Below are 56,639 nucleotides of genomic sequence, written 5' to 3' on the forward strand. Positions count from 1 at the left end.
GTCACCGATTTTGCGAGGTTGCGGGGCTGGTCGACGTCGGTGCCCATGAATACCGCCGTATGGTAGGCAAGCAACTGGATCGGCAGCGAGAAGATCATCGGCGCGATGATCTCGTCGACATTCGGCAGCACGATCGTTGCCATCGTTTCGAGCTTCGAGGCGGCAGCCCCCTTCTCATCGGTGATCAGGATGATCCGACCGCCGCGCGCGGCCACTTCCTGCATGTTGGAAACCGTCTTCTCATAGAAGCGGTCATGCGGCGCAATGACGATGACCGGCATGTTTTCGTCGATCAGCGCGATCGGTCCGTGCTTCAGTTCGCCGGCGGCATAACCTTCGGCGTGAATATAGGAGATTTCCTTGAGCTTGAGCGCTCCTTCCACGGCCAGCGGGAAGCTGGTGCCGCGGCCGAGATAGAGCACGTCGTCGCACTTGGCGAGCTGGTGCGACAGAAGCTCGATCTGCGGCTGGATGGCTTGCAGTACCTGGCCCATGATGCGCGGCATTTCCGAGAGGTAGCGAACCAGCACCTGCTCCTCGTCTGCACTGAGCGTGCCGCGGGCGCGTCCGGCGCCGATCGCGAGCGACGCCAGCACCGCGAGCTGGCAGGTGAAGGCCTTGGTGGAGGCCACACCGATCTCCGGACCGGCGAGGATCGGGAACACGGCGTCGGACTCGCGGGCGATCGTCGATTCGCGCGTGTTGACGACGGCGCCGATCTTCAAGCCCAGCTCCTTGCAGTAGCGCAGCGAGGCAAGCGTGTCGGCGGTTTCGCCCGACTGCGAGATGAACAGTGCTGCCGACTGCGGTGACAGCGGGATTTCGCGATAGCGGAACTCGGAGGCAACGTCGATTTCCACCGGCAGGCGGGCATAGCGCTCGAACCAGTATTTGCCGACGAGGCCGGCGAGATAGGCCGTGCCGCAGGCAGAGATCGCCAGGCTTGGAACCTTTGCAAAATCGATCGTGCCGGCGAGTGCCTTGATGCGGTTGTCGGCAAAGTCGATGTAGTGGCTGAGCGCGTGCGCAATCACCTCCGGCTGCTCATAGATTTCCTTCTCCATGAAGTGCCGGTGGTTGCCCTTGTCGATCATATAGGCGGCGGCCGATGAGATCTGCTTCGGTCGATCAACGACATTGCCGGCGAGATCGAAGATATGCACGCCGTTCGCGCCGATCACCGCCCAGTCGCCGTCGATCAGATAGGTGATCTCATTGGTGAAGGGCGAAAGCGCGATCGCGTCGGAGCCGAGGAACATCTCGCCCTTGCCGTGGCCGATCGCCAGCGGCGGACCGTTGCGCGCCGCCATGATCGTCGACGGATCGTCCTCAAACAGTATGGCGAGCGCATAGGCACCGGTGACCCGCTGCAGCATCGCATGCATCGCCTCGCGCCGGCCAAGGCCCTCGCGGCGGAATTTCGAAAGCAGATGCGCCACGACTTCGGTGTCGGTGTCCGTCTCGAACTTGGCGCCGTCAGCGATCAGTTCGTCCTTCAGTTCGGCGAAATTCTCGATGATGCCGTTGTGGACGACGGCGACACCGTCGGTGAAGTGCGGATGGGCATTGCGCTCGGTCGGCGCGCCGTGGGTCGCCCAACGCGTGTGCGCAATGCCGATCGTGCCGGCCAGCGGTTCTTCGCGCAGCCCGATCTCGAGATTGACGAGCTTGCCTTCGGCACGCCGGCGCTCCAGCGCCCCGCCGTTGATGGTCGCAACACCGGCAGAATCATAGCCGCGGTATTCCAGGCGCTTCAGCGCATCGACCAGTCGCTCCGATACCGGCTGATTGCCAACGATGCCTACAATACCGCACATAGTCGTCTCCGATTTGTCCCCGCGCCCGTCGCGGCGCCTCAGCCGATAAGGGCGGATGGCCCGCCCCTTGCGCTGCCTTGGTAAAGGAATTTCCGTGCGAGGCAATCCCTACCGGTTAAGACGCCTTCTTGGTGACTCGGCTGACGCGGGCGCCCTTGGCGGAAACATAACGCTGAAGTCCGCATCATCAGTTCGGTCGGTGATGAGGTCGTCGAGCCCGACTGATAGATCCTTCCTGTGCGTGGCCCGGTTCGGGTGGACAACGGCTCGTTGTGCAAACTTGTTCACCAATCAATCGTCTGCTAGCGGCCAGCGCGGCTTTCGCCTTGGGGGTGGGATTGGGTGGTTTAGGCCGTTTCGTTCCGATCCCCCATGCGGTATACTCGCCCCGCGCCCGCGAACTGGCGACCATCGCCCCCAGTCATTCAATTTCCCGCATCGCATTTGGCGACCGGGTCTTTACGCCAGACTCTGGTTGGAAGCGGTTCGAACAGCAGCCCAGCGAGTCATCACGCATGTGCCCTACATCCTCGTCAGAATCGTGAGCTTTGCCGTTCGTGATGTTTCGGGATAAAAGGCGGCCTGACGAACTCATGTTTGATGGCGGAATTTCCTTTGACGATTGATGTACAGACGGCCGGAGTCCGCAGATGGGAGCACTCCTGTTCGCGTGGTGATCAAGCGCGAATCGTCACGCTCGTTGCGGGAGCCACGGATTGGAAAAGACCTTTTCTGAACCGTTGCTTTCCTGAGCGCGAACTGCGTTTCCTTCCATTGGATATCGACGGCCATCAATTCGAAACACTATGGGAACAACTGATAGCCTCCGACAAAGATTGCGAGATCCTCGTCTGGGGCCCATCTTTGCCAGACGCTCTGAAAAGAACGATTTCTGAACGAAAAATACGATTCTGGTTCGTCGAAGACGGCTTCCTCCGCTCCATCCGGCCCAGTGCTAGTAAAACGTCGCCACTATCGCTGACAATCGACGGACGGGCACCTTACTTCGACTGCCGCCAAGAGTCCGACCTCGAACACCTGCTTAAGACATATGATTTCGATGCCGACTCGGAACTTCGTGAGAGGGCGCGGTATTGCATAGGTTTACTGCTACAAGCGGGTGTCAGCAAATACAACGGTGCGCTTCGGCGGACCGCAGAAGAAATCTACGGCAAGAAGACGCGCAAAAGAGTCCTGGTCATTGGACAGGTCGAAGACGATGCATCCATACGGCTTGGTTGTATTAACTCTCTAACGAACAATGATCTTGTGCGCTTGGCTGCTAAGGAGCAACCCGGTGCACAGATCTTTTACAAACCACACCCAGACATCCTCGGCCGAGTACGACCGGCCAAATCCGACCCTTCCGAGGTATCGCACCTTTGTCACATCGTTGCCGAGCAACTACCTCTGGCCGAATCCCTGAGGACGATTGACCACGTCTACACGATTACTTCCCTCGCCGGCTTCGAGGCTCTCCTACGTGGCATTCCGGTGACAACGGCGGGCTCGCCCTTCTATGCCGGTTGGGGGTTGACGGACGATCGCCAGGAAAATCCCCGCCGGGGGCGGAAATTGAGCCTTGAGGCGCTTTTCGCGGGCGCTTACCTGCTTTATCCTTGTTACTTCGATCCCGTCACTGGAGAAGAGACATCATTCGAAACGACCGTCGCCACGATCCGCAGGCAGTTGGACGAGCCCGACGCACTCCTCGACTCCCGTCGAGCTTGGCGGCCATTGGGGCCCTACGGCATTTTTGGCTGGCGTCATGTCCTGACAATGTTGCTCGCGCCCCTGGTCTTGTATGTGGGCAACGATCGCGACCTCGAGGATTTTCGAGCAGATCCTATTCGTTTTTTCCGCGGCCTCTCCGACCGACGTCTCCGGATAATCGGCCGAATTCTCTATCCTTTCGAGTGATGACGTGAGTTATCTTTGCATCCATGTTCGCGTGGTCGGCGCTCTGCTCGTCCGGGAAATGTCAACACGCTTCGGTTCGAAGCCTGGAGGCTATATCTGGGCATTGCTCGATCCCGCCGCCCACATTCTCTTAATGACGATCATATTCAAGGCGATCGCGCGCGCACCAGCGCTCGGCACTAGCTTCGCGCTATTTTTTGCCACAGGCTACATCGCCTTCCAATTCTACTCGGCTATGAGTAGCTATTTGAATAGTGCGGTCCGGGCCAACAGGACGTTACTGAATTATCCGAATGTTGCCCCGATCGACACCGTTGTCGCCCGTTTCGTCTTACAGGTCTCCACGACTTCACTCGTCGCCTTTATCGTCCTAGGAGCGATTGTAGCCACTATGCGTGTTGAGGCCAGCATCCACTGGCCGGCGCTCTTGGAAGCGGCGGCTATGGCCTGCATTCTCGGCCTGGGAGTGGCGATGGTCAATTGCGTGCTGTTCCTCAAGTATCCGCTCTACGAACAGGTATTTAATATCGTAAACCGGCCGCTCTTTCTCATCTCCGGCGTCTTCTTCCTACCGGATACCATACCGGCGCCTTATCGCGACCTTGTCTTCATCAATCCACTCGTCCACATCATTATGGGTTTTCGCAGGGGATTTTATCCTGAATATCGCGCGATCGGCCTCGACATGAATTATCTTTATGGAATCGCATTTCTGACATTGTTTACCGGAATGGTCGTCTTCACCTTTTCCAGAAAGACGCTGAGAAACGAATGATCAGGTTCGAGCAGGCAACGAAATATGCCCGTACCAAGGGCATAAAGAAGCCCATCATCGAAGATGCCTCGCTTACCCTCAACCGAGGCAAGAGCGTCGGTCTGCTTGGACGAAACGGCGCCGGCAAATCGACGTTGCTCCGGCTAATAGCGGGTGCGATCAAGCTTGATGGCGGCAGAATCATCCGCAGGGGTAAAATCTCCTGGCCGCTTGGGTTCCAGGGTAGTTTCCAAAGTTCGATGACGGGCGAACAGAATGTGCGTTTTGTCGCCAGGATCTACGGCGTTGATACCCAACGGCTAGCGACATACGTCGAAGACTTCGCTGAGCTAGGGCCCTTTTACAAAGCGCCGGTAGGCACGTATTCATCGGGCATGAAAGCACGGCTTGCCTTTGGTTTGAGCATGGGAGTTAACTTCGACTATTACCTCGTTGACGAGATTACAGCGGTTGGTGACTCAAATTTTAAGAAAAAGTGCCAAGCTGTCTTTGAAACCAAGCTACAAGATTCCGATGTGATCATGGTTTCACACAGCACCGGCACGATTCGAGATTATTGCGATTGCGGCGTCGTGCTGGAAAAAGGAAAGCTGACGTATTATGAAGACGTCGAAGACGCTATCCGGGCGCACGACAGAAATATGAAGGGAAATTGAATGGCGGCGAGCAAAGACGCGGCAGCAAACAAGGCAGGCCCAGCCGAGGCCACCAATACTGCGTCCGTAAAAGCCAGTGCCAAGACCAAGGGTATCGAAGTACTCGAAGGACTACTCGGCAAAGAGAGCGCGCCGGTCATCCATCTTCCCGGACGCCAGAAGATCGATCCCAAGAAAAAATCTGGCCTGCTGCCCGGTTGGTCCAAGAAGTTACGCTTGAGACACGCAATCATCGGCGCGTCCTTCCTTGGCCTCGTTGCCGTTCCGGCCACCCTCGCTTCAATCTACATGGCCTTCATCGCCGCCGATCAGTATCACAGCACCGCGTCCTTCGCAGTGCGCAGTATCGAAGGCGGCGGCGCGACTGATATTCTGGGCATGTTTACTCAGGCCTCTGGCAGCAGTACAGTTTCGGATAGCTATATTCTGATGGACTACATCCTGAGCGAACGCATGGTCATGTCCGCCGACCGCAATTTCAGCCTCGAGAAAGTCTACGCCTCTCGCGGGCTCGACTATTTCTATGGCATTGGCTCCGGCCTGCCGATTGAGGACAAGCTTGCCTATTGGCGAAACATGGTGAGCGTTAATTTCGACCATGCCTCGGGCATTATGCAAGTGACAGTGAAGGCCTTCGATCCAAAGAAGGCGCAAGAAATCGCCCAATTCATCGTCACTCGAAGTGACAGTCTGGTCAACGGCCTCTCTCTTTCGGCACGCAACGACGTGCTTCGAGCCGCGCAGGACGAAGTGTTGGGGGGCGAAGCACGCCTCTTCAAGGCGCGCGCGGCCTTACGCGACTATCGTGACAAATCGCAGGAAATCAGCCCTGACCAAGCCGCAAAACTCGCCATACAATTGATCGCCGGCCTCGAAGAAGAATTGACAAAACTCAATGCTGACCTGGCCACCGCAAAAAGCCAAATGAGTGAGGACACGCCGCGAACTCGCGTACTCAAGACCCGCATCGGGAGCCTGGAACAACAACTTTCCCTTGAGCGTCAAAGACTCGGGACGGGTGCAAGTAAGGTAGCCAACAAAGCCCCCAACGCGCCAGACGTGGCCGGCCGCATTGCCGAATTCGAGGAACTGGAGACCGAACGAGAATTCGCCGAACGCGCCTATACAGCCGCACTTGGCGCTCTTGAACGGGCCAGAGTCGAAGCGGACAACCGCCAACGTTACTTGGCACTTTTCATTGAACCGACACTTTCAGAAATGGCCCAGTATCCTTCCCGGTTGTTTAGCTCACTTCTAGTGGCCCTAGGACTGCTGTTCGCTTGGGGGGTTGGCGTCATGAGCTACTACAACATTCGGGATAGGGCATAGTCATTCCGACCGCTGCAATCGACAAAGTCGTTTGGCAAGCTCCGTTTTTTTGTCTACATGAGCGATCACATCGCCAAGAGCCTGTCCAAAAGAGAAACGTAGAATGCACCCCGACTTGATAGCATTTGTCCCTGCGCGCGCTGGTTCAAAAGGACTTCCGGGCAAGAATACGAAGAACCTTTGTGGCAAGCCCCTTTACAGGCACAGCGTGGACTCTGCGCTGGACGCTGGTATATCAAAGGTGTTCGTATCGACTGACATCGACGAGATATTCTCGCATTCACTACCAAGGAATGTTACCGTGGTCCGGCGGCCTCCCGAACTCGCTCGTGACACGACGACGATGGCCGAGGTTCTGCTGGAATTCCTCAATTCGACACATCACGGTAGCGGGACCGTCGTGCTGCTACAGCCCACTTCACCACTACGGAGATCCGATCATATCCAAGCGGGATTGCGCTTGTTTTCTGACGGAGACTGCTCGCTAGTGATGAGTGTTTGCGAGGCTAATTCTGGTGTGCTGAAATGGGGACAACTTGCCGGTGACCGGTTTCAACCGCTTTCTGACCCCCGTTTCTGTTTTGCCAACCGCCAATCCCTGCCACCGGTCTATCGACCAAATGGGGCTTTGTATGTATTTGACGCCGACTCGTTCAGAATCAATCGAGATTTTTCTCCAGCCTCGGTGAAGGTTGTACAAATGTCGAGCTTGGAATCGCTCGATATTGACACGCTGGAGGATTTCAGCAAGTGCGAAGAAACGATTTTACAAAGGTTATCTCAATGAAGATTCGTGACCGCCATATCGGCCCATCCCATCCGCCCCTGGTTATAGCCGAAATCGGGATCAACCATGGGGGCAACCTTGATGTGGCGAAGGCGATGGTACTAGCGGCAGCTCAATCGGGCTGTGAAATCGTCAAGCACCAAACACACATCGTTGAAGACGAAATGACGGAAGAAGCGAAGAAAATTTTTCCGCCGAACGCCGAGGTCTCCATCTGGGATGTGATGAAATCCTGTGCTTTGCCGCTGGAAGATGAGAAAGCCTTAAAGGACTACGCTGAAAGCTTGGGCCTTATTTACATTTCCACCCCATTTTCGCGAGCGGCAGCTGATTTCCTCAACTCCGTCGATGTACCGGCCTTCAAGATTGGCAGCGGTGAGTGCGACAACATTCCGCTGATTCGCCACATCACTTCATTCGGCAAGCCAATCATAATGAGCACCGGTATGCAGTCGATCGAAACGATTCGGGCATCCGTCGAAGTACTTGAACGTTCAGGCGTGGAGTATGCGCTACTTGAATGCACAAACCTCTATCCTTCACCGCCGGAAATCGTCTCGCTTCGCGGTGTCACGGATTTGAAGCGTGCATTCCCGAATGCGATCGTTGGTTTCTCTGATCACAGTATAGGTCCGGAGATGGCGCTCGCATCCGTTGCCCTCGGCGCCTGCATTCTCGAGCGTCACTTCACTGACACGCGCTATCGCAAAGGCCCAGACATTTCCTGTTCTATGGACCCTGCCGAGTTGCGCTTTTTAATCGACAGATCGCGTGAAATTTTCATCGCGGTGAACAACGAGAAGAAACGTACGGCGCCCGAGGAAGCGGTTTACCGATTTGCCAGAAGCTCCGTTGTGGCTGACCGTGACTTACAGCCAGGGGACATCATCTCCGAGTATGACATATGGGCGCGACGCCCAGGGAACGGCGAAATTCCCGGCTATCAACTCGACGATCTCATTGGAAAAACGATCACCGTGGCACGGAGGAGAAATGACCAGCTCCGCTGGAGTGACTTCGCTTAGACTTCCAGAGGCCTTAAAATGAGCAAAAAACTCCTGTTTTTGACCGGCACGCGGGCCGATTTTGGCAAGATTGAGCCGCTGGCATTGGCTGCCAAGAGCGCCGGGCACACCATCAACTTCTTCGTAACTGGCATGCACATGCTCGAGAAATACGGCGCGACCAAGCATGAAGTGCATCGCCTTGAAGGCGTTGAAGTACACGAATTTATCAACCAGCGCATCGGGGATCCGCAGGATCTAATTTTGTCGAAGACAATCCTTGGGTTTTCGGACTGGGTATACGAACACAAACCCGATCTCGTCATCGTACATGGAGACCGAATTGAGGCACTCGCTGCCTCGCTTGTTTGCGCAACTAACTATATACGTTGCGCGCACATTGAAGGCGGAGAGGTATCTGGTACGATCGACGAAATCTACCGGCATTGCAACTCAAAGCTTAGTACTTACCATTTCGTTAGCTCGGAAACTGCAATGGCTCGTGTGCTCGCGCTGGGAGAGGATCCGCGGTTTGTATACAACATCGGATCACCGGAGTTGGATTTCCATAGCAAAGGGTCCAGCGTATCCCTTGATAAGGTGCGCGAACGATATGAGATCCCTTTCTCTGAGTACGGGATTGTAACCTTCCATCCCGTTACGTCGGAAACGGATACCATCGGAGCCCAGGCACGAAGCTTGTTTACGATTCTGTCAGAGACTGGCAAAAATTTCGTTGTTATTTCGCCGAACAACGATCCGGGCAGTGAGGATATCTTCGCGGAGATCGCGCGTCTCGACGTAAATCATTTCCGCCACTTGCCGAGTATGCGCTTTGCATACTTCTCCGAGCTTATGAAGAATGCAAAAGCAATCGTCGGCAACAGCAGCGCCGGCGTCCGCGAAGCACCGTTCTTGGGGGTCCCTAGCCTGAACGTTGGGACAAGGCAAGATAACAGATCTCAGGCTGCCACCATCACAGACGCGTCTGCATTCGATGCGAATACAATTCGGCACTTCCTGAACACGATTTGGGGACAAAAGTTCCCAAGCGATCAAAGTTTTGGCAACGGCAACGCTGCGGCGGCTTTTGTACGAGTACTGGATGACGACGAATTTTGGTCTGCACCATTGCAGAAGAAGTTCAATGACTAGCGAGACTGAGACATTTCTGCCTGCCGTAGATATGATCGTTGTATCAAATAGTCGGCAGGCATTGAATGCCAGCGCTTTCATTAAAGTGTTCGGTAGCAGGCTAAGGCTCTCTCCATTCGTCCTTGCCTTGTACACTGACGCGAACTTGAAAGAAAAAGGGGAGATAGCCGAACTCCTAACAATGGAGAAAATCCCGCACAAAATAGTTCGACTGCCGATAGGAGCCGCGTACTATTCGTTAAGGCGACAGACCACCATACTGGGAACTTATCGGAAAGTGTTTACGGCATTTAAGCCGCACCGTGTTTTTCTTTTTAACTATAATACCCACTATGGTTTTGTATACGATCTTGCACGTCAATCTAATGTCTCTGTATTCTTTATTGAGGAAGGACTGTCATCGTACAAGAACACCGATCGCTATGCGCCGCCTCGATCGCTTGTTCAAATTATCGATCAAGACATTATTTCAGACTCCTTTTTCGGCAAGCTATTGTTGAAAGCACCTTACCAACTCGTGAGGCATCCAAAGAGAGTTCTCGGTGAGATAGTCGGATTTCTAAAAAATGAACTCGCTTTCGCTGGACGATGCTTCGCAGTTCCTTTCGACAACGAATACTCCGCAGCGCGACTGTCACGCCTTTTCGGCGGCAGCTACTATTATAGACGTTTTCACAATCCGATATCCGGTTTCGACGGTGTATGGGGAACTTTTCCGGATCGCTTGGCAAAACGCTTTGCGTGCAACGAGAAGACGTACTACAGCTATTTGAAGAATACTTTCGAAAGGGCGCACGACGTTCTCCTAACTAAGTTAGAAGACACCCGCATAACCAACAAATCTATTCTATTTGCCGATCAAGCATACGAGATTGACAAAACCGTTGTTGTCGAGGTGATCGCCAAGTGGATCGCAGATGATTTTCCGGACACAGACACTCTATTCATAAAGCCTCACCCGAAAGCTAGGTTTAGCCCTGAGAAATTTGCGGCCCTACGGCGAACTCAGCCGCAACTTAATATCAAGCTTCTTCCGTACACCGACATCCCTGCCGAGTTTATTCCTGCACTCACGGCGTGCCGACGAATCGTTGGGATAGCGAGTTCGACCCTCGTATACGCGCGGGACATCTGCCCAGAAGTGGAAACGTACTCCATCTATCGGCGACTCTTGCCGTTAATCCAAAGCGATCGTCGAGTGGCTCAAGTAATTAAAGAGCACGGGATTACCCTTGAGCAATTCCCGGACGTACGGTTTGTCTGAGTTCAACACGAAGCGCAGCCTTCGCACCTCGCTTCCTGCAAAGCAACAAAAGGCACTGTTGGTGTATTCGACAGATTCCTACGTTGGCTTTTGCAGCATAATATATGACCATCTCACCTCCGCGCATTTTGAGATCGAAATTATCGAGGTCGTAAAAGAGCACTCCTCTGTCGGCTTGTCAGATACACAACGCATCAAATGGGCCGTTTCTTTCCCGAAAAGTAATGTTCGTTTCGCAACGGACGAAACTTTAGTAGAGGAAATCATTGCCAGCTGCCCAGATTTTTTATTTCTCGGAATACCTGGCCGAAAGGTGTTTCGTGTCTGCAATAAACTAGACAGAGCCGCCGAACTAAATTCGTCTATGGTCATTACGACGGGGTTTCCAGGACTTCAGTATTACATGAGGTTCACCGGGTTGTATTGGAGAGCATTCGTTGACAGGCTTTTATTCATCGATGCCAGTCATTATCGTCAGGCGACGAAGCGGCTTGCTTGGACGCCACTGCGAACGGCCAATTGTGTTTTATTCGGCACACCTAGAGTAAGAAACATCCCTACCCGCGACACGTCCATTGACCGCCGATACATTGCATTCTTTGAACAAAACGAGGTGCCGTCCTCGAAAAGCCAGCGATTTGAACTCGCAAGGCAACTTGCCTTGCTCGCAGACGCTCACCCACAAAAGACGCTCTTAGTCATCGCCAGAAGCGGCCCTGGGGAAACGTCGAATCATCATGGCCGCGAAAGTATGCGGATTGATCGAATCCTGTTGGAGCGCGAGGGCCGAAACGTGGACGTGTTCAACGGTGACTGGATGACTATTGCGGATGACATTGAGTTCGCTGTTAGCGTATCATCTACAGCTTTGCTCGAGGCCAATCTTTTGCAAATTCCGGCATTCAGCCTCCGCATCGGGGCACGTGATGGAAGCAGATTTGATGCATTTCAGTTTTTCCAGGAGATAGGCTTCGGTCGCACTCTAGAACAACTAACGTCCCCCTGCGCTTTAGAACCGGTGCAATCCAGCGCGGAGTTCCTGGTACCATACGATCCAACCTCGTTGCTTAAGGTACTGTCGCCGCGCACTCGTCAACGGCGTCCCCTTGGTCGAGGAGAGATTCTCTTGAGGCACGTCTGCGTCGCAATCGCGAAGGCCTTCGACTGGGCTTTTCGCCTTAGGGAACGCTATCCAATAGCACGCAATCATAAACGCTAAATCGCTAAATCGCTAAATCGTCGGACCGTATGCCCTTCCTCGGGATCAACGATCAACGGGGGAGCGACAACGATGCATTCGTTGTTATGAGGCTGCCCCACCGGCTACGGGCTATACCGGCTGATCCGCTCACTCGGTCAAACTCAAGGCAATTGCTGCCCATTCTATTTTCGTGTTGTTGCTTTTGTTATCTGGACCTCGAGCATACCCCGGCTAGGTCTCAACCTCCCTTGTCCCAGGCCATCCAGCCAACCCCATATCCTCGACACCCATTTACGAGTGAAATCCCCTTGGTCGCGCGCTTCCACCAACGGCACAAAGCCGCAGAAGTCATCTATCAGGGTGTTCAGTGACGGACACTGTAGCCGGCGTCTGTCAAAGTCGGAAAAAAACTGCTTCTGGCTCGCCGGCAGCATAACCTTAAGGTCAATATCGGCCTCAGCATCGCTATACAATTTGGCCGCGAGCTTCTTCATGCTGCGGGAGCTTCTTCGATTGATCACAAATGGCGTGATCGAGCCGTGAAATTCCATGTCCAGAGGCATAAGTTGGACATTTGCTTCCACTGCTAGACGGTGTGCCTCGACGCAGTCCATCGAGTTCTTCGCGGAAAAAATGATTTTGGTTGGGGGCAGCAATCCCCTCAGGGATTCCGGAAGGTTTCCGTATGTCAGGAAATTTTGCCGATGGCGCTCGTTGGCCTCCACAATCCGCATATTGCTCATGTAGCTTGGAATCGAGGCAAGATTCTCGTTGAACGGATAGAGAAGCGTTTGGGGACTGAAGGCCAGGCAGAAAACGCGAAAATCGACCCCTCTTCTCAAGACAAGGGATGACCAAAGTAGAGAACCCACGGCTCCTTTCGAGAGACCGATGAAGACGGCCGTTTTGTAACCTGCCTGCTCAATAAACCTTTGAAGAACGAGTGCTTGTCGACCTGGATTGTGCAGATAGTAAAACAGTTTCCTATCGGTGACATAGAGACAGTCATATCTGAATTCATATTTACGCAAAGCCGGCCGCGGAGCGTGTGAGAACACAATAACGAGGTTTTCCGATCCACGCTCATCGTGTTCCAACGAATAATATTTGTGGATCGAGGCATTCAGTTCCTGAAAATGGCGCGCCCGTTCGGCTGTATCAACAACGCTATTCAACGAGATATCCTCCATCCGCCCACACCAATGTAATCAATCCTCATCCCTTCCGTTCAAGGAGGTCACAGGTAGCCCGTGTTTCAGCTTGCAGGCAATTGGATTGACCGTACACCAAACATTGTCCAGGTCGCTACCCTAAGTCGAGCAGTAACCAAGTCAACGCGGCCGGCATGACCATGGGTGTCCAAAAATCAACATGGTTGGCCAGTGTTCGATGTCGCAAGCTTGATTTCCTTGTAACCGGTCGTTATGGCCGTGGGCGGGCTATGCATTCCGAACTTGTCAAACAGGATCGTCGCAGGCCGGATCAAGCCGTTCCGCGTGGCTTCGGTCGTCGGCGTCGTGCTGGTCGCCTAGCTGTCGCGGTAGGTAAACTCTCCCGGCCCCTCTCGATCGCTTTGAACCACCGCTGAACTTTCGCGGGCATTTCTCGCCCTCGCTCAGTTTTTTTTTCACGCGCACCCGGCCACAATATGCACAGGTGGCTAGAGGATCGATTACCACGCCCTCCCCTGGATTTCCTGTTTTCGCCGACAATTCCTACAAGCAAGTGCGCTCCGATGTGCGCAACCGCTGTCGCGCGGACCGCCTCAATCATCATTGGTCGTCACACAAGTTGCGTTGAAGGTGATCTAGATTATCATTTGCCAAAAGAGCCGGAGGACTGGTGTTGGACTTCGAAACGATCGGACGTGCCCGCATGATGATACGGCTTCCAGGCCATCGAGGAAAGCTTCGGGAGCTAAGCTGCCTTGCGCTGACCAGCTTGATCGAGAGCTATGGTGTTGCGGTGATGGCTCTGGAGGAGTTGAGAAAAAATGCGACGCCGGACGAGCGTTTGATTGCACAGTACGAATACGATTGTCAGGCGTTCGAGGAGAAGGTGGTTCGTCTTCTCAGTGATCTTGCCGACCTTGCTCGCTAGTTGCCACCTGGACAACATCCACCATGGCTCACCGATCTACACCGCTGCAATCAAAAACGCGTTCGCGAATAGCTTCTATCCAAGGCCACCACGAGCAAATGTTTGCCGATTTGGTGCATCAAGATAACATGCGAAGGCAATAAGTCGAGGCGTGATCATTGAAGGGGTGTCGGTCATCACTTGTCGGCATTCTGAAAAGGGATCCAACTCCCGCCAAAATACATCAACATGATCTGATTGTTGCCGTTGCTGAGTTCGCGATCGGCACCCGAGTTTATATTTCCAACCCCATTCTTTATTGTAACTCTGCGGCTGGATGAGACTGTCTTCAGCACGATAGCATCGCCCTCGAATGCGTCAGCGTCGGTGATCGTATCCAGGCTATCCGACGCAGCCCCTCCCTCTGTGTCAATGAAGTAAAGCCCGGCTCGTGATCCAGTCAACGATAGCACGCCGTCTTCTATAATCAAGGTCGACACGTGGCGAGCAAAATTAGGACGCCCACTGACAAGCGTCGGCCCCAATCCGTTCGCGTCATTGAAGGGAATTACAAAGGCATCAATTCCCGATGCCTTCCGCAACGGGTTCGGGGCGGCACGATTCGCAGCTAGGTCAGAACTGACGTCAAACATGGACCCGCGGTCGTTCAGGAAGATGATCGTCTGATAGATATTCGCAATCCGATTGCCCTTGCCGAAGCCAGCGGTGGCACCAGTTCGCTCCTCCACACCGTAAAAGAGGTGGACCTTATCGCCTGCCACTATCACAGAACCTTGGCTTAGTGCAGAAGCACCACCTGATTCCCGCCTCGATAGTTGGCCGATGCTATAGAGTTTCGTTGTGGGGGCGGCCCAAAAGCTTCCCGACACGACAGCCGGCCCAGTGATGTAAAACGCACTAACCTGCTCATCAGTGCCCACCCCTTCGATGACGCCGTTGCGATATGCGATGGTGCCATGGATACGCCCGGTCTCAGGATCAATATCAAAGCAGAGGGAACTCGATGACATTGCGCCGCCACCGAAGTATCCCGCCGGAGCGGTGTAATACTGGATGGTTGCAAGATTGTCTGCAGAGACCCAGTAGCGAGGCTCGCCACCGGCGCCGTTCCGCATGAAGCCTACGTATAATCCGGAAGTCGAGATGTACCGCACCGTGGGCTCTTCGAACGAACTTCCAATTCCTAGGGTTGCTGATTTCCACGTATCGCCTCCATCAGTTGAGCGCATGACAGCGGCGCCCTGTCCATAGGAGGCCCCGACCAGAATTGATCCCGAATGACCGACGGTGAACGAATGCACCATAACGGGCTGCCCGGTGAAACCCGACGGCACTGGGAACGTGATGTTCGTCTTGGTCCAAGCACCGTTGTAGTTCTGCGAGGCGCCTACGCCGAGAGCGCGTTTCCACATCTGATATGTATAAGGGGGGACGTCGTTCTCTCCCGCAGGAATTCTGACGAACAAATACTCGCTGACGCCGTCAAAACCGGCAGACCAGAGTGTCCTTCCGCTAGCTCTGGCGTCAAGATATTCGCCCGTTGACCAGGTCGCTCCTCCATCGTCGGAAGCATAACCCACGATTCGCCCCGTACCATCCAGATGACTTTCCTTTTCGTTTACCCATACGCGGAGCTGGTTTCCGATTTTGTAGGCTTTGTCCTGAGCCCAAGCGGTATACAGAAATCCGTTGGTGACTTTGGAAGTGTCTGTCCGCAGATAATCACGCGTCGGAAATATGACGTTGCCTACTTTGAATGCTGCGTCGCGAACCTTGGCAAAGCTAACCGGCTTCGAATGGACTTTGTAAGTGAGGCCGCCACCATTGATCGTACGGCCGGAGGCAAGCGCGGCTGTCACGGCGGCACTATCGTCGACTGATCCATCGCCAGTCGCACCATATCCACGAAGCGCACGAGGTAGATCGACGCCTGCCGCTGCTGCGGTTTCGGCAACTGCCTGCGCAGCCTCAGCACGAGATGCCGCAGCCTCTACTTGCGCGAGGATCGCTACACTCGCCTGGTCGCTAAAAAGCCGCACTGTTATACCAGCTAGAACGGCCACTACAACCATACAGGCTACGAGCCCGGTTAATGGGATGAATGGCGCTGGTCGTTCCATTTCTATTCTTTTACCTTTCGATTTCTGAAACGGTCGTTTATGTTCCGCCGCGCCTCTAGCGTCGGCTTTCTAAGGATCCCGTTATTGTCCCTGTTGTCTACCTATCTACGCGTTGTTGGTTCGATGATCGTGCGTGAAATGTCCACCCGTTTTGGCCACAAGCCAGGGGGGTATGTCTGGGCGCTGCTTGAGCCCATCGGATACATCGCGATGATGACCACAATCTTCGGTGCCCTGTCTAAGACGCCACCGCTTGGCACCAACTTCATACTCTTCTTTGCCACAGGTTTTATGGGCTACCAGCTGTATCAGTCTAAGGTTGCCTATATTGGGTCGGCTGTACGCGCGAACAAGCCGCTGCTGTCCTATCCGAACGTCGCACCGATCGATGCCATCACTGCCAGATACATTTTGCAAGTCGCCACCACTTTGCTAGTGGCTATCATTGTCTTCAGCGCGATATTCGCCTCAATGGCCCTGCCGCCACGCCTGAACTGGCCCCACTTGATGGAGGCTGAAGTCGCCGCAGGTACTCTAGCCTTGGGCGTGGGCATGTTTAATAGCGTAGTCTTTATTCGGTACCCAATATATGAGCAAATATACGGGATCATTACACGCCCGATGTTCTTGCTGTCTGGCGTATTTTTTCTTCCAGATGGCATGATGCCGCCTTACCGTGACTTCTTGATGTATAACCCGATCTGCCAAGTCATCATGCTTTTTAGGACCGGGTTTTATCCAGAGTACAGGGCCACGGGGCTTGATAGCACTTACTTATTTAAAACGGCCGTGGTTGTTTTGATGATTGGCCTGACGGTGTTTACGCTTTCACGCCGAACGCTCCGAAACGACCTCTAGTGAGGTCTCCTTCGCATTACTGGTGCCGCAAAACTGGTCAATCATTTCGCTGAGCGAAGGGCAATTCAAATCGGAGAATACTGTGGCAAAGTCATTTCTGTCAGCTGGCAGCATTGCCTTCAGATCTGGATCATGCGCGGCGTCTGAATACAGCTTTGCAGACAGTTTCTCGATTTCCTGAGTGCTTCCCAGATTAATCACGAACGGAGTAATCGAGCCATGGAACGCTAAGTTGATCGGATTCAAGCGGACATGCTCTATTCCTTCTAGACGCTCAGCTTCTAAGCGATCCATCCTATTCTTCACCGAATAGGTCACTAGCGTCGTCGCCGCATGGGCAGAAAGCATGGCCGGGATGTTCCCGTACGCTTCGAAATTGGCCCTCGTTCCCGGGTCCCCATCCAACGACTGCATGTTATTTACATAGCTCGGGAGTGAAGCAAGATTCTCGTTGAACGGCAGAAGCTGAGTTTGAGGGCTAAATGCCATGCAGAAAAGCTCAAATGACCGCTCCCATTTTGATATCAGCGAGGACCACAGCAGTGCGCCAGCCCCCCCCTTTGACGACCCCACGAATGCAACCTTGCGATACTCGCATCGCTGAATGAAACCATGCAGAGACATCGTCTGGCGGCCTGGGTTTCGGGTGTAGTACTGAAGCCGCCTATCCGCCACATAGAGGCAGTCGTGCGTGAATGGATATTTTCGAAGCGTTGCACGCGGGTTCGGAGAAAAAATGACAATAAGGCAATCCGAGCCACGTTGGTCATAATTCAGAACATATTGGTCATGTATCGAAAGCCGCAGCTTCATAAAAGCTGACTTCCTTTGTGTGCTTTGTTCGATCAAAGTAGGCGCCCTTTCAAAAACTCTCCGGCGAATACTAGAAATCTCACGAAGCGTCAAAGCAGTTCTTATCTACAGTTGCACAATACGCTGAGGCGCACTAAAAAGGGTCGCCTCCTAAACCCTCGGGTCGGATACTGAAATATGAACGTTTCCTCTACGCTCAAGCGCAAAGCCCTGTTCATTGTGTCGCAGGTCGGCCAAGTACGGCGGGCGCAGGAATTGGCGAGCCAGCTTGGCATAACCGGCGCAAGCCTCGCCATTCTATACACCAAGAAGAACTCGGAGATGCCAATAGCAACTGCGGCTATCGCTGACCCTGGCGTTTTCGCCGACGTCCGCAAAGTTGAGATCCATCCGGCATCGAATGATCTTAGCAAGCTTGCGGCGAAGCGAGCGCGAGAAACGTACAAAGCTCTTCTCGCAGACGTTGAGCCTGACGACGTTTTCGTATGCTCGTTCGAACGTCACTATGCAATTCTCTGCACCGAAGCGATCAAACGCGGCGCCAAACTATCCTTGTATGAGGAAGGAACGGCGATATACAAATACTCTGTCGATGGCTTTTCAACCTTCCCATCGCACACTCTCGCGTCTTCCGCCAAGACCATCTACAATCGAGTATGGAAGAAGCATCCGGTTGCAAAGTATATTTTTGCTCCAATCGCTTATGCAACTTACCAGATAGCGATAATTCCGAGACTAATCGGCCAGACATTGTGGGAATTATACAAAACTCCGCAGATACAGAAGGCAGTTTTGAAGAGGTCCGAGCCGGATTTCTTGAATGGCTGGCGAACTTTCGATACGGTCTACGCCTCAAATCCTTCGGTATTGGCCAATCACTTCAAATCTCAGAAATACGTGGAGGCCTCTCCAGGTTTTGATGACCCAACCATCATCAAGGAAGCTATCAGGCTGTCATTCCAGTTTGGGATTGATAGCGAGACTGCGATTTTCGCGACTCAGCCGTATGCGGTAGACGCATCAGCTATGAGTTCCGCTTTGGTCGATTTGCTGCGACAGGTAAGCGGCAAGACAGGGATGCGAATATTCATAAAGCTTCATCCCCGTGAGAAGCCGTCAAATATAGCTGCCTATCGCGCAGCTATCGCGAAATTCGGACTGGGCGAATCTATTCAGCTCCTGGAAGGCATCGATGTTCCCGCCGAATATCTTGCGATCTATTCAGACTGCCAAGCTGTCATTTCGATATCCTCTTCCACGCTAATGTACGCTCCCAAGCATAAGCAGGAACTTCGGGCTATCTCAGTAGGTAAGTCACTCTGCCGCGTGCTGCGCCAGTCAGGATTACGCGGAGCAGGGGTTGAGCAAATCGAAGACCACATAAAAATCTTGGAGCCCATCACATACATTGAGCATATGTAAACGCATTCGACTTTTTTGCATCATGATTTCGCTTTTTCCGTTGGCCTACTCGCGAAAACCCCTCGGGATCAGCCTGCTCATTGGGATTCTATCGAGTCGGCCGCTTCAGAAGAATAGAAGTGCTTTCCGAGCCAGAGCGGCGCCGTTGGTCAACGGTCGAGAAGCTTGCCATTATTCAGGAGACCTATGAGCCGGATGCGCCGGAGAGCATTGTTGCCCGGCGTCACGGCATCCAGCCGAACCAACTTTTCAACTGGCGTAAGCTCGCGACGAGCTGAGACTCGTCGGTCCCGACATCCACGCCGATTACTGCGTCGTCGATGATGATGTCCACAGTGGAGCAGGCGCTTCGAGCCATGTCGACGGACCGCCTCGGCTTTCAGACGGGCATTGCGCCGCCACGTGAACAATTGGGATGCCGATGCGTCTCGCCACCGCCGAAACGCTCGCCCCCGACTCCATACTTGCCGCAACAGGGTCCACTTAGATCCCGCTCAGAAAAGACGTGAACCGCTCCAATGGCTGAGCGTGTAGACGATGGCTTCGCAAGCACGAGTTTCGACGACACCCCATGGATAACTCGATGAACAGTCCGTGCATCAGTTCGGAGATAGTACTAATTGCCTGCAACGTAACTCACGTGCGGGTATCCATTATTGTAGTTAATTATTGTAGTTAATATACTCTTCCGTGATCAATGACTGGCACGCTTCCACCAACTTCTGCGAAGATCAATTAGTGTATACCTTAAATGTGTTGAGAATTGTTTCGGCCATGAAATGCTGACTTCCGCAGTCTGATTGATTTCGCATCATTCTCGAGATCTTGTACCCGCCGATCATAGTTAGGCGCAATCGTACCCATCACCCGGTCCCAGAACGAGAAATAGTTCGCGTAGTTGTATTTGAACTCAGCGTGATGCTGGTCGTGATAGGTCGTGCAAAGCATCGGCCAGGGGTGACGCGCCGTGCGCGAGGCGAAATATTCAAAGCCCGCGTGTCCAAAGGTGCCGTTGATCTGGTCGAAGAGTCTATGCGCCAGAAGAATGATCGGCGGGAACGGCACGAGGAAGGTGATGACGGCGTAGTAGCCCTGCGACAACGCCGTATCCACAAGTCCGATCGAATCGTTGCTCCAGACTGTCGGGGCGACGCTTCGGTGGTGGAGCAGGTGGTATTTGTAGAAAGCCTTGGTGTGCAGCAGCCGGTGGGCAAAATAGAACCAGGCGTCGAAGAGCACCATGCAGAAGAGAAACAGCGGCACTGCGGTCAACCAGCTGAAAGACCAGGGTGAGAAGAAGGTCCAGCCCTGGTACTGTGCGAAGAGACCGATTGCGACGGACGTGCAGGTCACGAGGATGGAGGCCATGCTCTGGCGGATCTCGATGGCTTTGCGCTTTTCGCCGCGCCGCCCCTTCTGGATGCGGCGTTCGGGATTGCGGTCATTGAGCCAGGTGATGCCATAGCCCAGAATGAAATAGACCAGCACCGTTGCCGCGTAGATTACGCCCAACAAGGCAACAAAGGTGAGGCTGTCCTCGAGAAGGGCGCTCAAATCGAAATCCACTGTGGAGAGGAAAGTAGAGATGTCCGGTGGACTACATCAACCGCCCTCCTCGACGCAAGCCGTCCAGTGCTAATTGCGTTCCAGTTCGGTCAGGAACGCCTTGAGTTCGCTTTCATCAATGCCAACGAGATGCCGCTGTTCCGGATAGACACCGGATCGGACATCCTCAGCAAATTCGGTAAACGCTCCGACCCGCTCACGCTGAAGGCGATCATATTCCGCCGCGAAGTTGCGATAAGTCTTAGCGTGGCGGGGCACGTGGCCACGGTTGCTGCCGAGCACGTCATCGGCGAACAGATATTGGGCGTCGCAGCCCGAGCCCGCCCCCATCGACAGCATCAGCATCGAAGTTCGCGCGTTGATCGCCGATGCGACGTCGCCAGGGACGACCTCGATTTCGGCAGCAAAGGCCCCAGCCTCCTCAAGCGCTTTGACCTGCCGCCAGATCTCGAGCGCGCTTGCGGCCGTCTTGCCGACTGCACGGAACCCACCGGTCCAGGTGGATTTGGACGGTATGAGCCCGACATGGCCGCAGACCGGAATGCCCTCTTCCCGCATACGCCGAACGGTCGAAAGACCAGCGGCGCAATAGACGGCGTCGCCGCCGGCTTTCAACGCCTTGAATGCCGCACGGATGTATTCTTCGGCCGAAACGTAGTCTCCATATTCGAGACCAGGAAAGGCAAAACAGGTCGGCGCCACTTCCCGAAACTGCGGCCCCAGAAGAGCCGACGGAACGGAGACGAGGTCAATGCCGGCAGCTTCCGCCGCTTCGGCTTCGTCAAGCGTTTCCACCCGCAACATTGTGAGCTGACGCTTGCCCTTCATTGAAAGGAGATCGGCAACGGTGGGGCGGCGGCTTTTCATGAGAAGTCTCCGATATCAGTGAGCAAGTAAGGGGTAGCAAAAGGCTTTCGCACTAGGCGGCAAGCAGGGCCTTGAGTTTGGTTTCTGGCGAAACGAGCGCCTGAGGATCGGGCCGTTTTCCGGCCGCGATCAGCATTTCCGCCAGCCGAATATCGCGCGCGACCACATTGTCTTGGCCGATGCCGGAGGCGGCAAGCAACCGCCCAGTGTCGTCGAGATGAAAAAGAATGAAGGCGCCCTCTGCGAGGTCGCGCCGCACGGTCGCGGCCGCTCCGTCTGCAAGTCCGGCAATCTGCAATGTCAGGTCATATTGATCGGACCAGAACCACGGCACGCTGGTGACCGTTTCGTTCGCGCCCAGCAGATTGCCGGCGACGAGCGTTCCTTGATCCTGTGCATTGCGCCAGGCCTCAAGACGAACCCGGCGGTCGCCATAGTGACACAGCGGATAGGAGCAGCAATCGCCGGCCGCGAAGATGTCGGGATCTGAAGTCCTGAGCGTCGCGTCGACGGCAATGCCATTATCCACCTGAAGGCCAGCGGCTTCTGCCAGCTCCGCGTTCGGCGACGCCCCGATGCCAACGACCAGGAAATCAGCATCGACCGATTGTCCGTTCGCAAGCAGGATACGCACGCCGCTCTGATCAGCATCGATGTGATCGATTTTCGTGTCGCAACGTATGTCGACGCCTTCCGTGCGGTGCCGCTCTGCCACAACGGTCGCGATCTCAGCCGGAACACCGCGCGAAAGGATGCGTGGCAGCCCTTCGATCAGGACGACGCCTGCACCGAGGCTGCGCGCGGTTGCCGCCAGTTCCAGCCCAATAAATCCGCCACCGATGATTGCAAGCCTTCGCCCGGGCATAAGTTCACGGCGGATCTCCTCGGCGTCGGCATGCGTTCTGAGAGTGCGAACACGCCGAGACGCTTCCTCTGCTCCGGATATCGTTCGCGCTCGGGCGCCGGTCGTCAGCAAGAGCCGATCGTAGGCGATGCTGCCACCGTCGACGAGTTCCACGCGCTTGGCGGCTCGGTCGATGGCCTTGACCGGGGTACCGGTCAGAACATCGATCCCGGAAGCAGCGTAGCGCTCGGCATCGGCGACATATTTCGGTTGAAGCTGGTCCCTGAGGCCATCCTTCGAAAGTGGCGGCCGTTCATAGGGAAGATGCGGCTCGGCGCCGATCAACGTGAGTGAGCCGTTGTAGCCCCTCTCCCTCAGGGCAAAGGCGGCTCTTGCGCCGCATTCGCCGGCACCAACAATGACGATTCCACCCATCTCAACCTCCCTGCCCGCTCTATGCTGAGTTTTTCGCGTTGAAGCCGCGATCAAGCGATCGCGATGAACACGCTTCCTGCCTCGACCTTCACCGGATAGGTCTTCAGGTTGACGCAGGCCGGTGCGTCCTTGGCCTGTCCCGTCTTATAGTTGAAGCGACCGTTGTGCTTCGGACATTCGATGATGTCGTCCATCACAAGGCCGTCGGCGAGATGGATGTGCTCGTGCGTGCAGAGCCCGTCGGTTGCGAAGTATTCGTCATCCGGGCTCCGATAGACCGCGAAGGTGCGTCCTTCGTGATCAAATCGGATGACGTCCTCTTCATCGATTTCGTCCGCCGCGCACACTTCAACCCAGTTCCCGCTCATGACTTCCTCCCATTTGCTAAGTTCGTTGGCTATTCGGCGGCGCGCACGATCGCGTCGCTGTGAAACTCTTCCCGGTAGGGCTTTGCCGTTGCCGGCAGTTCGCGCTTCAAGAAATAGTCCTCGTTGCGCAACTGCCGCAGGAAGGCCGGGATCATCTCGCGATAGCCATGCAGCATCGACGGGTTTGGCTCCGGCAGATCGTGCTTGACCATGGCGTGAAGCTTCGGAAGCGCGTGATAGGGCACCATCGGGAACATGTGGTGCTCCACATGGTAGTTCATGTTCCAATAGACGAAGCGGCTCACCGGGTTCATGTAAACCGTGCGGCTGTTCAGCCGATGGTCCGTCACGTTGTCGGCGAGGCCGCCATGCTGCAGCAGCCCGGTCAGCACATGGTGCCAGGCACCATAGAGCCGCGGCAGACCGATCAGCATCAGCGGCAGGATCGAACCGAGGTAGAGCGAGAGCACGATCGTTGCGGCGTAGATGACGAACCAGATTCGGGCAACGAGGATTGCCTTCGGCTGTTCCATTTCAGGGATGAATGTCGCCTCCTCGGCACTGATGATGCCAAGCGTGTTGCGAACCATGTCGATGATCGCGTGCCAGACATCGAGAATGCCGAAGAAGTTCAGGACGAGGCGCATGAGATCCGGCGGCCGCATGACGGCGATCTCAGGGTCGCGGCCGACGATGACCGTGTCTGTGTGGTGGCGCGTGTGGCTCCAGCGCCAGGTGACGGGATTGCGCATGATCATGAAGCAGGCGATCTGGTAGACGGCGTTGTTCATCCACATCGTCTTGAACGCGGTGCCATGCCCGCATTCGTGCCAGCGGCTGTCGGAGGCGGAACCGTAGAGAACGCCGTAGGCGAGGAAGAACGGAGCGGCCCACCAGGTGCCCCAGAAAGTGATGCCGAGCCCACCGAAAAGAACGAGGCAACCGAGCCAGATCGCGGTATCGCGGATGGCGGGTCCGTCCTCACGCTTCATCAGTTCCTTCATCTGCTTGCGCGGGACCTCCGTGTGATACCACTCGGCCGCCGAGAGGCCATTGGCGACAGCCGCCTGGGCATCGCGCCCAAGGAGACTGTAATCTCGCTTCGTTGGAACCATCGCCATTTGTTCTCCTCCCTGCGATCCGGCCAGTTTGGCCAGGAGCGTTCGATGTCGTGCAATGACGATAGGTTGACTTTTGCCAGGTCTCAATGCAGCAATGATATATTCTCTCAAATGCTCTCAAAAGCAGCATAACATTCGTGATGCAAACCTATCAGGAGAAGCGATGAGCAACCGTCCGACCATTGCCGACCTCGCACGCACCGCCGGCGTCAGCGTCGCGACCGTCGATCGCGTTCTGAACGGACGGCATCCGGTGCGAGAGGAGACTGCGCGCCGTGTCTACGAGGCAGCCAAGGCTATCGGCTACCATGCCGTTGGCCTCATCCGGCAGCGCGTCTTCGAAGATCTGCCGCAGTACAGACTTGGCTTTGTGCTGCAAAAGCCGGAGCAGTCCTTCTACAAAGCGGTTGCGAAGGAGATCGAAAACGCGGCGCTTTCGCTTTCAAACGCACGCGTGTTCGCCCAGATCGACTTCGTGGCAAATTCGACACCGACGGCGATTACGGAAAAGCTTCGTGCGACTGCGGCGAGAAACCAGGTGATTGCGCTCGTCGCTCCCGATTATCCGGCAGTGACGGCCGCGATCGAGGAGCTGAAGGAGCGCGGCGTTCCCGTCTTCTCGCTGCTTTCGGACTTCGCGGCCGGCGTGCGTGAGGGCTATGTCGGGCTCAACAACCACAAGGTCGGTCGCACCGCGGCGTGGATGATCGTCAAGGCAGCCAAACGCCCCGGCAAGGTCGCGGCCTTCGTCGGCAGCCACCGCTTCCTCGGCCACGAACTTCGAGAGATCGGGTTCCGCTCCTATTTTCGCGAGCATGCACCGGATTTCGAAGTGCTTGATACCATGGTCAATCTCGACACGGCCGAGATTACGCACGAGGCAACACTGAACCTTCTGCAACGTCACCCGGATCTGATCGGATTCTACGTCTGCGGAGGGGGGATGGAAGGTGCAATCTCGGCAATACGCGAGGAAAGGCTCGAAGGTAAGCTCATCGCCGTCGTCAACGAATTGACGCCGGAGTCGCGGGCGGCCCTTGGAGATGAGGTCGTCACATTGGCGATATCAACCCCAACCGCGACGCTTGCCCGCGAAACGATCAATCTGATGATCCAGGCCGTCGATAAAGGCCCGACAGGCGCCCCAGGGCAAACCTTTCTGCCATTTGACCTCTTTACCCCCGAGAACATTTAGGATGCGACTGGTTGGCGAGGCTGAAGGACATTACGCCTCGCGCCGCGTCCGCGCAATTTCCCCCACCAGGTGGTCGATAGCGGTCAGTGTGTCCAATTGTTCCCATGTCTCCGGGTGACGATAAACCGGATAGAGGCTTAATGCGGCAAAGGTGAGCTGATCGAGCGTTGGGCGCGAAGCCGACCTGCGGAGAAGCGCGTCGTCCGATGCCCTGCCGGATCGGTCGTCGGTAAGACCCCAGCCCGCATAAAATGGCGTTGCATAGCAACGAACAGGCAGTCCACGCAGAAGTGCATCGAAGCCCATTTGGCTGGAGACTGTCCAGACCTCATCAACGACGTCAAGGATTGAGGCCGCCGAAACTTTGTCCGCCATTAAGATGACGCCCGACGCCTTGGCTGCCCGCTCGGTCATGTAGCCGCGTCGGTGACCTGCAATAACGTCAGGATGGGTGCGGACAACGCATTGAGCGCCGCTATCGAGGCCGTCGTCCAGCATGCGTTGGAAGGACCGTTGCGACCCAAGCGCCTTTGCGACGGAGACATCCCCGTACACCTGATCCACGAGCAGTATCCTGCGCCGACCAGTGCGTTCGATGCGCGGGCTATGATGAGGCAGATTGTTGTATTTAGAAAGCTTGTAGCGCACCAGCGCCTCACGAATGGCCGCCCCTATGTCCGCTGGCGCCGTACGACCCGCTTCGGCGATCAGCAACTCTAGACGCGAGGCGCGACCCGCATCGACGGGTAGCGTCTTGTCGTCGATGACAATCGAGATGGGTACACTGCCTTCTTTGCCGAGCCCCACCGAGCGCAGGAAGCCGTCTTCGAGGTGCCAGTGTGGCAGACCTCTCAGGCTTGCGATGCGGTGAGCGGCCTTCGCCGGTAAGCGACCACCCCAAGAGACGATCCCATCGAGAGAAGGCGACAATGTCGAGTGAAGGGGCGCATTACCAAAGTAGTGCCGCAACCAGGGGAAAGCCTGATGCACAAAATAGGTCGCCCCGATCCTGGCACCCCATTTCGGATGCCAAGATCGCCCAGCCTCCAGATATACTTCGTCCAGTACTTTCATTCCGATGTCTCAAGCCGCGAAGTCCTCGACTTCCTGCGGCCAGAAACCATCTCACCTCCCAAAATGCAATTGCGAACTTGAATGCGCGGCCATTGGGAGCAATGTTGCCATGCTGGCAATCTCAACCCCAACAGCGACGCTTGCGCGCGAAACGGTCAATCTGATGATCCAGGCGATCGACAAGGGCCCGACGGGTGCCCCAGGGAAAACCTTCCTGCCCTTCGATCTCTTCACGCCTGAAAATATCTAGCGAAGGATGATAGAATCCAATCATTGACGAAAGGCAATATTGCAGCAATGCAAGTCCTTTGAGCCACTCGCTCTTTGACTGTCCTCCAGCAGTTGGTGAAATGTCTCCGACGCTGTAAATGGAATGAACGTTCTATTTGCAAAGCGTGACCCGTCCCACTGGAGGAGACATTCCCGTGACAACCCTGCCCTTCGCCCTCAATCATATGACGACGCCCGGCCTTCCGCTCGGCGCCTTCTTCGAACTTGCCAAATCCCTCGGGATCTCCTCCGTCGAGATCCGCAACGACCTCTCGGGCAATGCCATTTTCGACGGCACGCCCGCAAAGGACGTAGCGGCGCTTGCCAGTCGCAATGGCATTACGATCATCTCCATCAACGCCTTGCAGCGTTTCAATGAGTGGAATTCAGATCGGCAGAAAGAAGCCGAAGAGCTGATAACCTATGCGCGCGACTGCGGCGCCAAGGCCCTCGTCCTCGTGCCCGTCAACGACGGCTCCGGCCAGGCGGACGGCGAGCGACAGGCAAACCTTCGTGCAGCGCTTGCAGCGCTGAAACCGTTGCTCCAATCGGCCGGAATTATCGGCCTTGTCGAACCGCTGGGCTTCGAAATCTGCTCTCTGCGCTCGAAGACGGAGGCTGTCGAGGGGATCAAGGCGGTCGGAGGAGAAAGTACCTTCCGACTAGTGCACGATACGTTCCATCACCACCTCGCCGGCGAACCCGCAACCTATCCTGACATGACCGGGCTCGTGCATATTTCCGGCGTAACCGACGGTCGGGTCGCCGTTTCCGATCTGCGCGACTCGCATCGCGTTCTGGTCGATCAGGACGACCTTCTCGACAATGTCGGCCAGATCCGGCGCCTGCGCGCCGAGGGCTATGCAGGGCCGTTTTCCTTCGAACCGTTTGCCGCCGAGGTCCACGCGATCGCAGATCCAGTGGCTGCGATCAGGCAGAGTGTGGACCACATTCAAAGCCGGTTCTGATCCGCCGCGGCCTGGCTGCGGGAAAACGATGCGGGGCGCCGCAACAGGTCTTGACGGCGCCCACATAAAATGGAATACATATTCCGTAATCGCAATTAGCTGGTTCGTTTATTCCGTTTTATCCGAGGGCGTAACGGGAGTGACGCTTTCGATGTGAATGAGCGCAATCCGGCAAGGATTGCGCTCCCGGCAGGAGAAGGTGTCGCCGGGCACCATTGTGGAGGAGAGAGACAATGAAGAAATTCGTGCTGGGTACAGCGCTGGCCGTGATGATGTCGACGGCTGCGCATGCCGAGACCATCGGCGTGTCGATGGCCCTTTTCGATGACAACTTCCTAACGGTCTTGCGAAACGGCATGTCCGACTACGCCAAGACGCTCGACGGCGTCGAACTGCAGATCGAAGACGCGCAGAACGACGTCTCGAAGCAGCAGAGCCAGATCCAGAACTTCATCGCAGCCGGCGTGACCGCCATCATTGTCAACCCGGTCGATACCGATGCGACGGCAGCCATGTCGAAGATTGCAGCAGACGCCGGCGTTGCGCTCGTCTACGTTAACCGCGAGCCGGTCAACGTCGACACTCTGCCGGAAAAGCAGGCTTTCGTCGCGTCGAACGAACAGGAATCCGGCACGCTGCAGACGCAGGAAATCTGCAAGATGCTTGGCGGCAAGGGCAAGGCCGTCGTCATGATGGGCGAACTGTCCAACCAGGCCGCCCGTATGCGCACGAAGGACATTCACGACGTGCTCGCGACCGACCAGTGCAAGGGTATCGAGATCGTCGAGGAGCAGACGGCCAACTGGTCGCGTACGCAAGGGTCGGACCTTCTGACGAACTGGCTCTCGGCCGGCGTTGAATTCGATGCCGTCATTTCGAACAACGACGAAATGGCGATCGGCGCCATCCAGGCCCTGAAGGCCGCTGGCCGCTCGATGGACTCGGTCGTCGTCGGCGGCATCGACGCGACGCAGGACGCACTCGCCGCAATGGCTGCGGGCGACCTCGACGTAACCGTGTTCCAGAACGCAGCCGGCCAGGGCCAGGGCTCGGTCGATGCCGCACTGAAGCTCGCCAAGGGCGAAGCCGTCGACAAGAAGGTTTACATTCCCTTCGAGCTGGTGACTAAGGAAAACCTCGACAAGTATCAGGCCAAGAACTGATCGCCTGCAGCGGGAGCGCAGGATCACCTGCGCTCCCGCTCAAATATGCAAGTCCCGCTGCGGATGTCTGCGTCCTTTTGGATGCGACCTGCGATTAAATGGGCTGGTCACCCGCCAGCGATGAGGACTTTCCGCAACAGCCGGAAACGACGGGGGAGGCAAGGAAATGACGCTCAGTCCGACAACGATGGCAGCCGTGCGCGCCAGCGGCGCCGTGCCTAAGGCCGAATATCTTCTTTCGGCGGAAGGCATCCGCAAGGAATTCCCGGGCGTCGTCGCCCTTGACGACGTCGAGTTCAAGCTGAAGCGCGGCACGGTCCATGCGCTGATGGGTGAAAACGGCGCCGGCAAGTCGACGCTGATGAAGATCCTCGCCGGCATCTATACGCCCGACAAGGGCGACATCAGGTTGAAGGGCGTCGACATCCGACTGAAATCGCCGCTCGACGCGCTCGAAAACGGCATCGCGATGATCCATCAGGAACTGAATCTGATGCCGTTCATGACGGTGGCGGAAAACATCTGGATCCGCCGCGAACCGAAGAATCGCTTCGGCTTCGTCGACCACGGCGAGATGAACCGCATCACCGCTCGGCTGTTCGATCGCCTGAAGATCAAGATCGATCCGGAGATTGAGGTCCGCCATCTCTCCGTTGCGAACCGGCAGATGGTCGAGATCGCCAAGGCGGTCTCCTATGAATCCGACGTGCTGATCATGGACGAACCGACGTCAGCGCTGACCGAGCGCGAGGTCGCGCACCTCTTCGAGATCATCCGCGATCTGCGCGAACAAGGGATCGGCATCGTCTACATCACCCACAAGATGAACGAGCTCTTCGAAATCGCCGACGAGTTCTCGGTGTTTCGTGACGGCAAGTTCATCGGCACCCATGCCTCGAGCGACGTCACCCGCGACGACATCATCCGCATGATGGTCGGCCGTGAGATCACCCAGATGTTCCCGAAGGAGGAAGTGCCGATCGGCGACGTCGTCCTGTCGGTGAAGAACCTCGCGCTCGACGGCGTCTTTCGCGATGTCGCCTTCGATGTTCGCGCCGGCGAAATCCTCGGCATTGCCGGCCTCGTCGGTTCCGGCCGCTCGAACGTCGCCGAGACGCTCTTCGGCGTGACGCCGGCAAGTTCCGGCACGATTTCGATCGACGGAAAGACCCTTTCAATCAATAGCCCAAACACTGCAATCAGGCACCGCATGGCGTTCCTGACCGAGGACCGCAAGGACACCGGCTGTCTTCTGATCCTCGACATCCTCGAGAACATGCAGATCGCGGTGCTGCAGGATCGCTTCGTCAAGGGCGGCTTCGTTACCGAGAAACTGATTACCGCCGCCTGCGAAGAGATGAGCCGCAAGCTGCGCGTCAAGACGCCGAACCTGCAGGAGCGCATCGAAAACCTCTCCGGCGGCAACCAGCAGAAGGTGCTCATCGGCCGCTGGCTGCTCACCAATCCGCGCATCCTGATCCTCGACGAGCCGACACGTGGCATCGATGTCGGCGCCAAGGCGGAAATCCACCGCCTCGTCACCGAACTCGCACGCAATGGTGTCGCGGTCATCATGATTTCTTCGGAAATGCCAGAGGTGCTCGGCATGAGCGACCGCATCATGGTCATGCACGAGGGCCGCGTCACCGGCTTCCTCGACAGGGCGGAAGCAACCCAGATCAAGGTCATGGAGCTCGCCGCGAGTTGAGCGGGAAGCGACCCGACGAAAGGGAGGAATGAAAATGGATACCAATGTCGCCGCACAGGGCGCGAGCACACCGCTTACCGGCGCAAAGCGCCGCCTGCCCCCCGAATTCAACATCTTCCTCGTATTGATCGGCATTGCGCTGGTTTATGAGGTTCTTGGCTGGATCTTCGTCGGCCAGAGCTTCCTGATGAATCCACAGCGCCTGACAATCATGATCCTGCAGGTCTCGGTGATCGGCATCATCGCCGTCGGCGTCACGCAGGTCATCATCACAGGTGGCATCGACCTTTCCTCGGGCTCCGTCGTCGGCATGACGGCGATGATCTCCGCAAGCGTCGCTCAGGCCTCCACCTGGCCCCGCGCGCTCTATCCGTCGCTGACCGACATGCCGGCAATCGTCCCGATCGGGCTTGGCATTGGTATCGGCCTCCTAGCCGGCTTCATTAACGGCCAGCTCATTGCCCGCACGAAGATCCCGCCCTTCATCGCCACGCTCGGCATGATGGTGTCGGCACGCGGTATCTCCAAGTGGTACACCAAGGGCCAGCCGGTCTCGGGCCTCACCGAACAGTTCAACTTCATCGGCACCGGCATCTGGCCCGTCATCGTCTTCCTTGTCGTCGCGATCATCTTCCACATTGCGCTGCGCTACACGCGCTACGGCAAGTTTACCTATGCGATCGGCGCCAACGTCCAGGCGGCGCGCGTCTCGGGTATCAATGTCGAAACACACCTCATCAAGGTCTATGCCATTGCCGGCATGCTGGCTGGCCTCGCAGGCGTCGTCACCGCGGCCCGCGCCCAGACCGCTCAGGCAGGCATGGGTGTCATGTACGAACTGGACGCGATCGCCGCGACCGTCATCGGCGGCACCTCACTCACCGGCGGCGTCGGTCGCATCACCGGCACGGTGATCGGCACGATTATCCTCGGCGTCATGACCTCTGGTTTCACCTTCCTGCGTGTCGACGCCTACTACCAGGAAATCGTCAAGGGCCTGATTATCGTCGCGGCCGTGGTGATCGACGTCTACCGACAGAAAAACCGCAAGAAGGCTTGACGCTCAAAAGAATAACCCTCCTCCCAGTGAAGCCAACTGGCCGGGATGATGAAAATCATCTCGGCATTTTCTTTTTCGCCGGCAGGTATTTCGCCCGCCTTATGCCGTTTTCCACATATGCTTGGCGCGCACAGCTGCCCCGGCGCGCGCGCACTGGCAAAATCCCCGCCAATGCACTATATGGAAGGCATCCAAAACTATCGGAGACTTATCATGTTGTCGCAGCGCAAGCTTGCGAGCCAGTTTCAGCCGCGTTTCGTTCTACAGCTTTGGAACGCGATGCTGCGGGTACAGACCCGCGAGACAGCTTCCCTCTTCGGCCACCGCGGCCGCTAAGCAAGACAATTTAAAGTGCCGCAACCATTCGGGCGTGTCGACCTGACCGCTTGCAGATGGTGTTGCTCATCCGGCCCGCAATCGCGGCGCCGGACAGAGCCGGACCGATAGCGCCCATCTGTGACTACCCCGCCGGAAAGAGGATGGTCACCTTGAGGCCTCGTCCGTCGGCCCCCTCGCTAAGACGGGTCGTCGCGCCGTAGAGTTCGGCAATCTCCTCGACGATCGGCAGACCAAGCCCCGATCCCGGCGCTTCGCTGCCTCCGCGCTCGAAGCGACGGAGCACCGATTCGCGCATTTCGGGCCGAATTCCCGGCCCGTTATCCTCCACCTCGAGCGACACCGAACCGCCTTCGGCGCGTACGCGCGTCGTCACCTCTGCACCCCGGCCGGCATAGAGCAAGGCGTTGTCGATCAGGTTCTTCAGCATTTCAGCCACCAGCAGCGGCTCGGCGCGAATGAAGGCTTCGCCGTCGCCGTCGAAACCGAGATCGATATGCGCTTCGCCTGCTGCGGGTACATGCTCTGCCGTGATCTCCCGCACGAGATCGACGAGATCGACGCGCCCCAGCATCCGCGCCTCGTTCTTCCCGGCCGCGTCGATTTTCGCCATCAGCAGCAATTGGCCCAGGATGCGTTCGGCATTGGCGACCGCTTCATCGGCCTTTTTCACCGCGCCATGAGTTTCCTCGATTGACCCTGCGCGCTGCGCCAGGGCGAGTTGGGTTCGAATAATCGCAAGCGGCGTGCGGAGTTGATGGCTGGCGTTGCCTGTGAAATTGCGCAGCGCGTCGAGGGCCGACTGCAGGCGTCCCATGAATGAGTTGACGGTATCGACGAGCCCCTGGACTTCGTTCGGTACCCGTTCTCCGATCGGGTGCAGATCATCCGGATTACGCTCCGAAATCGCATCGCCGAGCCGGTAGAGCGGGCGCAGCGAAAACGTGACTGCGATCCAGACGATGACTGCAGCGCCGGCGATCATCATGCCGAGGCGCAGCGCCGAGCGGAAGAGGATGGTCTGCGCCAGTTGCCGTCGCGCGATCGTCGTTTCGGCAACGGTCACGACAAAGGGTACCGAATTGATCCCGGTCGAGGCGGAACGGCGAAGCGCTGCGATGCGGATTGGTTCACCGCGGAAGGTCGAATCCGCAAAGGTCGTGGATGTCCCCGGCTCTTCCGCAAGCGACGGCAACGTCTGGTAACCCGTGATGAACTGGCCGGGCGGTCCGTCGACCCTGTAGAAAACGCGGTCCTGCGCCGCAGAGGTCAACATCTCCAGGGCAACATAGGGAATATCGACCTCGAGCGAGCCATCCTCCGCGACGACCACGCGCTCCGCGATCGCCAACGCGGAGCCGGCGAGCACGCGGTCGGAGACAACGTTGGCGGTCGTCACAGCCTCGCGGTAGGTGTCCATGAGCGCAATGACGCCGATGACGACCGTCGAGATCAGTAGCCAGCCAAGCAGGCGCCGGCGGAGGGAGTAGACCGCCGCCTTCATTCCGGCCCGGCCATCTTGTCAAGGTAGTAGCCGATGCCGCGGGCCGTGCGAACTGTGAGGCCATGCGGCGCCAGCCGCTTGCGCAGCCGACTGACATATTGCTCGATCGCGTTGGAGCTCAAATCATCGTCGAAGCCAGTCAGCGACTGCATGATCGCGTCCTTGGCAACCACCTTGCCGGCGCGCATGAACAGGAGTTCGAGAAGCCCGAGTTCGCGCGCCGGGATCTCGATCGGCACGCCACCCGAGGAGAAGCTGCGCGTATTGAGATCGAGCGAAACATTGCCATAGCTCACAGTGGATGCCCTGAGCCCCGCCTGCCGGCGCAGCAACACGCGCACCCGCGCTTCAAGTTCGCCAACGTCGAACGGCTTGATCATATAATCGTCGGCGCCGAGATCGAGACCCTTGATCCGCTCCTCGGGCGCCCCCCGTGCCGTAAGGATCAGCACGGCCGCGCGGTTCTGCCGGGCACGCATCGCCCGCAAGACGTCGAGCCCGTCCATCTCCGGCAGGTTGAGATCGAGAATGACAAGATCGAAGGTTTCAGTTGCAGCAACCGCATGCGCCGACGCGCCATCACTGACAACGTCGACGGCGTAGCCACTGCCACGCAAAATGGCAGACAGGCCCTCGGCCAGGTCCTGGTTGTCCTCAACAAGCAAGATACGCAAATATCGTCACTCCCCGATCCACCTTATCCGGCAACACCTTGCTTGTGAACGGTGACACGCTGAGGCATTGTGGATTCATGCGGTTCTTGATTTCTCTTCTTTTTTTTGCACTTTGCCCCCGGCTGCTCCTTGCGGCGCCAATCATATTTCCAGCCCTTTCCGGCAACTCCGATGCGCGCACGCTGGTGGTTTATTCCTCGCTCGATGAGCCTCTCGCCAAGCCGATGATCATCGGCTTCCAGAGGGCCAATCCGGATGTCACTGTGCGCTACGAAGACATGCTGACCGGCGAGATCTACGACCGCATCATCAAGGAGACGGATGCCGGAATGAAGACGGCGGACTTCGCCTTTTCTTCCGCCATGGATCTGCAAGTCAAGCTCAGCAACGATGGCTATGCCCAGCGCAGCGACCTGCCGATGAGCGACCGCTGGCCCGCATGGGCAAACTGGCGCAACACGGCCTATGCGCTCACCTTCGAGCCGGCCGTCTTCGTCTATCATAAGCCGAGTTTCACGACGGAAAAACCACCGTCCACGCGTTCCGAATTCGTCGATTACCTCAAGCGCCAGGGCGCCAACGTCTTCGGCCGCATCGGGACCTACGACATCGAGCGCTCCGGCGTCGGCTTCCTCTTCATGGCACGTGACCAGGAGCAGTTCGGCGATATCTGGGATGTGATCCAGGCAATGGGTGCCGCTGGCGTCAAGCTCTACTCCACCAGTGAGGCCATCCTTGAGCGGGTGGCCGACGGGCGCTTCGTGCTCGGCTATAACATCCTCGGCTCCTATGCCGCGGACTGGGCAGCGCGGCATCCGGATGTCGGGATCGTGCTGCCCAAGGACTACACGGTGGTGATGTCGCGAATTGGCCTCGTTCCCCAGGCCTCGGCTTCTCCGGACCTCGGACGCCGCTATCTCGAATTCTTCATGTCCAAGGAAGGACAGACGATCATGGCGCGAGAACTGCAGATCGCCGCCGTCAGCCCAGAGGTCGCCGGAGAAAATACCGCAAACACCATGCAGGAAATGTTGGGCGCTCAATTGCGCCCGGTTCCCGTCAGCCCCGGACTGATGGTCTATCTTGACCAGGTAAAGCGCTCGCGTCTGATTGCCAAATGGAACGAGGTCCTGCGGCTCCACTGAAATCAGGGCGCGCGCCAATTCGGCGGCGCCCTGAGTGGGAAAGTCAGGCTTTCTTCCTGGAGGGGCCGCTACGTTCGGCTTGTACCGACAGGTTCAGATCCACGGCAGCTCGAATGAGGGCCTTCAATGCGTCCTCATCGATCCTTTGGCCCTCCTGGATATCGATCGCTCGCCGGGTATTGCCGTCGAGGCTTGAATTGAAGAGACCCGAGGGATCTTCCAGTGATGCGCCCTTGGCGAAGGTCATCTTGACCACCGCCTTGTAGGTTTCGCCTGTACAGATGATCCCCGCATGTTCCCAAACCGGAACGCCTCTCCATTTCCATTCCTCGACGACCTCGGGGTCGACCTCTTTGATGAGCTTCCGAACCCGCCCAAGCATCTTTCCCCGCCAGTCGCCCAGTTCAGCTATCCTGGCATCGATCCGTTCGGAGGCGGGCGCTTGTCCCTCGACCGCATCATTCTTCGTCATCGTTCCCGTCACTTTCTTCATCCGATCATCTCCACACAGGTATCCACAAATCACGCCGGGTGCGCTCTGCACAACGTCACGACATTCCGCTCACATACGTTCGCCGGGCAATTGGCTAGCTTGTTTTACCCAATCGCTGAATTGCGCCTCATCGATCTCGTCCTTCTCATCGATATGGAAATAGCGCGCATTCTCCATCTTGGATTCGACGGGTGGCGGCGGGCTGAGGGACGCGCCATTGAAGAACGCGACCTTGATGTATTTCGCAAAGCAGTGAACGCCGAGGAACCATCCGTCGCCCTCCATGCCATAGAGCGGCGAATTCCACTTCACGGCCTTTTGTGCTTTCGGGACGGCGCGCATGATGAGATTGTCGAGATGGCGCCCAACGGCGCTCTTCCAGCCCGGCATGGCGGCGATATAGGCCTGCACCGGCGCATCGCCATAGCCCTTGGCGATCTGGGGATTGCCGCCTGAAAGCAATTTCGGCTGCTCTGCAACCGCCTGTCCCCACTCCTCTTTTTCGCCTTCCTTTTTGGCTGACGCTCGCCTCCGCGTGGCGTTACTTTTTGCTGGTCGCTTCGATGTCCCATTGGCGATCTTGGAGTTGGCTGTCTTGGTCATTGCTCCATCCTTCCGAACAGGTCTCGGGGCGAACAGGTCTCGGGTTGGTCGGGCGTGACACTACCACAGCTTGCCGTTCTCGCGATATCGCTGCCATCATACGTGGAACCGGCACCTCGGCGCCGAGGTTGCGATTCGCCCATTTCCCGGTGGATCAACCTCTCCGAACTCGGCCACCGAGGCTGACAGAGGCTATCTCCCTCGTTGGCGCGGCCCAGAATCTAAGATTTCGTAAACGTCACGCACCGAAAAGCGCATTCGGGGCTTGATGTCAGCTAAATGTCAGCTTTCTATGGTGGCTTAGGGTCACTGGCACCCGTGGAGGCGGGTCGCCGGTTGCGCACTGGGAGGAAGCCACCAATCCGGTCAAGCGACAAGGGTCGAAAGAACCCGTCGCCGTCTTCCCGTCCGCACTGAGCAACAACGTGCGCGGTGAAAACGCGCCTCACGGAGGACTGACCTTGAAACACTTTTTCCTCGCAACGATTCTCGCCGGCGCCATGTCGCTGCCGGCTGTTGCCGCTGATTACACCATCATCGCGCCGGCGAACCCGGGCGGTGGCTGGGACCAGACGGCCCGTTCGCTTCAGACCGTCATGCAGCAGGAAGGCATCTCCGGCAACGTTCAGGTTCAGAACGTGCCGGGCGCCGGCGGCACCATCGGCCTCGCGCAGTTCGCGAGCCAGCAGAAGGGCAACCCGAACGCCCTGATCGTCGGCGGCTATGTCATGGTCGGCGCGATCCTGACCAACAAGTCGCCGGTCACGCTCAAGGATGTCACGCCGATTGCACGCCTCACCGGCGAGTATGAAGCGATCGTCGTTCCGGCTGCTTCGGAGATCAAGACGATGGCTGACCTTGTCGCAGCCCTGAAGAAGGACCCGGGTGCGGTATCCTGGGCTGGCGGCTCGGCCGGTGGTACCGACCACATCGCCGTTGGCCTGATTGCCAAGGCTGCCGGGGTCGACCCGACCAAGATCAACTACATCGCCTATTCGGGCGGCGGTGAAGCACTTGCTGCAATTCTCGGCAGCCAGGTGACGGCTGGTGTATCGGGCTACGGTGAATTCGAATCGCAGATCAAGGCCGGCACGCTTCGTCTGCTCGCAGTATCCGGTCCAGAGCGCATCGCGGGCGTAGAAGCCCCGACGCTGAAGGAATCGGGTCTCGACGTCGTCGTCGAAAACTGGCGCATGGTCGCAGCCGCTCCGGGCCTGTCGGACGAGCAGAAGGCTGCCGTCTCGGCCGATATCGAGAAGCTTGCGAAGTCCGCCGGCTGGCAGGAAGTTCTGAAGACCAAGGGCTGGCAGGACAGCTATCTCGCCGGTGATGCCTTCAACGCCCAGCTCGACAAGGACGTTGCGGCAACCGAAGGTGTTCTCAAGGACATTGGACTGGTGAAATGACCAAGGGGCATTACCCTTCAACCGCAACGCGTCGCCCGGATCGGGCGGCGCTCTTCATCGCGGTGGTTCTCGCCGCTATCGCTGGCCTCATTTTTTGGGATGTGTCGCGCTTGGCAGGCGCTGCCGGCTACTCCCAGGTCGGACCGACGACGGTCCCCTATGCGATCGCCTGCTGTCTTCTGGCTCTCGCTATCTGGACGGGCTTCGAAGCGTTTCGCGGCGATTTTCCGGAGCGTGAACGCCAGGAGATTGCTCCGGTCATCTGGATCGTTGGCGGCCTTGCTGCCCAGATGCTCCTGCTGAACGTCGCGGGCTTTTCGATCGCCACCGGCATTCTGTTCGCGCTGACCGCACGCGGTTTCGGCAAACGCAAGCTTTGGTTTTCTCTCCCCGTCGGCATCGTGCTCTGTTTCGTCGTCTGGGTGATTTTCGCCAAGCTCCTGCAACTGTCGCTGCCCGCGGGGCCGCTTGAACGCCTGTTCTTTTAAGAGGGCCGACGACCATGGCTACTTTTGATTTCCTGCTGCAGGGATTGCTGGTTGCTGCCCAGCCGATGAACCTGCTCTACGCGCTGATCGGCGTCACGCTCGGAACCGCCGTCGGCGTTCTGCCCGGCATCGGGCCCGCGCTGACCGTGGCTCTCCTTCTGCCCGTTACTTATCGGCTCGATCCCGGCGGTTCGCTGATCATGTTCGCCGGCATCTACTATGGCGGCATGTATGGCGGCTCGACCACGTCGATCCTCTTGAACACGCCCGGCGAAAGCGCGTCGATCGTGACCGCGCTCGAAGGCAACAAGATGGCCCGCGCCGGACGCGGCGGCCCGGCGCTGGCGACAGCTGCGATCGGCTCATTCGTCGCCGGCCTCATCGCCACGCTCGGCCTCGCTTTCATCGCGCCCTATATCGTCAAGTTGGCCCTGGTCTTTGGTCCGCGCGAGTACTTCGCGCTGATGGTGCTGGCGTTCGTCACCGTTTCCTCCGCCTTCGGCGATTCCACCCTTCGCGGCCTGACCTCGCTGTTCGTCGGCCTCGCACTTGCCGTCATCGGCATCGACCAGCTGACCGGCCAGGCTCGCCTCTCCTTCAGCGTACCCGAACTGCTCGACGGCATCGAGGTGACGACGCTCGCGGTTGCCATGTTCGCCATCGGCGAAACGCTCTTCATCGCTGCGCAGGGCGACAAGGGCCCCGACAAGGTCGAGGCCGTTCGTGGCTCCGTCTGGATGAGCGCCAACGACTGGGCGCGTTCCTGGAAGCCCTGGCTGCGCGGTACCTTCATCGGCTTCCCGATCGGCGCAATGCCGGCTGGCGGCGCCGAGATCGGCACCTTCCTCTCCTATGCTGCAGAAAAGCGTCTGACGAAGCATCCGGAAGAGTTTGGCAATGGCGCAATCGAGGGCGTTGCAGGTCCCGAGGCCGCCAATAACGCCTCGGCCGCCGGTACGCTCGTTCCGCTGTTGACGCTTGGCCTGCCGACGACAGCAACAGCGGCAATCATGCTCGCCGGCTTCCAGCAATATGGCCTGCAGCCGGGCCCCCTGCTGTTTGCGACCAATCCGCAACTCGTCTGGGGCCTGATCGCCAGCCTGCTCATCGCCAACTTCATGTTGCTGGTCCTGAACCTGCCGCTGATCGGTCTTTGGGTGAAGCTGCTGACCATCCCGAAGCCGTGGCTCTATGCCGGCATCCTGCTGTTTGCGACGCTCGGAACCATCGGCGCCAACCCATCCGTCTACGAACTCGGCATGCTGCTCGCTTTCGGCCTGCTCGGATACGCCATGCGTGCCTTCGGTTATCCGATCGCCCCCGTCGTCGTCGGCCTGATCCTCGGTCCGCTGGCCGAACAGCAGCTTCGCCGGGCGCTCGCCATCAGCCAGGGTGACTACAGCGTGCTGTTCACCTCGCCGATCGCGGCCGTGCTCCTAATCATTGCGGCAGCAGCCCTGATCGTACCCCTGATCTTGCGGGCACGTGGTCGTGGTGAAGTCCTTTCGCAGCTTGCGGCGAACGAAGACTAATAGCGCCCCTCCCAAGGCCTATCCGCGGGCCCGGTCGGTTTGACTACCGACCGGGCCTGCTTCATTTGCATGGCTGGCGTGCCGAATTGTGCATTGCAACATGGCGCGCCAACCCCCATCTTCTGCTCATCGATTAGAAAACGAAAGCGAGCGAGACGATGGCTACTACAACTTACCACAAGGGTTTCATCGGCCGTGCGTTCGCAGTTCTCGGCGCTGCCAGCGCTGCCGCCGCCGCTGTCGAAGGTCACCGCCGCCCGAAGGCAAGCGACCTGCGCACCCTCGGCATCGACCCGGCGAACTTCCCGGACACGCGCCGCGGCTAACGAATTCCAGCGCCTAACAGGCGCCTTATCCTCCCAAGGATGAAAAACGGCTCGGGATCGGAAGATCGCCGGGCCGTTGTGCGTTTGCGGGTTGAGCCTCGACGCGCAAAATCGGACTGCTTCCTTTGCATGGCTGGAGTGTCCAATTGTGCATTGCAAAAAGACCGGCCAGGCCCCATCTTTTGCTCATCAAAGAGAAAACGAAAGCGAGCAAGACGATGGCTACCACAACTTACCACAAGGGTTTCATCGGTCGTGCGTTCGCAGTTCTCGGCGCTGCTAGCGCTGCCGCCGCCGCTGTTGAAGGTCACCGCCGCCCCAAGGCAAGCGACCTGCGCACCCTCGGCATCGACCCGGCGAACTTCCCGGACACGCGCCGCGGCTAATGAATTTCAACGCGCCTAAGGCGCGCCATATCCTCCCAAGGACAAACGGCTCGGGATCGGTAGATCGCCGGGCCGTTGCTATGTTGGAAAAGCGCATCCCTACCTCATCGAGCTTCGTCGGACGCCTTCAACGCGTTGGCGGCGTACGCACGACATAACGACGCGTCGCGCTACGTCGCCTCATTTCTTCGCGCGATAGATCAATACCGGTATCGTCGAATGAGCCAGCACCTTGGCAGCTACGCTGCCGAGCATCAGGCTTCCGACGCCACCGCGACCATGCGACGCCATGATGATGAGATCGGCATCTTTGTGTATCGCCTGGTCGATGATTGCTCGGTAGACCTCGTGGCTGCTGACCTGCTCCGTCTGGCACGCCACGCCTTCCGCCTCTGCCTTGCGCGCCAAAGCCGCGAGCATTTCCGCGGCATGCTTGCTGGCCAGCGTCTCGTATTCGTCGCGCGTGCCTGACAACTGCTCGGGATCGACCGAAAAGAGATGGAATGGTTCGGTAACGGCAAGGATGGTCACTCTTGCGCCGACGTCCTTCGCAAAGGTTATGCCTGCATCGACCGCGATTGTTGCCAAGGGCGAGCCGTCGGTGGGTATGAGAATATTGCGAAACATGGGATCCTCCTCTTCCAAGTTCTAGACATAACCTAGCGCCGGCGACGGCCTATTCCTTGATCCCGATCAACCTTCCGGACTTCAGCAGGGAGGCGACGAGTTTGCCTGAGGGATGCCTTGCCGGTTCCCACATTAAACGGCCGCGATCGCGAGATCGCCACGCAGGTTTCCGTTCTGGCGAGGCCGCTTAGCGGCGTTTGCCGAAACGGAAGAAATCCCGCAGTCGCCGGCGCAGGATGTAGGACCAGGGCACCTGGGCATCGATCGCCTGGTAACCCGCTTGCGTCAGCGAGAACTCGATATGGCCGTCGTCCACTTCTCTTCGCGTAATGTATTGCATGTTAAGGGCGCGAAAGACCGCCGCATGCAGATCCTGTGGCCAATAGATTTCGTCTGCCGGCACCCGATAGGCACCAACCTTGTAAAGCTCCTCAAGCACATTCCTTAAATCACTGGCCAGCATTGAATGTTTATCGGGCGCGGCGCGCGGTTTGGCAATGCGCGGAACACTCAACAGATAGGTCGAGGTTTCCAGCGAACGATCGCGCCGTTAGGACCCCTCGGTAGGGAGCAAATTATGTGAGGCAACGGTTGAGTATTCGGGAACAGTTTCGACGAGGCAATGCGCCGCGACGCGACATTTCGCTCGATCGAATGATGCGCATTGCTCCTCACATTGATCAATTTTCGCCTCGATCGCACACTCTGACGCACCTGCGTCAGTTGGCTGAGGATAGAGACCCGCGCTTTGTTCCTGTTTGGCCTGCGTGACAAACAACGCTACGTAGCGTAGTTCAATCTTTGGCAGCGAAGCGTCCACGGCCGCAGCCTATAGCTTGATGCCTGGACCGATGGCCGACACTACGGCTTCTGGTTCGAGGTGTTTCTCTAAAGCGCGGGCTCATGTAGCCCGCGGCTACATCCTTGGCGTCGGCCCTTTCAGGCCACCGCTCTCGGTCGCGCCCCGCGGAACAAAGCCCACGGAAAAGCCGAACAGGCTACCGATCCTCTGAAGCGTCTCGACAGTTGGATTAGCCTTCCCCGTCTCGATCTCCGCGACCTGCCTCTTGGTAATCCCGGTGAGCGTTGCGAATTGCTCTTGTGTCAATCCCAGCGATTTACGGATCTCGACCACCCCGTCCGGGAAGCGGAGCTCCCCGGACGCAGCCCTTTCACGAAGGCGGGTGCGGAGCACGCTGATCTCCTCCCTCGTCGGTTTCTTCCACCTCGGCATATCCGACTCCCCTCACCCTCGGCGCGGTCGTTCACCCGCGCGCGCCGATAACGCTCTTGGCAATGGCGGACGCGTTTTGCATCGCCCGGTCGATGACCTCCTGCGGAATCGCGAATTCATAAATACGTTCAACCACGCCGATCAGGCGCTCGCCAAAATCGGCCAGCTCATCCAGCAGCCTCTCTGCGGTCTCGGGACTTTCGGGAAAAACGGCTCGGCACACCTCAGCCCAGTCTGGCGCCGTGTCGCGATGCGTGTCCCGCATTGCCGCCCAACGTGTCGACCTCGAGATCCCCTCCACAGCGAGCCGCATCGGAGCGAAGTCGTATAGCGGGGCGATCGACACGCCACCCAGCGGCCCTTTCGAGATCGCGGTATTCCGACCGTGATTATCCGGATTTCCGAATGCCTGATTGGCGATGTCGCGCTTCACGTATTCGGCGATATCTCCGTATGGATCGGTCGAGTATTTCCGCAGGACATCGATATAGTCCTCATGGTTCGCCAGGTGTCCGTACGCCGCGACACCGATTGCAGATACCATGCTCTCTTGACCGTATCGAAGCATCGCTCCATCTGTGACCTCGCGGTCGAACCGGGGGACCATGAGAACGCCCTCGGCATATGTCGACGGCTCATGAACCTTGAGGCCGAGTTCACGGGCAATGAAAGAGTATCCGGCCTCTGCTTCGAGGATCAACCGGTCACGCTCTTCACGGCTCCTGAGGAGCTTTACGATGACATGACGGACTGCCTCGTCGTCTTGAACGAACGCGTCAGCGTAGTAGAGGCCATCGTTAGCCATTGTCAGCGCGACCTTGGGCCATTCCCCCTGAAGTCCGCTCGAACCCGACGCGATCATTCCGAACCGATCCACGACTTCGATAAACCGTTCGGTTCTGCCGAGGATATCGTCTTCCGTAACTCCCGCTCGTTGTACCGCGGCCAAGCGCTCCCGCTCGGCGACAGCGGCTTCGCGGACGCGGATGTTTCCGATCGGATTGCCGGACGCACGCAGCAGCAACGGAACGTCCGACGCGCGATCGTCAACACCCAGCCGCATGTGTTCCGCCAGCTTCCGGCGCGCGTGGCCCTGGGGCATTAAGTCCAGTAGAAACGGCGGCCAGGTCGGGAGGTACCGGTTCTCCAAATCGACCGGATATCGGACGGAAAGCGCACGGGCGTCATGGACCTCTCCGGAGGCGTTGCGGTCTGCCGCGGCGAATGCAATGAAGTAGTCAAGGTCGTACTCGACGACAGAAGAACCGAGATGGCCCCTTTCTTCTTCGAGCAGAATGAGACGCGCACTCGACCGCCATTCTCCCTGCCAGAACGTCTCAATCGTCAAATCCACGTAATGGACCCCTATGCTGGGTTTTTAATAGCACTTCTTCCGTTTAATGCAACCAATAAAGGGGTTTTTACTTTTGATCGACCTGCCTTTTTCGTTCCCCATGGGCGTGCGCCTCGATCCATTCGCGGGGGGCCGAGGTGCCCTCTCATGACAAGACAGCCGCAACCGGAGAGGCAACTACCTTTCAGATGCAGAAGGGTTCGTTTCCAGCGGCGAGTAACCCATCGATCTCACCGTGCGAATGATGTCCAGTCAAATGACGATTCAACGCCCGCCTTACATTGGAACTCGGCACCATTGTGGAGACCTTCAAGGCGTTACTGCGCATTGCACAGATTGACGTCGCGCCACCCCCACGCTCCCACAGCATCGGTCATCCGCTAGGTGTGATGTAGATTTCTGTTGCGCGAAACCGACCATCCTTTCGGTTGCATTGGACGATGACGTCGATCGAGACCCTCAGCAAGCTATTGATGTCTTCGCGATCCAAATTGCGGCCGCCTTCGGATTCCTTCACAAGCATCGTCAACTGTTGCAAGGCGAGCTTGGCGGAATCGGCATGCACGGTGGTGATTGATCCGGGGTGGCCGGAATTGACGTTGCGCACATAGTAGAAGGCCGTGCCGTCACGCAACTCCTGCAGCAGAATTCGGTCCGGTCGCATCCGGAGACAGGATTCCAGTAGGTCCTTTGGGCCTGCACCCGAGAGTCCCTGAGCACCCTTCGAATAGAAAAGGCGTACGTGGTTGGGCTGCGGAATAACCAATTCGGGAGTGTCCTCGATCGAAATGATCCGCTCATGATTTGGAATGTGCTTGATCAACGCTTTCGACAGTGTCGTCTTGGCTGATCCCGTTGCACCGGAGATGATGATGTTCTTTCGAGCAATGACGGCTTCGCGCAGAAAATCCTTGAAGCGACCGGCTCTGTACAGCTCCAGCAAATCATTGTCCGGCGTCGTGTTGCAGTCGTCCGCTGCTTGCGTCTCGGAAAAGAACTCTCTCTCTTCCAGATCATCGAGCGTGAACGTAACCGAGGACGGCTTTCGTATGGTGATGCTGACCGTGTTCCTGGAGGTGGCAGGAGGAATGACGATCTGGATCCGTTCGCCCCCCGGCAGTGTTGCCGACAGGATCGGCCGCGTCTCATCGATAGACTGTTGGGAAAAACTGGCCACGGCTCGGGCAAGGCGCAACAGCTTTTCGAAGGACAGCTCCGGCAGATCATGGGTCCGCCAACCACTGGCGCCTTCTGTCAGCACCTGCCCGGGCCGATTGACGATCACTTCGTAGAGCGAAGGATCATCGAGGAACGGCGTCAATGGCAAAAGCAGCTCACGAACGACCGCTGCGTCAGGACCTTCGGTCATCGGCCCAGCCTATTTCGTGACGAGCATCGACCGCGGCCGGAAGTCCCCAAACGCGGCCCGGTCAAGAACCTTGTTCCTCGGCTCGGTTACCCGCAATCCGTAGACATCGGAGAAATCGAGGTCATGCGCGACGAAGATCGAGACGAGTTCGCCCTGATGTTTGTTGAGCGTCGGAGGAATGTTGATTGATTGCTCGACAGCGATTGCGGCCGCCTGCTGGCCGGCGCTTGTCGTGTTTTGCGCGTCAACGTCACTGTCCTGCAGGCGGCTACTGGCATAGCTCGTGGCGTCGCCGACGATGGAAAGGAGAAGCGCACTGCCGAACCGCTCCCACCAGTGGGTGTCGACATAGCCGTCGACGCCAGCCCTGCCGAGCGCATCTGTCGCCGACGAAGCTAATGTGACGATGACGCCGTTCGGGGTCTTCGCACGGTTCCAGAGCACGAAGAGGCGCTTTTGTCCTCGCTGGAGGCCGCCGCGGTACTCGCCGACTACCTGCGTGCCCTTCTCCATCAGCACGACCCGTCCATTGTCCGAGAGGACATCCCTGTTGATCACGCAGCTTGTGAAGCCGGGCTGATCAGATGCTAGTGCCGTCTCCAGGACACAGGGTATTGCGGTTCCCATCCCGACGATGAAGTTCCGATTGCCGAGCGTGCCGGCGCGCGAGCCCTCAAGCTTGGTCGGCCGTAGCAACCCGTTGAACCGCTGTTCATCGGCATTGGCCGCATTCTGGCCCATCATATTTCCATCGAGCGGCAGGAAATTGGTGTCCTCGGATATAAGTGGATCTGCGGTCTCATGGTGCGATGTCGTGTTCTTCGGTCCACCGCTGAAGGCCATGACCGGAGCCCGGCGCGCCGAGTCGAGCAGCGGATCTTCGTCCTCCACCTCCTCAGGCGCGAGAGGGGTCGGGAGCTTCATTTCCGGTACTTGCTGAACCGGCTCCACCTTTTCCTTGACCGGCTCGAAATTAGCCGTTTGCCGGATGACAACCCGCTCAGGTCTCGTTGTGTCCGCCGGAGTCTTCTCGCCGCCCATCGACCACAGGGCGAAGGCGATAAAGGTAACAACGGCCAGCGCAACCGCGCCGCGCTTCAAGACGGGATTGCTGTCGATCCTCCCGCTGGAAACCGTTTCGGCACGTTCCCCCGGTATCCGGCTTTCATCTTCCTGAACCATGACAGCTTCCTATCGCGTCACGCCGGCGTCGGTTCGAACGATGCGCTCGACCGACGGCGAGGTCGTGTTGGTGTCCGGGTTGATACCTGCCCGATCGTAGGCCTCATTGAAGACGCAGAGCACGTCCCGTCCCCTGCGCAGGATGAACTTCCAGCCGATCGCATGGGCCAGGACAAGATTGCCATCTACGGATTTCGGCACCAGGCTTTCACTGCCGTCTGAGTTCTCGATGTAGATCGCGGGCATTTCCTGATTGCCGACGAAGGCAAACGTCGTGACCTTGCCATTGTCGTAGACCGAGTCCGGCTCCAGCGCCTGGGAGCCTTGCGCCGAGTAGCGCCAATTTCGTGGACCATAGGCCTCATGAATGGCCAGCACCTTGTCGGCCTCCTTCGCCTGCGAAGCGATCGCTCGCGCAGCCGCGGCCTGGCGCTGCCGTTCAACTTCGTCGGCCGGATAGCGGTATTTGACGTAAAAGTAGGTGTTTTGCCCCACCTCCACCGCGCCATCTCGCACTGTCAGTTCCATTTGGTAGCTTCGGGTCGAGCCGTCACGCCGGGTGGTGACGACAGAGAGATTGGTGACCGGCTGATTTTCCCGCGGTTTGAGAAACAGGATGTTGCCCGCCGGCGCGACCTCCCAGGCCACACTATTGCCGAGCGCAACATGCGCGATCTCCTCGTCGGCCGCGAATTCCACCTGCACCGAAGAACGCAATGAGCCGATGATTCGGGTGATGTTATAGGGCTGGTAATCGACAAAACGAACACGGCTGTCCTGCGACGCGCCGCGCGGGATTTCGAGGGCGAGCGCCGTTGAGGCGAAGGTCGTAAGGAGGAGGGTGGCGATGAAGATAGTCCGCATCAGTTGATGGCCTCCGGATCGGCTCGGTATTCGCCGACCGCAAAACCGAGAGGATTCACCAGCCGATCCGTCGACGACATCGGCGCGTTTGCATAGGAGAAGGTGAGTGTCGCAACCCAATGGGTTGTCCGGACTTCTTCCCCGCGGGTGATCGTGCGCATGTAGCGGACGGATACGACATGCGGATTGATCAGCGAGATCGAGGCGATGCCGATGCGTGCGGTGGCGCCGCGCCCGTAGGTGTTCTGTGGCGACTCCGGATTGCTGCCGCGATAGAGCGCCGAAAAGCGAGTCTGCTCCGGCTGCGTCGACAGCAAGGCGACGGTGCGGAAGTTCTCCTCCGCCTCGCTCCAGACATAGCCTTCGCGAGCGCGCACGTACTTCGCGGCAAAGTACTTGGTTACGGCCTCATCATACGTACCGGCCGTAGACGTCAATGCCGAGACGACATCGACGATTCCCGTCGAATTGTCGACCCGCACGACAAACGGCTCAATCGTTTTCAGCGGCGCGAGGCCGGCGACGGCAAATATCGAAGCACCCGCAAGGATGCCGGCCACGATGGCCACGGACCAGGCGATGCGTGCCGAGCGCTCGACCTGGATCATGCGGTCCTGGTCGAAACGCCGCGCCCTCTCGAAATATGACTTGAGTTCGTCCCCGGAGACCATAGCGTCACCCTTTGCACGAACGATAGGAAGCGTCGATGTCGAGATGGGCAAAGGCGGGAGGTTCCCTGCCCTCTTCGACATAAGCTGTGGCGACGGAGTGAGAGGTCGCCGGTCCCACATCGGACTGTTTCTGTTTGAGGCTGCTATTGTCTTCCCACTGCCACATCGAGCGATTGAGGGGGCGGCGCGAATAGCCATCGCATTTCGGGAGCGGATACGTCAGCGATGCGCAGCCGCTTAAGGCGACCACTATGCAGAGCAGCGGAAATGTTCTGATCATTCCTGAAGAGCCTTTTTCTTGTTCGTGCGAAAAGCGTCACGATCCGGAGCCTTTCGAGCTGAAGGTTCGACCAATGGCGCGGACACCCCGTCCGGTCGCACGGGCGGTATGGGACGCCGCCCAGGCGAGCGTGCTTTCGTGCGCGTCGCGTGCAGCGCCGTAGCCGTAGGTCAACGACGCGCCGCCGGCGGCAAGCGCTGAAGCGATGTTCGGAAGCTGATAGAAGACATAGAGAGCAGCGAGGCAGATGGCGCACAGCGCGGTTGGACGCATCAGCACGTCGCTGTATCCTTCGATCGCCGTGAAGGTGGTGTCTATGCACGTGATCAGCAGAGAACCGACGGCGACGACGAGGACCTGGAGGATCACGAAGTTCGCAAGCTGTCCGAACCAGGCCTCGGTGAAGCGACGCGTCGCCTGGAACATGGCGAGCGCCACGAAGATCGGGCCGATCGCGAGCACGATGGCGAGCGCCAGCCGGGCATAGAGCGATACGATATAGCCAATCGCCGCGACGATGAAGCTCGCGCCAATGACCATCATGCCGCCGATGCCTGTCACGACATCGACCGGCCAGGAGGCGCGGGCCCAGATCTCCTTGGCACACGCGTGCCCCTTGTCGAGCAGGCTGTCGAAGGTCGATGCACTTGGTGCTGCGCCCGCGTTCAACGCCTGCGAAATCTCACGCGGCAATCCCTCGAAGAAGATGTCGGTGACATAGGTCTGGTATTCGTCGGCGTCCCTCACCAGCATCACGATGATTGCTAGCTTGATCGCCCGAAATGCGAAGTCGAGGATCGGTTCCTGGACCGAGCCGCGGAGCACGAGATAGCCGTAAAGCACGACATAGAGTGTGATCGCTGCTGTCAGGGGGCCCGAAATCCACTCTGAGACGTTCGAGGTCCCGTCGGAGACGAAGGTCTCCAGCGGAGCCTTGAACTGCTCGTCGACAAAGGCAAAGACCTGATACATGCCTCAACCTCCAAAGTACCTTTCACATCCGTTTAAGACGGGCCTTGAAGTCTGCGGCTGCTGCGTTTTGGCAATTCGGGGTATTGCCTAATTCACCAGGATTGTTGCGGCACGTCGCGATGATTTCGGACAGGAGCGCCTCGTCGGCCATGAGTTCGTCGACAGTGTAGATTCGCTCGGCTTGCTCGGAGCAGCTGACCAATAGGACAGCTAGAAGAACGACATGCCTCTTCATTGCAGTGCCGCCCCCATTGCGTCCAGGCGCCGGCGCCAGTCTTCTGCCTTGCGCTGCTCGTCAATCTGGGTCTGAGCCTGCTGGACCATTCGGAGGGCCTCCATACGCAGTATATCGGTCTGGAGGAAAGCTGTTTCCGCCTGAAGTCGCGCCTGAAGGTCGGCAATGTCCTTGGCATCGCCCGCCGTCGAAATCTTCTCGCGCAGTTGGTCAATGCCATCGACGCGCTTGGCCGCGGCATCGTAGATCTGCTGCGCTAGGCTCATCTGCCCGGCATGCTTGTTCTGAATGCGCGAAAGCTCCTGCGCGTAGAAGTCATCTGCGCTGGTCCGATAGGTCGAATTCCCCTCAAGGAACTTTGAGGCCGTATCGCCGAACACGCCCGTGCCGCTTCCTTTCAACAGCCCCTCGATGACGTTAAAGTCCCCGGGCAGCGCCTTGCGGACGGCAGGATCGTTCAAGACGCCGGCAACATCCGCCATGTCGGTGATCTTGTTGAGTGAGCCGTAAAGCTGCTGCGCCTGCTCGATCTGCTGGTTGAGCGCATCGAGCTGGGCTTTCAGTTGGGCGATACTCTCGAGGTGCTTGGCGATCGCGGTCCGGTCGATCACCGGGATCCCCTGCCCGGCTGCCGTGCCGGCGGAGAGAATGAGCGCGGCGGTCATTACCGCGCCGTGAATTCGATAGGAAGCCATTAGCTCAAACTCCTTCTTTGCTGAAAAATCGGAAACCAATCCGCGAGCCGGTCGCCAACTTCTGTGCGGATGGTATCGGCGAGTTCGACATTCGCGGTGCGGCCTGAGAGGATGGCGAGTTCGTCGTCGAAACCACCGAGGTTCAGTTCCGCGACGACGCTATTGTGCCCTTGCTTCAATATGAATCGGCGGCTCTCGACGGAGAGCTCGCGTGCAATGAGTTCGTACTCCCGCTCGGTGAGCTTGAAGCCGTCGACATAGTCGGCGTGGTTACCGCGGGCATTCGGTAGGAATATCTGCGTCGGACATTGCTCGATGATCGTATGAGCGATCGGCGATACGATCGCATCGCGCGGGCTCTGCGTAGCAAAGAGCATAAGGCCGTTTTGCTTGCGGATCGTCTTGAGCTTGTTCTGTGCGAGATCGCGAAACCCTTCGTCCTGGAGCGCCTTCCAGAACTCATCGATAACGATGATGATGCGCCTGCCATCGATCAGCTGCTCGACCCGGTGGAAGAGGTAGGCCATCAGGGGCGTGCGGATTTCCTCGTTGTCGAGGAAGTCGGTCATGTCATAGCCGACGAACTTGCCGCCGAAGCCGATGTTCTCAATGATGTTATCGAAGACCCAACCGAGCGGCCCTCCTCTCTCCCACCGCCGCAGCCTCGCGGCGATACCATCGGGATCGGTGTTGTTGAGGAACGTCCTGAGTGCGCCGATCGTCCGGCGCTCCACCGGCAGGTCGGCAAGGCCGTCGATGGCCGAGGCGATGTCGCGGAGTTCGGTCACAGTCAGCTCCCGTGTTGCCGAACCGACAAGCCTGCCGATCCAGCGCGTGAGAAACACCTTGTTCTCCGGCGTCAGTTCAAGTGCCTTCAGGGGAGCGCACCCGGACGGGGCACCATTCTTGAGCGGCAGATAGGTGCCGCCGGCGGAGCGCACGTAGAGATCAGCTCCCCTGTCCTTGTCGAAGAACACCACATGCGGGTCATGTTTCTCGAGCTGGGACAGCAAGAAGTTCAAGAGCACGGTCTTGCCGGCACCGGATGGTCCGCAGACGAATGTGTTACCGAGATCGCCATAATGGAAATTGAAGTAGTACGGTGACCCCGACGCCGTCTTGAAAAGGGCAACGGCAGGTCCCCATTCGTTGCCGTCCTTCCGACCGATCGGGTAGGAGTGGTATGGCGCGAGCGCCGCGAAGTTGCGGGACGTGAGCGCGCCGGACCGGGCGCGATAACGGAAATTGCCCGGCAACTGCGCCCACCAGGCAGCCTCAAGGCCGAGATCCTCACGCGCAGCAACTGCACCACCACTGGTCAGACCGGCGCGTGCCTTGGCGAGATTGTCGATCAGCTCCTTCACCGACCGAGCAAAGACGGCAAGCGTCAGATGGTGTTCGCCAAGTACGAAACGATTGGACTCCAGATCGTCCAGCGCTTCATCGATCTCCTCAATCTGGGAGAACGCCTTGTCGCCGCTGCTGACCATCTGGTTCTGCTTGCGGCCCATGATGACGCGGGCGTCCGCCTTCGATACGAAGGAGAAGGATTGCGCCAGAATTACTTCGAAAGGACTGGTGAGCACACTGTCGAGCATGCCGGTCCGAGTTCTGGCCGGATATTCCTTGAAACTCAGCATGCCGGCAAAGCGACTTTCGGCCTCGTGGCGAATCTCGATCGTCTCGCGGCCGAAGATGACCCGATCGGAGTAGATCACTGAGCCGATGCGACCCTCCGTCAGTGGAACCGGCTCCCGCCGGCCGCCGACGAGCTGGTGCAGCACCTCGCTCGGCTCCGAGAAGATCAGGCCTCTGTGCTCGTAAAGCGACAGCACGCGGGGATCGAAACGCTTCAACGCGGCCGTAACGTCGACGACCTTGTCTCGAAGCTGCTTGAGAGCCTCCTCGTCCAATTCGACACCCGCCCGACGGGACTGCAACAGACGCGACAAGAACGTCGCTGCCTTGTCGGCCGGGTCGCGTGCAGGAGACCAGTGGATCGTAAGATAAAGATCATTCCGGAACAGATCTTCGCCCACCATGCGCTCGCGGTATTTGTCGTTGAGCGCGGCCGAAAATGCGGTCGTGAAAGTGCCCACGGGATAGTCGCCGTCCCGGCGGCGAATGAGATGGGTCCACAAAGCGAGCCGCTCGTCGGCGATGTTCCGATAGAGCGTATTGAGGTCGCGATGGAGAGCGTTCAGATCGAGGGCGTCCGCGGTCTCGAAAGAGACGCCCTCTAATGCGATCATCACCATCAGTGCCCGGGAATCGAGCGCGATTGTCGACTCGTCGACGTGGCGGACGTAGGGGATGAAGGTCTCAGGACCGAGTTCGCGAGATCTGAGTGTGGCGAGGTTAGGCAAGTCCGAAGTCCCTTTCGTCGTAATTGCGCGCGAGCTTCAGGGGGCTAAGCGTCGCTCCGCCCCAATAGCCGCTGTTGCGGGACCGACCGCGTGTCTCTACCCAGGCCAGCAAGATGCGGAACATGTTGTGGTCGTGTTTGACGAGTGCGCGAAACAGCAGATGGAAGACGACGCCAACGAGCGCATAGGCGACCGAGCCTGCGACGATATAGAGGATGGTCGTCAGCATGATATTCACGCCCATGGCTTCCATCGTCACGCCGGCGATCATTGCCGGCCGGGTGCAGGCGATGAACAGCGTGTCTTCCTCAAGGATTGGCCGCGAACTTGCCATGGCGTCAGCTTCCGACGATGGTGTTCACGAGTTCGGTAGCGCCGAAGATGCCGCCAATGCCGATGATCCAGAACCCTGCGCGCCTCAGATCCATGTAGCCGAACATCCAGGCAATGCAGATCACGATCACCGCGATGACGGCCAGAAGCTTGGCGATATTGCCGGTCAGCATATCGACAATGTTCTGCAGCACGGTCTCGATGCCGGCGGCCTGCGCGAAAGCAGGTTCGACCATGGACGTAACGATGGCCACTGCCATGACGGCGGATGCGGCGATTGGGCGGATACGGGCGCTGAAAATCATTCACTCTCCTCCATTTGACTATTCTGAAACACGAGGACGGAGGACCTCCGTCTCGAACTGAAAACGTCCCAGGACGGCACCGACACCGTTCGATCAGCCTGGGCCTCGTCCTTGCGGGCAGCGTCGATCGCCTCGACAAGAGGCGCTTCGTTGAGCTCCCTCTCCCGCCCACCATCTTCGATCATGAGAGTCGTGATGTTTCTGGCGAGCCGGCTTCTTTCCCGGCGGACCTGCTCATCGTACCGGACCATCGCGCCGATAGAGGGATCGTCCCGTCCGTAGTATGAGTGCAGCATCACCTGTTCGGCCCGGTTCGGGTCCGCTCCGGCTTTCACCGCCAGCCGGTAATATCCGTCGAGAGTGGTCGCCGTGGCCCGAAGGTTGAGGCACGGGTCGAAGGCATCTGAAATCGAAAGGTTGAGCTTGCGGAGTTCTTCCATGCCGATGCCGCCGAGACCGAGCTGGATGTCCTGCCGGCCGGCTGCCAATGACGTGGCGATTGCGATCGCCTCCACCTTGGTCGTGGGCTGCCTGGAGAGTGGTGCGCCGCTGTTGATCCGGATGGCGAAGGGTTCGAACCGGCTTTCAAGGCTGACGATGGCGGCGAGTGTCTCGGCTGCAACTATGGGCGCGCACGTTTGCGCTAAATCGAGGAAATCAACTGGCATGCTCAGTACCACACTCGTTGCTTGCCAACACCGTCGATGGTCACGTCGATGTAATGGGGTTGCGGGCGGACATTCGGTCGCGTCGTCACGTAGCGCTGGCATGGCCTACGGCCGTCTCTCCGCCGCCACGCTGTCGACGATGTCATCCGATCATCGTTGGGGTAGCATTCAGCGTTCGAGACGGTCTGTGGCGTGGTCGAGATACAACTCACTTCGAGCCCGCGGTCTCCATACCGCGTCGTCAGGCGATAACCGTTATTACAGTAATAGGGCTCCGATCGGGGACCTGAGGTCTGAAACCCAACGCCGCTGCAGGTGGGAAAGGAGTGCCCTTTTGCAAGTGCGCGCCAGAGCTTGTGGATTGGCGCCCGGCACTCCGCATATTGCGTCGGACCACTCGGATTGGAAAGGCACAGGATAACCTGGCAACCCCATTCAGCCGCGCGCGCTTTACTGTCGAAAACAGGATAGAATGGCGCTAGACTGGCTGCAGCGACAAATGCCCGTGCGAGAGACTTATTCATGACCACCACCCTTCACTGACGCGATTGTGTGCAATCCTAACAAGCAGCGCAAATTGGCGACGCGTTTTACAATCATATAACTGATAGTATAAAAAATGACAAGCACACTCAATGTTCATTGGCAGAGCCAGCTGTTTTCGGCTTACGCTTTGCAAGAAGTTTTCGACAAACCGGTTGAGGGAGAGACGCCGCAATCGCGTTTGAAGCAGGTCGGGATGATGACGGTGCTCTATATGATGCATCAAAACCACGAAAAGCTAACCCTCTCGAATATAAGCCGAATTACCGGGCTGACGCGCAACGCTGTGGCGGAATCGATCGATCCTCTCATTGAGCGGGGCATATTGACCGAAACGATTGTGAAGAACTCGATGGGACGAGGAACTGCGAGGCAGTTTGAGTTCTGCTCGGACGTTTTCGATCGCCTAAGGTTAAGCCCGGAGCAGCGAAAACCTGGAACGTAGTAAGTTTTTTGCGACACTAACAACGGCCCACGGCGGCGGCGTTGGGTCGGGGCCACCTTTGGTCGTGGCCGCCAAGAAGGCGTTAGTTTGGGGGGCCAAAAACTTCAATTCGGCCATCCAGATCTGCTGTTCGACGGCCAGCGGGCGAATGCCTGCATCGCGGTATTCACTTACTGAGGCAGATTCCCAAAGAGGTACGCTATTCACTGGCCCTACGCCGCAGCCCTTCCAGTAACGGTCGCAGTTTGTGCTTGCGCCGGTGCTGCTCGATGAGCCCATCAAGGTGCTCAAGCCACTGGTCGGACCGTCCGCAAACCTTATGCGCGCGTGCGGCAATGCCGAGCCACAGCGCGGCCGTCTCATAGCGACTTGATCTTCCTTCAGACATAATCGGATCGGCCATGCGGCAGGCAAGGACAATCACCCAATCGGGGTGATCGGCCAATGCCCGTTCAGCAAGCCGACTGAGCGTCGGGTCACGCGAACTGAAGAGGCGCGTTTCCTGCAGGTTTATGCAAGCAACGGCGTCGGCGACCAAGTCCTCGTCGAGCAGGATCTCGATCCGCTCATTGGCGTAAGGTGCGGCCATCAGCGTCGCAAGCAGCATTTCGTGCAATTTCGGCCAGTCCGACGGACCGGCGAGTTTCTCGGCCACGCGGAAATCTTCACGTGCAAGGCTTTCCTCAAAGGCTACGCGCGCTGCCCTGAACATCATATCCCGGTTGCCCGCCTCATGCGCCTTCTCGCGCAGCCAGCGGGCCAGCATTGCCCTTCCCGTTCTGTGACGCCAATTTTCGTCACCTTCGCCGCGCCCGTCTCGCGACAGCCCCCAGGCGGCAAGGTCGATCGCGGTATCCACCCCGCCGACAGCAGCGACGGCCTCGGCAAGCCGCATGACTTCACCATGTGTCGCCAGGCGCACATGGGCGAGGGCGACCGCCTCATCGACACGTCCCGTCTGCGCCAGCTTCACAACATGATCGCAGTGAAACCTCGCGGCACGGGAAAGATTGAGGAAATGCTCAGTACGCCCCATGGCTTCGAGCGCGGCGAGTCGGGCGCGCGTCAGATCGTCATCGAGCGGATCGTTACCTCCCCCGGGCGGCCAGCTCTGCCCAAGCCCTGCGAGCGTCGCCTTAAGGCCTGGCTCGTCCCAGCCCTGCATGCAAGCTGCAATGGCAGTAGCAAAGGCATCGTTGGCGCCGAATTCTGCGAGTTCACCCTGCCAGTCGGCCAATTCGTCGGCGAGGTCATCGCGCGCCTCCTGTGAGACACCATCCATGAGGGCGGCTTGAGCGATCAATTGGTCAAGCCGGGGAAAGAACTCGTGCGGGGTTTCATCCCAATCGGCATTTTCCGGCCAATATGCGGCCAGCCCCGAGGCCACGGGCTTCAAGATCGACAATGCATGGGCGCCGCGCCCTGCGGCAAGAAAGGGTTCAGCCGCGTCAATCAGTTGTTCGAGCGCCGCTTCATCGTTACCCGCAGCCCGCTCGCCCCAGCTGTGCCGATGCCGCCCCGAAGCGGTCGAACAGAAAAGCGCTTCGGCGCGACGACGAAACGGCACCGGATCGAGCAGCGTGCTTGCCTCGTCAGCCACCGCAACCGCGAATCTGGCATCGAGCCAAAGGGCAAAACCCTCGTCTCTCCCGGCGCGTTCGAGCACAAGCGCCTCAAGCCGTTCACGCGAAATCGCCCTTAGACGCTCCGCGCGCTTGTTCTCCGCCTTCATCTGCGCTCCTT

Annotated in this window: 58 protein-coding genes and 1 pseudogene; 27 read left to right on the top strand and 32 right to left on the bottom strand. The window is 58.0% G+C overall.

The features are described from left to right. Positions 1-1,817, bottom strand: a 1,817-nt coding sequence (gene glmS, locus ACTJKM_RS21445) for a glutamine--fructose-6-phosphate transaminase (isomerizing) (RefSeq protein ID WP_440660795.1), incomplete at its 3' end; no start/stop codon positions are given. A 600-nt stretch (positions 1,818-2,417) separates the two neighbouring features. On the opposite strand from glmS, the gene ACTJKM_RS21450 reads away from it, so the two are divergent. The 9 genes from ACTJKM_RS21450 (at position 2,418) to ACTJKM_RS21490 (ending at position 11,926) form a co-directional block, all read left to right on the top strand. After that, positions 2,418-3,737: a capsular polysaccharide export protein, LipB/KpsS family gene (locus tag ACTJKM_RS21450; protein ID WP_440660797.1), complete on the top strand. Its 1,320-nt coding sequence runs from the start codon at positions 2,418-2,420 to the stop codon at positions 3,735-3,737. A gap of 4 nt (positions 3,738-3,741) precedes the next feature. Beyond that, a complete protein-coding gene (locus ACTJKM_RS21455; RefSeq protein ID WP_440660799.1) occupies positions 3,742-4,512 on the top strand; it encodes an ABC transporter permease in 771 nt (256 codons plus the stop codon). Then, a complete protein-coding gene (locus ACTJKM_RS21460) occupies positions 4,509-5,168 on the top strand; it encodes an ABC transporter ATP-binding protein (protein ID WP_440660800.1) in 660 nt (219 codons plus the stop codon). The genes ACTJKM_RS21455 and ACTJKM_RS21460 overlap by 4 nt, the downstream gene beginning before the upstream one ends. Beyond that, positions 5,169-6,497, top strand: a complete 1,329-nt coding sequence (locus tag ACTJKM_RS21465) for an RkpR, polysaccharide export protein (RefSeq protein ID WP_440660801.1) — start codon at positions 5,169-5,171, stop codon at positions 6,495-6,497. 103 nt (positions 6,498-6,600) lie between these two features. Continuing rightward, positions 6,601-7,284, top strand: a complete 684-nt coding sequence (locus tag ACTJKM_RS21470; RefSeq protein ID WP_440660802.1) for an acylneuraminate cytidylyltransferase family protein — start codon at positions 6,601-6,603, stop codon at positions 7,282-7,284. Continuing rightward, entirely contained in the window at positions 7,281-8,309 is a 1,029-nt protein-coding gene (locus tag ACTJKM_RS21475; protein ID WP_440660803.1) for an N-acetylneuraminate synthase family protein, read from the top strand. Before ACTJKM_RS21470 ends, ACTJKM_RS21475 begins: the two co-directional genes overlap by 4 nt. Before the next feature lie 18 nt (positions 8,310-8,327). After that, positions 8,328-9,443: a UDP-N-acetylglucosamine 2-epimerase gene (gene neuC / locus ACTJKM_RS21480; RefSeq protein WP_440660804.1), complete on the top strand. Its 1,116-nt coding sequence runs from the start codon at positions 8,328-8,330 to the stop codon at positions 9,441-9,443. Further along, on the top strand, positions 9,436-10,707 hold the full coding sequence (locus ACTJKM_RS21485) for an alpha-2,8-polysialyltransferase family protein (RefSeq protein WP_440660805.1): 1,272 nt from the start codon (positions 9,436-9,438) through the stop codon (positions 10,705-10,707). The genes neuC and ACTJKM_RS21485 overlap by 8 nt, the downstream gene beginning before the upstream one ends. After that, complete coding sequence (locus ACTJKM_RS21490) at positions 10,700-11,926, top strand: DUF6716 putative glycosyltransferase (protein WP_440660806.1); 1,227 nt, start codon at positions 10,700-10,702, stop codon at positions 11,924-11,926. Before ACTJKM_RS21485 ends, ACTJKM_RS21490 begins: the two co-directional genes overlap by 8 nt. A gap of 164 nt (positions 11,927-12,090) precedes the next feature. On the opposite strand, the gene ACTJKM_RS21495 is transcribed toward ACTJKM_RS21490, so the two are convergent. Further along, positions 12,091-13,083 (bottom strand): hypothetical protein, encoded by a 993-nt coding sequence (locus ACTJKM_RS21495; RefSeq protein WP_440660807.1) that lies wholly within the window; start codon positions 13,081-13,083, stop codon positions 12,091-12,093. Between the two features lie 670 nt (positions 13,084-13,753). Between ACTJKM_RS21495 and ACTJKM_RS21500 the strand changes: the two genes are divergently transcribed. Next, a complete protein-coding gene (locus ACTJKM_RS21500; protein WP_440660808.1) occupies positions 13,754-14,008 on the top strand; it encodes a hypothetical protein in 255 nt (84 codons plus the stop codon). 176 nt (positions 14,009-14,184) lie between these two features. Here ACTJKM_RS21500 and ACTJKM_RS21505 read toward each other — a convergent pair whose 3' ends face one another. Then, positions 14,185-16,128: a hypothetical protein gene (locus ACTJKM_RS21505; RefSeq protein WP_440660809.1), complete on the bottom strand. Its 1,944-nt coding sequence runs from the start codon at positions 16,126-16,128 to the stop codon at positions 14,185-14,187. Positions 16,129-16,212: 84 nt separating this feature from the next. On the opposite strand from ACTJKM_RS21505, the gene ACTJKM_RS21510 reads away from it, so the two are divergent. Further along, entirely contained in the window at positions 16,213-16,986 is a 774-nt protein-coding gene (locus tag ACTJKM_RS21510; protein WP_440660810.1) for an ABC transporter permease, read from the top strand. Here ACTJKM_RS21510 and ACTJKM_RS21515 read toward each other — a convergent pair. Then, entirely contained in the window at positions 16,957-17,799 is an 843-nt protein-coding gene (locus tag ACTJKM_RS21515; protein ID WP_440660812.1) for a hypothetical protein, read from the bottom strand. The two genes, ACTJKM_RS21510 and ACTJKM_RS21515, sit on opposite strands and share 30 nt — an antisense overlap. Positions 17,800-17,976: 177 nt before the next feature. Here ACTJKM_RS21515 and ACTJKM_RS21520 point away from each other — a divergent pair, with 177 nt between their 5' ends. Both ACTJKM_RS21520 and ACTJKM_RS21525 read left to right on the top strand, forming a co-directional pair. Continuing rightward, positions 17,977-19,221 (top strand): alpha-2,8-polysialyltransferase family protein, encoded by a 1,245-nt coding sequence (locus tag ACTJKM_RS21520; RefSeq protein WP_440660814.1) that lies wholly within the window; start codon positions 17,977-17,979, stop codon positions 19,219-19,221. A gap of 80 nt (positions 19,222-19,301) precedes the next feature. Continuing rightward, positions 19,302-19,493 (top strand): annotated as a pseudogene (locus tag ACTJKM_RS21525) (transposase); the annotation flags it as partial. A 475-nt stretch (positions 19,494-19,968) separates the two neighbouring features. Here ACTJKM_RS21525 and ACTJKM_RS21530 read toward each other — a convergent pair. The 5 genes from ACTJKM_RS21530 to ACTJKM_RS21550 form a co-directional block, all read right to left on the bottom strand. Further along, a complete protein-coding gene (locus tag ACTJKM_RS21530) occupies positions 19,969-20,709 on the bottom strand; it encodes a sterol desaturase family protein (RefSeq protein ID WP_440660815.1) in 741 nt (246 codons plus the stop codon). A 147-nt stretch (positions 20,710-20,856) separates the two neighbouring features. Continuing rightward, the gene (locus ACTJKM_RS21535; RefSeq protein WP_440660817.1) at positions 20,857-21,654 is read right to left on the bottom strand and encodes a 3-methyl-2-oxobutanoate hydroxymethyltransferase; all 798 of its coding nucleotides are present in this window, start codon (positions 21,652-21,654) and stop codon (positions 20,857-20,859) included. 52 nt (positions 21,655-21,706) lie between these two features. Next, complete coding sequence (locus ACTJKM_RS21540) at positions 21,707-22,933, bottom strand: NAD(P)/FAD-dependent oxidoreductase (RefSeq protein ID WP_440660819.1); 1,227 nt, start codon at positions 22,931-22,933, stop codon at positions 21,707-21,709. A 50-nt stretch (positions 22,934-22,983) separates the two neighbouring features. Beyond that, positions 22,984-23,301 (bottom strand): MocE family 2Fe-2S type ferredoxin, encoded by a 318-nt coding sequence (locus ACTJKM_RS21545; protein WP_440660820.1) that lies wholly within the window; start codon positions 23,299-23,301, stop codon positions 22,984-22,986. Between the two features lie 29 nt (positions 23,302-23,330). Then, positions 23,331-24,422 carry a fatty acid desaturase family protein gene (locus ACTJKM_RS21550; protein WP_440660822.1) on the bottom strand — a complete coding sequence of 364 codons (1,092 nt, stop codon included), beginning with the start codon at positions 24,420-24,422 and terminating at the stop codon, positions 23,331-23,333. A 163-nt stretch (positions 24,423-24,585) separates the two neighbouring features. On the opposite strand from ACTJKM_RS21550, the gene ACTJKM_RS21555 reads away from it, so the two are divergent. Further along, positions 24,586-25,617, top strand: coding sequence for a LacI family DNA-binding transcriptional regulator (locus tag ACTJKM_RS21555; RefSeq protein WP_440660824.1), 1,032 nt, complete (start codon positions 24,586-24,588; stop codon positions 25,615-25,617). A 30-nt stretch (positions 25,618-25,647) separates the two neighbouring features. Here the strand turns inward: ACTJKM_RS21555 and ACTJKM_RS21560 are convergent, their stop codons facing one another. Further along, on the bottom strand, positions 25,648-26,691 hold the full coding sequence (locus tag ACTJKM_RS21560; protein ID WP_440660825.1) for a capsular polysaccharide export protein, LipB/KpsS family: 1,044 nt from the start codon (positions 26,689-26,691) through the stop codon (positions 25,648-25,650). 109 nt (positions 26,692-26,800) lie between these two features. On the opposite strand from ACTJKM_RS21560, the gene ACTJKM_RS21565 reads away from it, so the two are divergent. The 6 genes from ACTJKM_RS21565 to ACTJKM_RS21590 all read left to right on the top strand — a co-directional run bounded on the left by ACTJKM_RS21565 (position 26,801) and on the right by ACTJKM_RS21590 (position 32,196). Beyond that, positions 26,801-26,941 (top strand): hypothetical protein, encoded by a 141-nt coding sequence (locus ACTJKM_RS21565; protein ID WP_440660827.1) that lies wholly within the window; start codon positions 26,801-26,803, stop codon positions 26,939-26,941. 175 nt (positions 26,942-27,116) lie between these two features. Next, positions 27,117-27,929, top strand: coding sequence for a TIM barrel protein (locus tag ACTJKM_RS21570; RefSeq protein ID WP_440660829.1), 813 nt, complete (start codon positions 27,117-27,119; stop codon positions 27,927-27,929). 233 nt (positions 27,930-28,162) lie between these two features. Continuing rightward, on the top strand, positions 28,163-29,092 hold the full coding sequence (locus ACTJKM_RS21575) for a sugar ABC transporter substrate-binding protein (RefSeq protein ID WP_065372923.1): 930 nt from the start codon (positions 28,163-28,165) through the stop codon (positions 29,090-29,092). Positions 29,093-29,258: 166 nt separating this feature from the next. Next, entirely contained in the window at positions 29,259-30,800 is a 1,542-nt protein-coding gene (locus tag ACTJKM_RS21580) for a sugar ABC transporter ATP-binding protein (RefSeq protein WP_440660830.1), read from the top strand. Positions 30,801-30,834: 34 nt separating this feature from the next. Beyond that, complete coding sequence (locus ACTJKM_RS21585; RefSeq protein ID WP_440660831.1) at positions 30,835-31,860, top strand: ABC transporter permease; 1,026 nt, start codon at positions 30,835-30,837, stop codon at positions 31,858-31,860. A gap of 45 nt (positions 31,861-31,905) precedes the next feature. Then, entirely contained in the window at positions 31,906-32,196 is a 291-nt protein-coding gene (locus ACTJKM_RS21590) for a hypothetical protein (protein WP_440660832.1), read from the top strand. A gap of 124 nt (positions 32,197-32,320) precedes the next feature. Here ACTJKM_RS21590 and ACTJKM_RS21595 read toward each other — a convergent pair whose 3' ends face one another. Then, positions 32,321-33,700 carry a sensor histidine kinase gene (locus tag ACTJKM_RS21595; RefSeq protein ID WP_440660833.1) on the bottom strand — a complete coding sequence of 460 codons (1,380 nt, stop codon included), beginning with the start codon at positions 33,698-33,700 and terminating at the stop codon, positions 32,321-32,323. Then, positions 33,697-34,374, bottom strand: a complete 678-nt coding sequence (locus tag ACTJKM_RS21600; protein WP_057251404.1) for a response regulator — start codon at positions 34,372-34,374, stop codon at positions 33,697-33,699. Before ACTJKM_RS21600 ends, ACTJKM_RS21595 begins: the two co-directional genes overlap by 4 nt. A gap of 77 nt (positions 34,375-34,451) precedes the next feature. Here ACTJKM_RS21600 and ACTJKM_RS21605 point away from each other — a divergent pair, with 77 nt between their 5' ends. Next, the gene (locus ACTJKM_RS21605) at positions 34,452-35,519 is read left to right on the top strand and encodes an ABC transporter substrate-binding protein (protein ID WP_440660834.1); all 1,068 of its coding nucleotides are present in this window, start codon (positions 34,452-34,454) and stop codon (positions 35,517-35,519) included. A 43-nt stretch (positions 35,520-35,562) separates the two neighbouring features. Here ACTJKM_RS21605 and ACTJKM_RS21610 read toward each other — a convergent pair whose 3' ends face one another. Beyond that, positions 35,563-36,012, bottom strand: coding sequence for a DUF1801 domain-containing protein (locus ACTJKM_RS21610; RefSeq protein ID WP_440660835.1), 450 nt, complete (start codon positions 36,010-36,012; stop codon positions 35,563-35,565). 69 nt (positions 36,013-36,081) lie between these two features. After that, positions 36,082-36,615: a DUF1801 domain-containing protein gene (locus ACTJKM_RS21615; RefSeq protein ID WP_440660836.1), complete on the bottom strand. Its 534-nt coding sequence runs from the start codon at positions 36,613-36,615 to the stop codon at positions 36,082-36,084. Between the two features lie 461 nt (positions 36,616-37,076). On the opposite strand from ACTJKM_RS21615, the gene ACTJKM_RS21620 reads away from it, so the two are divergent. From ACTJKM_RS21620 to ACTJKM_RS21640, 5 genes are all read left to right on the top strand, one after another. Beyond that, positions 37,077-38,021 carry a Bug family tripartite tricarboxylate transporter substrate binding protein gene (locus tag ACTJKM_RS21620; protein WP_440660837.1) on the top strand — a complete coding sequence of 315 codons (945 nt, stop codon included), beginning with the start codon at positions 37,077-37,079 and terminating at the stop codon, positions 38,019-38,021. Continuing rightward, a complete protein-coding gene (locus ACTJKM_RS21625; RefSeq protein ID WP_440660838.1) occupies positions 38,018-38,509 on the top strand; it encodes a tripartite tricarboxylate transporter TctB family protein in 492 nt (163 codons plus the stop codon). The genes ACTJKM_RS21620 and ACTJKM_RS21625 overlap by 4 nt, the downstream gene beginning before the upstream one ends. 14 nt (positions 38,510-38,523) lie before the next feature. Further along, positions 38,524-40,041, top strand: a complete 1,518-nt coding sequence (locus ACTJKM_RS21630; protein ID WP_440660839.1) for a tripartite tricarboxylate transporter permease — start codon at positions 38,524-38,526, stop codon at positions 40,039-40,041. A 158-nt stretch (positions 40,042-40,199) separates the two neighbouring features. Then, on the top strand, positions 40,200-40,367 hold the full coding sequence (locus ACTJKM_RS21635; protein ID WP_089045897.1) for a hypothetical protein: 168 nt from the start codon (positions 40,200-40,202) through the stop codon (positions 40,365-40,367). A 218-nt stretch (positions 40,368-40,585) separates the two neighbouring features. After that, the gene (locus ACTJKM_RS21640) at positions 40,586-40,753 is read left to right on the top strand and encodes a hypothetical protein (RefSeq protein WP_089045897.1); all 168 of its coding nucleotides are present in this window, start codon (positions 40,586-40,588) and stop codon (positions 40,751-40,753) included. A gap of 180 nt (positions 40,754-40,933) precedes the next feature. Here the strand turns inward: ACTJKM_RS21640 and ACTJKM_RS21645 are convergent, their stop codons facing one another. From ACTJKM_RS21645 to ACTJKM_RS21725, 17 genes are all read right to left on the bottom strand, one after another. Next, positions 40,934-41,380, bottom strand: coding sequence for a universal stress protein (locus ACTJKM_RS21645; RefSeq protein WP_058328679.1), 447 nt, complete (start codon positions 41,378-41,380; stop codon positions 40,934-40,936). Positions 41,381-41,567: 187 nt separating this feature from the next. After that, positions 41,568-41,894, bottom strand: a complete 327-nt coding sequence (locus ACTJKM_RS21650) for a hypothetical protein (protein ID WP_156436961.1) — start codon at positions 41,892-41,894, stop codon at positions 41,568-41,570. A 402-nt stretch (positions 41,895-42,296) separates the two neighbouring features. Then, positions 42,297-42,614, bottom strand: coding sequence for a helix-turn-helix transcriptional regulator (locus ACTJKM_RS21655; protein WP_058328677.1), 318 nt, complete (start codon positions 42,612-42,614; stop codon positions 42,297-42,299). Positions 42,615-42,645: 31 nt separating this feature from the next. Further along, complete coding sequence (locus ACTJKM_RS21660; RefSeq protein ID WP_058328676.1) at positions 42,646-43,968, bottom strand: type II toxin-antitoxin system HipA family toxin; 1,323 nt, start codon at positions 43,966-43,968, stop codon at positions 42,646-42,648. Positions 43,969-44,341: 373 nt separating this feature from the next. Beyond that, positions 44,342-45,337, bottom strand: coding sequence for a P-type DNA transfer ATPase VirB11 (gene virB11, locus ACTJKM_RS21665; protein WP_440660840.1), 996 nt, complete (start codon positions 45,335-45,337; stop codon positions 44,342-44,344). A 9-nt stretch (positions 45,338-45,346) separates the two neighbouring features. Continuing rightward, positions 45,347-46,519: a type IV secretion system protein VirB10 gene (gene virB10, locus ACTJKM_RS21670; protein ID WP_440660841.1), complete on the bottom strand. Its 1,173-nt coding sequence runs from the start codon at positions 46,517-46,519 to the stop codon at positions 45,347-45,349. A 9-nt stretch (positions 46,520-46,528) separates the two neighbouring features. Beyond that, positions 46,529-47,383 carry a P-type conjugative transfer protein VirB9 gene (virB9, locus tag ACTJKM_RS21675; RefSeq protein ID WP_440660842.1) on the bottom strand — a complete coding sequence of 285 codons (855 nt, stop codon included), beginning with the start codon at positions 47,381-47,383 and terminating at the stop codon, positions 46,529-46,531. Further along, positions 47,383-48,054, bottom strand: a complete 672-nt coding sequence (locus tag ACTJKM_RS21680; protein WP_113511674.1) for a virB8 family protein — start codon at positions 48,052-48,054, stop codon at positions 47,383-47,385. The genes virB9 and ACTJKM_RS21680 overlap by 1 nt, the downstream gene beginning before the upstream one ends. Before the next feature lie 4 nt (positions 48,055-48,058). Then, on the bottom strand, positions 48,059-48,334 hold the full coding sequence (locus ACTJKM_RS21685; RefSeq protein WP_082663648.1) for a hypothetical protein: 276 nt from the start codon (positions 48,332-48,334) through the stop codon (positions 48,059-48,061). A 36-nt stretch (positions 48,335-48,370) separates the two neighbouring features. Further along, a complete protein-coding gene (locus tag ACTJKM_RS21690; protein WP_058328671.1) occupies positions 48,371-49,306 on the bottom strand; it encodes a type IV secretion system protein in 936 nt (311 codons plus the stop codon). A 22-nt stretch (positions 49,307-49,328) separates the two neighbouring features. After that, on the bottom strand, positions 49,329-49,541 hold the full coding sequence (locus tag ACTJKM_RS21695) for an EexN family lipoprotein (protein WP_058328670.1): 213 nt from the start codon (positions 49,539-49,541) through the stop codon (positions 49,329-49,331). Then, entirely contained in the window at positions 49,538-50,236 is a 699-nt protein-coding gene (gene virB5 / locus ACTJKM_RS21700; protein ID WP_058328669.1) for a P-type DNA transfer protein VirB5, read from the bottom strand. Before virB5 ends, ACTJKM_RS21695 begins: the two co-directional genes overlap by 4 nt. Continuing rightward, the gene (locus ACTJKM_RS21705) at positions 50,236-52,602 is read right to left on the bottom strand and encodes a VirB4 family type IV secretion/conjugal transfer ATPase (protein WP_440660843.1); all 2,367 of its coding nucleotides are present in this window, start codon (positions 52,600-52,602) and stop codon (positions 50,236-50,238) included. The genes virB5 and ACTJKM_RS21705 overlap by 1 nt, the downstream gene beginning before the upstream one ends. Further along, entirely contained in the window at positions 52,595-52,936 is a 342-nt protein-coding gene (locus tag ACTJKM_RS21710; protein ID WP_113511682.1) for a type IV secretion system protein VirB3, read from the bottom strand. The genes ACTJKM_RS21705 and ACTJKM_RS21710 overlap by 8 nt, the downstream gene beginning before the upstream one ends. Before the next feature lie 4 nt (positions 52,937-52,940). Next, positions 52,941-53,240, bottom strand: a complete 300-nt coding sequence (locus ACTJKM_RS21715) for a TrbC/VirB2 family protein (protein ID WP_113511684.1) — start codon at positions 53,238-53,240, stop codon at positions 52,941-52,943. Further along, complete coding sequence (locus ACTJKM_RS21720; RefSeq protein ID WP_113511686.1) at positions 53,237-53,908, bottom strand: lytic transglycosylase domain-containing protein; 672 nt, start codon at positions 53,906-53,908, stop codon at positions 53,237-53,239. The genes ACTJKM_RS21715 and ACTJKM_RS21720 overlap by 4 nt, the downstream gene beginning before the upstream one ends. A 2-nt stretch (positions 53,909-53,910) precedes the next feature. Beyond that, the gene (locus ACTJKM_RS21725; RefSeq protein ID WP_113511688.1) at positions 53,911-54,432 is read right to left on the bottom strand and encodes a hypothetical protein; all 522 of its coding nucleotides are present in this window, start codon (positions 54,430-54,432) and stop codon (positions 53,911-53,913) included. A gap of 95 nt (positions 54,433-54,527) precedes the next feature. On the opposite strand from ACTJKM_RS21725, the gene ACTJKM_RS21730 reads away from it, so the two are divergent. Then, entirely contained in the window at positions 54,528-54,896 is a 369-nt protein-coding gene (locus ACTJKM_RS21730; RefSeq protein WP_113511690.1) for a MarR family transcriptional regulator, read from the top strand. 199 nt (positions 54,897-55,095) lie between these two features. Here ACTJKM_RS21730 and ACTJKM_RS21735 read toward each other — a convergent pair whose 3' ends face one another. Continuing rightward, a complete protein-coding gene (locus ACTJKM_RS21735; RefSeq protein WP_440660845.1) occupies positions 55,096-56,562 on the bottom strand; it encodes a hypothetical protein in 1,467 nt (488 codons plus the stop codon). Positions 56,563-56,639: the final 77 nt, after the last annotated feature.

This window comes from Ensifer sp. 22460 (genome assembly GCF_052044935.1).
In the GTDB taxonomy this organism is placed as follows: Bacteria; Pseudomonadota; Alphaproteobacteria; order Rhizobiales; family Rhizobiaceae; genus Ensifer.

Coding starts and splice junctions, on each gene's coding strand:
- ACTJKM_RS21450 (WP_440660797.1), top strand. CDS start 2,418: ATGGCGGAATTTCCTTTGACGATTGATGTACAGACGGCCGGAGTCCGC.
- ACTJKM_RS21460 (WP_440660800.1), top strand. CDS start 4,509: ATGATCAGGTTCGAGCAGGCAACGAAATATGCCCGTACCAAGGGCATA.
- ACTJKM_RS21465 (WP_440660801.1), top strand. CDS start 5,169: ATGGCGGCGAGCAAAGACGCGGCAGCAAACAAGGCAGGCCCAGCCGAG.
- ACTJKM_RS21470 (WP_440660802.1), top strand. CDS start 6,601: ATGCACCCCGACTTGATAGCATTTGTCCCTGCGCGCGCTGGTTCAAAA.
- ACTJKM_RS21475 (WP_440660803.1), top strand. CDS start 7,281: ATGAAGATTCGTGACCGCCATATCGGCCCATCCCATCCGCCCCTGGTT.
- neuC (WP_440660804.1), top strand. CDS start 8,328: ATGAGCAAAAAACTCCTGTTTTTGACCGGCACGCGGGCCGATTTTGGC.
- ACTJKM_RS21485 (WP_440660805.1), top strand. CDS start 9,436: ATGACTAGCGAGACTGAGACATTTCTGCCTGCCGTAGATATGATCGTT.
- ACTJKM_RS21505 (WP_440660809.1), bottom strand. CDS start 16,128: ATGGAACGACCAGCGCCATTCATCCCATTAACCGGGCTCGTAGCCTGT.
- ACTJKM_RS21515 (WP_440660812.1), bottom strand. CDS start 17,799: ATGAAGCTGCGGCTTTCGATACATGACCAATATGTTCTGAATTATGAC.
- ACTJKM_RS21520 (WP_440660814.1), top strand. CDS start 17,977: ATGAACGTTTCCTCTACGCTCAAGCGCAAAGCCCTGTTCATTGTGTCG.
- ACTJKM_RS21535 (WP_440660817.1), bottom strand. CDS start 21,654: ATGAAAAGCCGCCGCCCCACCGTTGCCGATCTCCTTTCAATGAAGGGC.
- ACTJKM_RS21540 (WP_440660819.1), bottom strand. CDS start 22,933: ATGGGTGGAATCGTCATTGTTGGTGCCGGCGAATGCGGCGCAAGAGCC.
- ACTJKM_RS21545 (WP_440660820.1), bottom strand. CDS start 23,301: ATGAGCGGGAACTGGGTTGAAGTGTGCGCGGCGGACGAAATCGATGAA.
- ACTJKM_RS21550 (WP_440660822.1), bottom strand. CDS start 24,422: ATGGCGATGGTTCCAACGAAGCGAGATTACAGTCTCCTTGGGCGCGAT.
- ACTJKM_RS21555 (WP_440660824.1), top strand. CDS start 24,586: ATGAGCAACCGTCCGACCATTGCCGACCTCGCACGCACCGCCGGCGTC.
- ACTJKM_RS21560 (WP_440660825.1), bottom strand. CDS start 26,691: ATGAAAGTACTGGACGAAGTATATCTGGAGGCTGGGCGATCTTGGCAT.
- ACTJKM_RS21565 (WP_440660827.1), top strand. CDS start 26,801: ATGCTGGCAATCTCAACCCCAACAGCGACGCTTGCGCGCGAAACGGTC.
- ACTJKM_RS21575 (WP_065372923.1), top strand. CDS start 28,163: ATGAAGAAATTCGTGCTGGGTACAGCGCTGGCCGTGATGATGTCGACG.
- ACTJKM_RS21580 (WP_440660830.1), top strand. CDS start 29,259: ATGACGCTCAGTCCGACAACGATGGCAGCCGTGCGCGCCAGCGGCGCC.
- ACTJKM_RS21585 (WP_440660831.1), top strand. CDS start 30,835: ATGGATACCAATGTCGCCGCACAGGGCGCGAGCACACCGCTTACCGGC.
- ACTJKM_RS21590 (WP_440660832.1), top strand. CDS start 31,906: ATGATGAAAATCATCTCGGCATTTTCTTTTTCGCCGGCAGGTATTTCG.
- ACTJKM_RS21595 (WP_440660833.1), bottom strand. CDS start 33,700: ATGAAGGCGGCGGTCTACTCCCTCCGCCGGCGCCTGCTTGGCTGGCTA.
- ACTJKM_RS21605 (WP_440660834.1), top strand. CDS start 34,452: ATGCGGTTCTTGATTTCTCTTCTTTTTTTTGCACTTTGCCCCCGGCTG.
- ACTJKM_RS21610 (WP_440660835.1), bottom strand. CDS start 36,012: ATGAAGAAAGTGACGGGAACGATGACGAAGAATGATGCGGTCGAGGGA.
- ACTJKM_RS21615 (WP_440660836.1), bottom strand. CDS start 36,615: ATGACCAAGACAGCCAACTCCAAGATCGCCAATGGGACATCGAAGCGA.
- ACTJKM_RS21625 (WP_440660838.1), top strand. CDS start 38,018: ATGACCAAGGGGCATTACCCTTCAACCGCAACGCGTCGCCCGGATCGG.
- ACTJKM_RS21630 (WP_440660839.1), top strand. CDS start 38,524: ATGGCTACTTTTGATTTCCTGCTGCAGGGATTGCTGGTTGCTGCCCAG.
- ACTJKM_RS21635 (WP_089045897.1), top strand. CDS start 40,200: ATGGCTACTACAACTTACCACAAGGGTTTCATCGGCCGTGCGTTCGCA.
- ACTJKM_RS21640 (WP_089045897.1), top strand. CDS start 40,586: ATGGCTACCACAACTTACCACAAGGGTTTCATCGGTCGTGCGTTCGCA.
- ACTJKM_RS21645 (WP_058328679.1), bottom strand. CDS start 41,380: ATGTTTCGCAATATTCTCATACCCACCGACGGCTCGCCCTTGGCAACA.
- ACTJKM_RS21655 (WP_058328677.1), bottom strand. CDS start 42,614: ATGCCGAGGTGGAAGAAACCGACGAGGGAGGAGATCAGCGTGCTCCGC.
- virB11 (WP_440660840.1), bottom strand. CDS start 45,337: ATGACCGAAGGTCCTGACGCAGCGGTCGTTCGTGAGCTGCTTTTGCCA.
- virB10 (WP_440660841.1), bottom strand. CDS start 46,519: ATGGTTCAGGAAGATGAAAGCCGGATACCGGGGGAACGTGCCGAAACG.
- virB9 (WP_440660842.1), bottom strand. CDS start 47,383: ATGCGGACTATCTTCATCGCCACCCTCCTCCTTACGACCTTCGCCTCA.
- ACTJKM_RS21680 (WP_113511674.1), bottom strand. CDS start 48,054: ATGGTCTCCGGGGACGAACTCAAGTCATATTTCGAGAGGGCGCGGCGT.
- ACTJKM_RS21685 (WP_082663648.1), bottom strand. CDS start 48,334: ATGATCAGAACATTTCCGCTGCTCTGCATAGTGGTCGCCTTAAGCGGC.
- ACTJKM_RS21690 (WP_058328671.1), bottom strand. CDS start 49,306: ATGTATCAGGTCTTTGCCTTTGTCGACGAGCAGTTCAAGGCTCCGCTG.
- ACTJKM_RS21695 (WP_058328670.1), bottom strand. CDS start 49,541: ATGAAGAGGCATGTCGTTCTTCTAGCTGTCCTATTGGTCAGCTGCTCC.
- virB5 (WP_058328669.1), bottom strand. CDS start 50,236: ATGGCTTCCTATCGAATTCACGGCGCGGTAATGACCGCCGCGCTCATT.
- ACTJKM_RS21710 (WP_113511682.1), bottom strand. CDS start 52,936: ATGGCAAGTTCGCGGCCAATCCTTGAGGAAGACACGCTGTTCATCGCC.
- ACTJKM_RS21715 (WP_113511684.1), bottom strand. CDS start 53,240: ATGATTTTCAGCGCCCGTATCCGCCCAATCGCCGCATCCGCCGTCATG.
- ACTJKM_RS21720 (WP_113511686.1), bottom strand. CDS start 53,908: ATGCCAGTTGATTTCCTCGATTTAGCGCAAACGTGCGCGCCCATAGTT.
- ACTJKM_RS21725 (WP_113511688.1), bottom strand. CDS start 54,432: ATGAATAAGTCTCTCGCACGGGCATTTGTCGCTGCAGCCAGTCTAGCG.
- ACTJKM_RS21730 (WP_113511690.1), top strand. CDS start 54,528: ATGACAAGCACACTCAATGTTCATTGGCAGAGCCAGCTGTTTTCGGCT.